The following is a 44,616-nucleotide window of genomic DNA, read 5'->3' on the forward strand; positions in this document are numbered from 1 at the left end:
AAGGCCCCGACTCCGGTCGGGGCCTTCTCTCGCCGGGCCCGGGGCCGGGGCCTTCGTCGTGCGCGGGGTTCAGCCGATCCAGCAGCGGGTCACGGCCGAGGCCTCCACCTCGAAGTTGATGCGTCCGCCACGGAACTCCATGGTGATGACGGTGCCCGGGGGAAGGGCCCGGACCGTGCTCCAGCCACGCGCTCTGGCCTGCCGTTCGGCCGTCTCTGCGTCGAGGCCGACGTACGAGTCGGGAGTGTCGTCCGGCTGGGCGGGAGGGGTCGGTACAGGTGCCATACCCCTCACCGTAGGCCGCCTTCCGCCGCGGCGGAAGCGCTGGTGGCCATGGGTCCCGATGCGGTCCCGATGCATCCCCGTGTACCTCTGCTGTCACGCTTGTGTCACAGGACTGTGGCACAGGGCCTGAATTAAGAAGCTCCGAAGGAAAGCACTTCCGAAGGCCGCAGGAAGTAATCAAAAGGAGGGTGATTACTGCGCGTGATCTTCTTTCCAGGAGTCCGGAAAAGAAGAATATACCGGCACGCCACCTCGAATTCACCCACCCTTATGCGTGCCTTACATTCCCCCGCGCACCCCTGTCACGCCCCCACGGGCGCCCCATCGGCCTTGTAACGCAGCGCATGCACCACGGCCGCCACGGTCGGCGCCACTCGGGGAAGTCACAGGAGCGTCGCACACATCGGCGACTTTTCGAACAAAAGGCCTATACCGGAGGTCTTACGCGGAATGTTCGACTCCGGATCGCCTGCGCGATCCACCCCTCGGTCTCAATCTCCCGATTCGCGCGTGACCCCGGCCCCGGGTCTTCCGTTGTCTCTTCATGAGCCGGGAACCTCCCGGCCCACGCACCGAGTTCGAGGAGCCACCCGTGCCGCGCATGCTCGACGTCAGCGAGGACGTACGCGCCGAGATCGGCGATGCCGAAGCCGACCGGCTGCTCGTCGGCGACAGTGCCCCAGGCAGTTACGACTGCACCTCGTGCCGCACCCCCGGCGACTCCGACCAGGAACGCACCAGCACGGTGCTGTTCGTGGGGGACGAGACCGCCGTGCTCGCCTTCGCCCACGCGTCCTGCATCCCCTCGCAGGTCGTCCAGGTCGCGGAGGACCAGCTCCAGGGCGCCGTGCGCTCCATCACCGGCAGCGAGCCACAGAATCCGGAGGGCCTCATGCCCGAACAGGCCGTCCTCGGTATCACCAGCGGTCTCGTCCTGATCGACGACGACCTGCGCCCTGCCCTGGTCGTGGAACCGACCGGGCCGATCGCCCGCCCGGGCACGGACGGCACCGGCGGCGACCAGTTCCTCCAGCTCCTGCTGGAGCAGGGCTTCCAGCCCACGCCCCATCTGAACCGGCTGCCCGGCGTCCTCCCCGGCTGGTCGGTCCTCCTCGCCATGGGCCAGCTGCACGCGGTGCTCCAGCCGGGCGCAGGCGGCGGCAGCCCGGTCGCCTGGTGGCAGGCACATCAGCCGCTCCAGGTCACCGAGGGCTGGCGGACGGCCGCCAACAAGGCGCAGAGCGTGCTGGTCTTCGCCGCACCGGCCGGTTCCATCGGCCAGCAGCCGCGCGAGGACCTGCTCCGTGACGCGCTGGACAAGGCAGCGGTCAATGGCCTCCTGGTCGCCGCGACGATGCCCCTCGCCGGGACCTGACCGTGCCCGCGCCGCCCTCCCCTGCCCGCCGAACAGCGTTTTCTCCGCCCGGCCCGCATCCGACGGGGGTCGAGTTCGTTGGCACCTACGTGCACTCATACGACCCTCCTCGCCACCAGCAGACCCCGATCCCGGCCATGCGCCCGTCGCAGGACCCCTCGGGCGGTAAGTCCCCCACCCCGATCTACGACGCGCTGTACTCCGAGTACAGGCGGTCGTTCCGGGCGCTTCCGGGGGACCGCACCGGTGAGGAGAATCTCGGCTTCAGAGCGTTCGGTATCGGGATGTTCGGCAGCCGTGCACCGCTGAGCGGCCGTACGGCGGCGAACGCCCAGGGGAGCCACGGCTCGGGCGGCGGCAACCCCGGTTCCTGGCAGCGCGTCGGACGGCATGCGGGCAGTGCCCGCCCCGCGGCGCTGCCGCCCGGCTCCACGGACTCCTGAGGACGTACGGCGAAGCCCCGGGCCCTCCGCTCCGCGCGGTGGGTCCGGGGCTTCGTCGTAGGCCCTCAGGTCACTTCTTGCGGCCGCGCTTCTCGCGCACCCGCACCGAGATGTGGATCGGCGTGCCCTCGAAGCCGAACTCCTCGCGCAGACGGCGTTCGACGAAGCGGCGGTAGCCGTGCTCCAGGAAGCCGGACGAGAAGAGGACGAACCGCGGCGGCTTGGTGCCCGCCTGGGTGCCGAACAGGATGCGGGGCTGCTTACCGCCGCGCACCGGGTGCGGGTGGGAGGCGACGATCTCACCGAGGAAGGCGTTGAGCCGGCCGGTGGGGACACGGGTCTCCCAGCCCTCGATCGCCGTCTCGATCGCGGGGACCAGCTTCTCCATGTGCCGGCCGGTGACGGCCGAGACGTTGACGCGCGGGGCCCAGGCCACCTGCGCGAGCTCCGTGTCGATCTCGCGCTCCAGGTAGTAGCGGCGCTCCTCGTCGAGGGTGTCCCACTTGTTGAAGGCGATCACGATCGCACGGCCCGCTTCCACGGCCATGGTGACGATGCGCTGGTCCTGGACGCTGATGGACTCGCTCGAGTCGATCAGGATGACGGCGACCTCGGCCTTCTCCACGGCGGCGGCGGTACGCAGCGAGGCGTAGTAGTCCGCGCCCTCCTGGAGGTGGACCTTGCGGCGGATACCGGCCGTGTCGATGAACTTCCAGGTGACGCCGCCGAGCTCGATCAGCTCGTCGACCGGGTCGCGGGTGGTGCCGGCCAGCTCGTTGACGACGACACGGTCCTCGTTGGCGACCTTGTTCAGCAGCGACGACTTGCCGACGTTCGGGCGGCCGATGAGCGCGATACGGCGGGGGCCGCCGAGCGCGGTGCCGAAGGTCTGGGCCGGCGCCTCGGGCAGGGCCTCCAGGACGGCGTCCAGCATGTCGCCCGTGCCACGGCCGTGCAGGGAGGAGACGGGGTGCGGCTCACCGAGGCCGAGCGACCAGAGGGCGGTGGCGTCGGCTTCACCGCTCTGTCCGTCGACCTTGTTGGCGCAGAGGACGACGGGCTTCTTGGCCTTGCGCAGCAGCCTGACGACGGCCTCGTCGGTGTCGGTCGCGCCGACCGTCGCGTCGACGACGAAGACGACCGCGTCGGCCGTCGAGATCGCGTACTCGGCCTGGGCGGCGACGGAGGCGTCGAGGCCCAGCACGTCCTGCTCCCAGCCGCCGGTGTCGACGACCTTGAAGCGGCGCCCTGCCCACTCGGCCTCGTAGCTGACGCGGTCACGGGTGACGCCGGGCTTGTCCTGGACGACGGCCTCACGGCGGCCGATGATCCGGTTCACCAGGGTCGACTTGCCGACATTCGGGCGGCCGACGACGGCGAGCACCGGAAGCGGTCCGTGACCGGCCGCACCGATCGCGCCCTCGACCTCCTCGGGGTCGAATCCCTCCTGCGCGGCGAGCTCCATGAACTCCGCGTACTCGGCATCGCCAAGTGCTCCGTGCTCGTGGTCCGAGCCGCCGGAGTGAATCTGGTCGTTCATGAAGTCCGTTCCTCTTTGCATCATCATCGATGGGCCACGATCGCGCGGCCCACTACTCAAGTGTCACAGGCGTCCGGTGAGACGCCTGGCGTGCTCCAGGTGAGCGGTCAGCTCCCCCTGGATCCGCAGCGTCGCCTCGTCCAACGCCTTCCTGGTCCGCCTCCCGCTGCCGTCGCCGGCCTCGAAGGCGTCACCGAAGACGACGTCGACGCGGCTGCGCAGCGGAGGCAGTGCCGATATCAACCGTCCTCGGCGCTCCGTGCTTCCCAGGACGGCGACGGGGACGATCGGCGCCCCGCCACGCACCGCGAAGTACGCGAGCCCCGCGCGCAGGGAGGCGAAGTCGCCCTCGCCCCTGGTGCCCTCGGGGAAGATCCCGAGCGCCCCGCCGTCGTCCAGCACGCCGAGTGCCTGCGTGATGGCGTTGCGGTCGACGGTCGTACGGTCCACCTTCAGCTGCCCGATTCCGCGCAGGAACGGGTCGAGGGGGCCGACGAACGCCTCCTTCTTGATCAGGAAGTGGACGGGCCGGGGCGCGGTGCCCATCAGCATCGGTCCGTCGAGATTGTGCGCGTGGTTCACCGCGAGTATGACGGGTCCCGAGGCGGGCACGCGCCACGCGCCGAGCACACGGGGCCTGAACAGCCCGTACATGAGCCCGATGCCTATCCCGCGTCCGACGGCCGCTCCGCGCAGCGTGGGAGCGGCGGTGGGTCGGGTCACTTCGCGGCCTGCTTCTCCCCGACGAGGGTGACGACGCACTCGATGACCTGCGTGAGGGTCAGGTCGGTGGTGTCCACCTCGACGGCGTCCCCGGCCTTGGCCAGCGGAGAGGTCTTGCGGCCGGAGTCGGCGGCGTCCCGCTTGATCAGCGCCTCCTGGGTGGCGGCCAGGTCGGATCCCTTGACCTCACCGCTGCGGCGGGCGGCGCGCGCCTCGGGGGAGGCGGTCAGGAAGATCTTGATGTCGGCGTCGGGCAGCACGGTCGTGCCGATGTCACGGCCCTCGACGACGATGCCGCGCTCGGCCTCCCTGGCGATCGAACGCTGCAGCTCGGTGATCAGGGCGCGCACCTCGGGCACCGCGCTGACCGCACTGACCTCGGAGGTGACCTCCTGGGTGCGGATGGGGCCCGAGGCGTCCTCGCCGTCGACGGTGATCGTCGGGGCGGACGGGTCGGTGCCGGAGACGATGACCGGCTTGGCGGCGGCCATGGCGATCTCGGCCGGGTTCGTCACGTCGATGCCGTTGTTCAGCATCCACCAGGTGATCGCCCGGTACTGGGCGCCAGTGTCCAGGTAGCTCAGGCCGAGCTGGGCGGCGACGGCCTTGGAGGTGCTCGACTTGCCTGTGCCGGAGGGCCCGTCGATGGCGACGATCACTGCGGCCGGGGCGGTCCGGGCGGCGGCGCTTACGGTTTCCACGGTGGTGGACACCTTCCTGGTACACGGGGGCGGGCGGAGCGGGCCATGGGACGGCCTCCCCCAAGGTTACCGAGTGCGGGAAGCGCCTTTGCACCCCTGTCTCCGGGCCCGCTCCCCCGGCCCGCCGGGCCGTCCCAGGGCGGAACAAGCCCCCTATGGTCGGATCGACCAGCCGCGTTCGCCGAGGGCGGCGCTCAGCCCGGCCGCCGCGCTCGGCTCGACCATCAGCTGGACCAGTCCGGCCTGCTGGCCGGTGGCGTGCTCGATACGGACGTCCTCGATGTTGACCCCGGCCCTCCCCGCGTCGGCGAAGATCGCGGCCAGCTCGCCCGGCCGGTCGGTGATGAGCACGGCGACGATCTCGTACGACGCCGGGGCTGCCCCGTGCTTGCCTGGGACCCTGACGCGGCCCGCGTTGCCGCGGCGCAGGACGTCCTCGATGCCTTCGGTGCCCGTGCGGCGCTTGTCCTCGTCCGCGGACTGCAGACCACGCAGCGCCCGGACCGTCTCCTCCAGGTCGGCGGCGACGCCCGTCAGCACATCGGCGACGGGGCCGGGGTTGGCGGAGAGGATCTCCACCCACATCCGGGGGTCGGAGGCCGCGATACGGGTGACGTCCCTGATCCCCTGGCCGCACAGGCGTACGGCGGTCTCGTCGGCCTCCTCGAGACGGGCGGCGACCATCGAGGAGATCAGCTGCGGGGTGTGGGAGACCAGGGCGACGGCGCGGTCGTGGGCGTCGGCGTCCATGACGACGGGGACGGCACGGCAGAGCGCGACCAGCTCCAGGGCGAGGTTGAGGACCTCGGTGTCGGTGTCCCTGGTCGGGGTGAGGACCCAGGGGCGGCCCTCGAAGAGGTCGGCGGTGGCCGCCAGCGGCCCTGAGCGCTCCTTGCCCGCCATGGGATGGGTGCCGATGTAGGGCGCGAGGTCGACGCCCAGCGCCTCCAGGTCGCGGCGCGGCCCGCCCTTGACGCTGGCGACGTCGAGGTAGGCGCGGGCGATCCCGTCCCGCATGGCGGTGGCCAGCACCGACGCGGTGTGGGCGGGCGGTACGGCGACGACCGCCAGGTCGACGGGGCCGTCGGGCGCCTCGTCCGTGCCGGCGCCGAGCGCTGCGGCGGTCTGCGCCGATGACGCGTCGCTGTCGGCGAGGTGCACCCGGACACCGCGCCCCGCGAGGGCGAGGGCGGCGGAGGTGCCGACCAGGCCGGTTCCGATGACCAGGGCGGTTCTCACTGGGCGATGTCCTTGCGGAGGGCGCCGGTGGCGCCGAGGTAGACGTGGCTGATCTCGGACTTGGAGAGGTACGTCTCCACATGGGCCAGGATGCGGACCACCCGGGGCATGGCCCCGGTGATGTCGAGCTCCTGGGCGCAGATCAGCGGTACGTCGACGATACCGAGGCCTCTGGCCGCAGCGGCCGGGAAGTCGCTGTGCAGGTCGGGGGTGGCGGTGAACCAGACGCTGATCAGGTCGTCGGCGACGAGCTGATTGCGTTCCAGGACCTCGGTGAGGAGCTCACTCACCCGCTCGCCCATGTGACCGGCCTCGTCCCGGTCCAGCTGGACGGCTCCACGGACTGCTCGTACCGCCACGTCGTACCCCTCGTCGCCTTGTGCTGCGTGCCCTTTCACCCTAGAGGTGTGGCGGCGTGCCCCGTCACGGTGCTCTGTCCGTGAGACACCGCGTCGTCGAGGCGGCGGTGTCCGGCCCCCGTGGGGCGCGTAGCCTCGCGCGCATGATCACCCCTGATGGCACACGGCTGGTGCGGGAGCACACCGTCTACTCCTGTGTGATGGGCTCCCGTGCCTTCGGTCTTGCCACCGACGACAGCGACACGGACCTGCGCGGGGTCTTCCTCGCGCCCACCCAGCTGTTCTGGGGCTTCACGAAACCGCCGACCCATGTCGAAGGCCCGGCCGACGAGCAGTTCTCCTGGGAACTCGAGCGCTTCTGCGAGCTGGCGCTGCGGGCGAACCCGAATGTGCTGGAGTGCCTGCACTCCCCGCTCGTGGAGCGGATCGACGCGACGGGCCGCGAGCTCATCGGCCTGCGGGACGCCTTCCTGTCCCGGCGGGCGCACGGGACGTTCGTACGCTACGCGCTGGGCCAGCGGCGGAAGCTGGAGGCCGATGTCCGTACGCACGGCGCTCCGCGCTGGAAGCACGCCATGCATCTGCTGCGGCTGCTGGCGTCCGGCCGTGACCTGCTGCGGACGGGCGAGCTGCGGATCGAGGTCGGGGACGCGCGCGACGACCTGCTGGCGGTGAAGCGGGGCGAGGTCCCGTGGGCCGAGGTGGAGCGGCGGATGACGCGCCTCGCGGAGGAGAACGACGAGGCGGCCCCCCGCTCCCCGCTGCCGCCGGAGCCCGACCGGGAACGCGTGGAGGCCTTCCTCGTACGGACCAGGCGGGCGTCGGCGGACAGCGCTCAGGGCACGACCCACGCTCGTGATCAATACACCTAGGTGTATTGCCCTAGGAGGCAGCCGCCGGGCGGCGGGCCAGCCAGAGCTGCCGTGTCGAGCGGACGACGAGGTCGTCGCGGTGGCGCACGTCGGCCGGGCCTCCGTCGAGCAGGGTGTCGAGCGCGGCCAGGTCGTCGGGGTCCACCAGGCCGTCGACGGCGCCCCGGATGCGGCCGAGCACGACGTGGGCGTACTGCCCGGCTCCCACGGGCAGCGGGGCCCGCAGCTCCAGCCGCTCCGTGCGCTCCTGCTCGACGACGAGGCCGGATGCCGTCAGGAGGGCGCCCCAGTCGGCGCCCAGGTGCGGCACCTGCTCGGCGTGGAGGCCGTCCAGCGCCTCGCGGCAGCGTGTCTCCAGGCCGGGGCGGCCTGCCACGGCGTCCTCCGGGAGGAAGTGCGGCATCCCGTCCACCTCGGCGACCGCCAGCAGCCCGCCGGGGCGCAGCGCGGCACGGATGCCGTCGATGGCGGTGGCCGGGTCGTCCAGGTGGTGCAGGGAGGCCGAGGCCCAGACGAGGTCGGCGTCCGTGATGCCGGCGAGTCCGGTGCCCGCGTCCGTCTCCAGGGTGCGCACCCGCTCACCCAGGCCCTTCGCCCGGGCCGCCTCGACAAGCCTGGCCAGCATCGCGGCCGAGCTGTCGACGGCGGTCACAGTGGCGTGGGGGAAGCGTTCCAGGAGGGCGGACGTGCCGGTTCCGGTGCCCGATCCGAGGTCGACGACGTGCCTGACCCCGTCCCCGGCGACCTCGGCGATCCTGCCGGTCACCGAGGTGAGGTAGGGGGCGAAGATCTCGGCGTCGAGATCGAGCACCTCGGCAAGGGAGTCGTCCCGGCCGGTGTCCCCGTGGCCGGTGTCTCCGTGGTCGTGGGTGTGGGTGTGGCCGTGGCCGTGGCCGTGGGAGGCGGAAGATGTCATACGGCCGAGCCTACGAAGATTTGCGTTCAGCGCATACTGTCTTGCCCATGAAGCAAGAAGGCAGTGATCTGGACGGCCTCGTACGCAAACGGATCCGGGCCCTGCGGGCCGCGCACAGCTGGTCGCTCGACGAGCTGGCCACCCGCTGCCACCTGAGCCCCTCCACCCTCAGCAGGATCGAGACCGGCCACCGCAGGATCGCTCTCGACCAGCTCACCGTGATCGCCCGGGCGCTCGGCACCTCGCTCGACCAGCTCGTCGAGACGGCCGCCGACGATGTCGTCACGAACCCCACGCACGACCTGGCGCGAGGCCTGACCCAGTGGGCGCTGCGCGGCCAGCCCGGCGTCACCGTGGCCCGGATGCGGCTGACAGGGCCGCCGCCCGACGGCCCCTCCGCGCTCAAGGCGCACCCCGGCCGGGAGTGGTTCACGGTGCTGTCCGGCACGGCGTTGCTGCTGCTGGGGGAACGGCGGCTACGGGTGGAGGAGGGGCAGGCGGCGGAGTTCACCACGATGCTCCCCCACGCGCTGGGCGCCATCGGCGGCCCGGCGGAGGTCCTCGGCATCTTCGACCGGGACGGCCGCCGCTCCCATCTGCGCGAACGCGAGTGAGACGGCGACCGCAGGAGGAACAGGCCGGGTGCTACGGCCGGGACGGCCGCTGTGCACGGGTCAGGCGTCCCAGAGCGCGGCCAGCGACAGCAGGTCGCTGCGGTACTCGACGCGCTCCGACCACTCCTTGGGCCAGGCTTCCGCCCCCAGGTGCGCGCCGGCCAGCGCTCCGGCCAGGCAGCCCAGGGAGTCCGAATCGCCCCGTGTGCAGGCGGCCCGGCGCAGGGCGGTGAGCGGTTCGGCGGGGAAGAGGAGGAAGCAGTGCAGGGCGGTGGCGAGCGCCTCCTCGGCGACCCAGCCGTCGCCGGTGGCCTCGCAGGGGTCGGTCTCGGGCGACGGGGTGCGCAGCGCGTCCTGGACCCGGGCGAGCGCGGTCAGGCACTCGTCCCAGCCGCGCCGGATGTACGCCTCGGGCGAGGCATCGCCCGCGTACCGCCAGAGGTCGCCGAGCCAGCGTGTCTGGTAGCGGCTGCCGTTCTCGTAGGCGTAGCTGCGCAACTGGCCGATCAGGCCCATCGGTTCGGCCCCCTGCGCGAGCAGGAACACCGCGCGGGCCATCAGGTCGGACGCGGCGAGCGCGGTCGGGTGGCCGTGGGTCAGCGCGGCCTGGAACTGGGCGGCTCCGGAGCGCTGCTCCTCACTGAGGCCGGGTACGAGGCCGACGGGTGCGACCCGCATGTTCGCGCCGCAGCCCTTGGAGCCGGTCTGGCTGGCGGCCTGCCAGGGCCTCGGCGCCTCCTCGAGCATGCGGCAGGCCGTCATGCAGGTGCGGCCGGGAGCGCGGTTGTTCTCCGGGGAGCGGTACCAGCGGACGAACTCCTCCCGGACCGGCTCCGCCAGGCGCTCCGGGGTGAGCAGACCCCGGTCCATGGCGGTGCGGATGCCGGCGCCCAGGGCGAGCGTCATCTGGGTGTCGTCGCTGACGAGCGCGGGCTCCGGGAGCCGCATCCGGCGCCAGGGCCCGCACTTCGCGAGGATCGCGGGGACGTTGTCGAACTCCGTGGGGTAGCCGAGGGCGTCACCGAGCGCAAGACCGGTCAGCGCGCCGGTGGCCGCCTGTTTGGTGAGAATCCTTGTCGAGATCATGATGTCCGTCCTTCCGGGCGTCCTTCCGGGCGCAGCAATGGAGGGTGCAGGGCGGTAGCGGCACCCGCCCGGTAGAGAGCGGCCGGTTTCCCCCGTCCGCCGGTGCGGCGCGGTGGTCCGTCCACGGCCTGGACGAAACCTGGCGTGGTGAGGACCTTGCGCCGGAAGTTGGGCCGGTCGAGCTCGACGCCCCAGACGGTCTCGTAGACCCTCTGGAGCTCCCCGAGGGTGAACTCGGCGGGGCAGAACGCGGTGGCCAGGCAGGAGTATTCGAGCCGGGCGCCGATGCGGTCGCGCGCGTCGGCCAGGATGCGGTCGTGGTCGAAGGCGAGCGGCCCGGTGGTGCCCGCGTCCCACCACTGGGCGTGCGCCGCGTCCCCGCCGCCCCGGGGCTCGGGGAGGTCAGGCACGAGTGCGGCGTACGCGACGGAGACGACCCGCATCCTGGGGTCGCGGTCCGGATCGCTGTAGGTGCGCAGCTGTTCGAGGTGGAAGGCGCACACGGACTTCTTCGTGAGGCCGGTCTCCTCGGCGAGCTCGCGGCGTGCGGCCTCCTCGGCCGACTCGCGGGGCAGGACGAAGCCGCCCGGCAGCGCCCACCGCCCCCGGTAGGGCGCCTCGCCGCGCTCCACGAGCAGCACATGGAGCCGTGCCTCGCGGACCGTGAAGACGGCGAGGTCCACGGTGACGGCGAAGGGGAAGAAGGCGTGGGGGTCGTACCCCTCGGGGGTGTTGCCCGTCGTCATGCCGCCTCCTTCTTTATAGTCACTCTGACTATAAAGAAGAAACGCCGGGCGCAAAAGGCCCGCGGCCGGTTCCTGTTCGAAAAACTGAACGAGGAACCGGCCGCGGGCCTTACGGGATCCCGGAGGACGGGACGGAGGGGGCGTGTTACAGACCGACCTCGCGCATCAGCATGCCCACCTCGGTGTTGGTCAGGCGGCGCAGCCAGCCCGACTTCTGGTCACCCAGCGGGATCGGCCCGAAGGACGTGCGCACGAGGCGCTCGACCGGGAAGCCGGCCTCGGACAGCATCCGGCGGACGATGTGCTTGCGGCCCTCGTGGAGCGTGACCTCGACCAGGTAGTTCTTGCCGGTGTTCTCGACGACGCGGAAGTGGTCGGCGCGTGCGTAGCCGTCCTCCAGCTGGATGCCGTCCTTGAGCCGCTTGCCGAGGTCGCGCGGGAGCGGTCCCTGGATGGCGGCCAGATAGGTCTTCTTCACGCCGTACCTGGGGTGCGTCAGACGGTGGGCCAGCTCGCCGTGGTTGGTGAGCAGGATGATGCCCTCGGTCTCGGTGTCGAGCCGCCCGACGTGGAACAGGCGCGTCTCACGGTTGGTGACGTAGTCACCGAGGTTCTGACGGCCGTCGGGGTCGCCCATGGTGGAGACGACACCGGCCGGCTTGTTCAGCGCGAAGAAGAGGTACGACTGGGTGGCGACCGTCAGGCCGTCGACCTTGATCTCGTCCTTCTGCGGGTCGACGCGCATGCCCTGTTCCAGGACGATCTCGCCGTTGACCTCGACCCTGGCCTGCTCGATCAGTTCCTCGCACGCCCGGCGCGAGCCCATGCCGGCGCGGGCGAGGATCTTCTGCAGACGCTCGCCCTCCTGCTCGGCGCCCGGGTTCGTCCTGGGGGTCCTGATCTCGGGCTTGTCCGCGTACCGGTCACGGTTGCGCTGCTCGATCTTGGCGTCGAGCTCGCGCGGACGGGCGGGCGCGCCCTGGCGCCTGCCGCCCTTGCTCACGTTCTGTGCGGGCTTCGGGCCGCCCTTGGCGCCCCCGCGGGCCGCCGTGCCCCGGCCCTTGCGGGGGCCGCCGTCGCCGCCCGGCTTGTCGGAGCCCACGTCGTAGCGGCGCTCCTCGGGGCGGGGCCTGCGGGGGCGCTGCTCCTGCTTGTCGTCGCGCTCGGAGCCGGAGACCCGGGGGTTCGGGTTGCTGTTCCTGCCGCTGCCGCTGTTGTTCCTTCCGGCACCGCTCCTGCCGCCGCCGCTCCTGGAGCCGCCGCCGCTCCTGTTGCCGCTGCCGTTGTTGCTGCCACTGCTTCGCATCAAAAATCCGTCTTGTCGTCTGCGTGAGTTTCCGGGGTGTCCGGTGCGTCCGGATCGAACGACGGCACACCCTCTGGCGTCTCAGCCTCGATCGCGTCCGCTTCCGGGAGGAAGGGTGCGAGTTCCGGGAGCTCGTCCAGGCCTCGCAGGCCCATGCGCTCCAGAAAGTAGTTCGTCGTCCTGTACAGGATCGCACCTGTTTCGGGTTCCGCGCCCGCCTCCTCGACGAGCCCCCTCTGGAGCAGGGTCCGCATGACGCCGTCGCAGTTCACTCCGCGCACCGCCGAGACCCTCGACCGGCTGACCGGCTGACGGTACGCGACCACCGCGAGGGTCTCCAGGGCGGCCTGCGTGAGCCGGGCGTGCTGGCCGTCGAGGACGAAGCCCTCGACGGCCTCCGCGTACTCGGGGCGGGTGTAGAAGCGCCAGCCCCCGGCGACGAGCCTCAGGTCGAATCCACGGCGCTGGACGGTGTACTCGTCGGCCAGTTCCCGCAGCGCGTCGGCGACGGCCCTGGGGGGCCGCTGGAGAACCTTGGCGAGGTGCTCCTCGGTGGCGGGCTCGTCGACGACCATGAGGACCGCCTCCAGAGCGGGCTTGAGGTCGAGTCCGGCCACCAGGGCGTCACGCCCCTCGTCGTCTGTCCTCATGCCTGTACGTCCTCCTGTGGCTCGCTCGCCTCTTGGTCGAACTCGTCCGTGACCACGGGCTCGGCCCCCTCGGCGCCGGTCCAGCGCACCAGGAGGTCACCGAGCGCCTCCTCCTGGTCGAGGGTGACCGCCTTCTCCCGGTACAGCTCGAGGAGCGCCAGGAAGCGGGCGACGACCGTGAGGGTGTCCTCCGCGTCCTCGGTGAGCGTCCGGAAGCTGATCTCGCCCTCCGCGCGCAGCCGTGCGACGACGATCTCCGCCTGCTCGCGCACGCTGACCAGCGGGGCGTGGATGTGGTCGACGTACACCTGGGGCTCGGGCCTGGGCTGCATCGCCTTCACAGCGAGCCGCGCGAACCCCTCGGGGCCGATGCTGATCACGACCTCGGGCAGCAGCTCGGCGTGCTGGGGTTCGAGCCCCACGGTGCGGGGGTAGCGGCGGGACTCGGACTCCAGCCGGTCGCTGAAGATGTCCGCGATCCTCTTGTACGCGCGGTACTGCAGCAGCCGTGCGAAGAGCAGGTCCCGTGCCTCCAGAAGGGCCAGGTCGGCCTCGTCCTCCACGACTGCGGTGGGGAGCAGCCTGGCGGCCTTCAGGTCGAGCAGGGTCGCCGCGACGACGAGGAACTCGGTGGTCTGGTCGAGGTCCCAGTCAGGACCCATGGCCCGGATGTGGGCCATGAACTCGTCGGTGACCTTCGACAGGGCGACCTCGGTCACATCGAGCTTGTGCTTGGAGATCAGCTGGAGGAGCAGGTCGAAGGGGCCCTCGAAGTTGACCAGCCGCACCGTGAAGCGCCGGTCGTCGGCCGCCTCGCCGGGTGAGCCGGCCTCCGGGGGCGTTCCCAGGGGGCCCTCGTCGGGCCTCTCGGCGTCCAGCAGGGCGGTGGGAGCCTGCGTGGCCGCCTCCACCGGGGCCGCATACGCCGTCGTGACCGCCGCCGTGGCCTCGTGGGCCTCCGGGGACGCCGCAGGGGCCACGGGAGCCGCAGGAGCCTCCGCAGGCCGCATGCCGGGCCCACGGCCGAGGGCACGGCGGGTGGGGCGGGGCGTGTCGTCGGCAGTCGGCATGTGCTGGGGTCCAGGGGTGCGACGGGAGGCGGGCGGTGGGCCCCGGGGCGGGGCCGCCCGGGCGGCCCTTTCCCGGCAGGCTACCGGCGCGGCACCGGTCAGCGGCCCCGCAGCCTCCGTACGAGGATGCTCGCGTCGCCGCGCGACTCCAGGTCGGCCAGCACCACGGCGACCGCCTCCCGGACGATGCGCCCGCGGTCGACGGCCAGTCCGTGCTCGCCGCGCAGCACGAGGCGGGCGTGTTCGAGGTCCATCAGTTCCTCGGCCGACACATAGACGGTGATCTTCTCGTCGTGGCGCTCCCGCCCGCTGGGCCGGCGGTTCGCTCCCCGCCCGCCCCCGCGCTGGCGCTGCGGCTGGACCGAGGGAGCCCCCTCCTGGGGCGGCGCCGTACGGGCCCGGGGCGGTGAGGCCGCGCCGGGTTCCTCCCCGTCGGCGCGGCTGCGTGAGCCACCTCCGTCGGAGTCCGCGGCGGAGTGCTCCTCCCGGGACGCCCCGGCCGGTGCGCCGCCGCTTCCCGTGCTTCCCGTGGTGCCGCCCTGGCCGGTGTCCGAGGGTGCCGAGTCGCTTCCCGCGGCCGGTCCGGGGACCCGCGCCTCGCCGTTCGCCCTGCGTCGCCTCTCGGCGGTGGACGAGGCCTGAAGGCCCATGCCCCCGGTCGTACGGAACAGTTCGTCGGCCCCCGGCAGACTCACTCGGCGTGACACCGGGCGAGCACCTCCCTGGCGAGCTGGCGATAGGCGGCGGCACCGACCGAGTTCGACGCGTACGTGGTGATGGGCTCACCGGCGACCGTGGTCTCCGGGAAGCGCACCGTGCGTCCGATGACGGTGTGGTACACGTGGTCGTCGAAGGCCTCGACCACGCGCGCGAGCACCTCACGGCTGTGCACCGTGCGGGAGTCGTACATCGTGGCCAGGATGCCGTCCAGTTCGAGCTCGGGGTTGAGCCTCTCCTGGACCTTCTCGATGGTCTCGGTGAGCAGCGCCACACCGCGCAGCGCGAAGAACTCGCACTCGAGCGGGACTATCACCTTGTGAGCCGCCGTCAGGGCGTTGACGGTGAGCAGGCCGAGCGAGGGCTGACAGTCGATCACGATGTAGTCGTAGTCGGCCATCAGCGGCTTGAGGGCACGCTGCAGCGTCGACTCCCGGGCGACCTCGCTGACCAGCTGCACCTCTGCGGCGGAGAGGTCGATGTTGCTGGGGAGCAGGTCCATGTTGGGCACCGCGGTCTTCAGCAGGACCTCGTCGGCCGCCATGCCCCGCTCCATGAGCAGGTTGTAGACGGTGAGGTCGAGCTCCATCGGGTTGACCCCGAGGCCGACGGACAGGGCTCCCTGCGGGTCGAAGTCGACGAGCAGGACGCGTCGGCCGTACTCCGCGAGTGCGGCACCCAGGTTGATGGTCGACGTGGTCTTGCCGACGCCGCCCTTCTGGTTGCACATCGCGATGATCTTCGCGGGGCCGTGATCGGTCAGGGGGCCGGGGATCGGGAAGTACGGCAGCGGCCGGCCGGTCGGGCCGATCCGCTCGCGGCGCTGGCGGGCGGCGTCGGGCGCGAGCGTGGCCGCGTACTCCGGATCGGGCTCGTATTCGGCATCGGGGTCGTAGAAGTGCCCCTCGGGCACCTCGGCGAAGTCGGCGAAGTGGGAGGTCTCTCGGCCACTTTCGTTGCCGGCCATGGCGTTCACGTGTAGGCCGTCCATCATCTGGGGGGCTGTCGTCATGTGCTGGTGGGTGGCGAAGGTGCGGACAGCGACGGAGCCGACAGCTTCGAGCCCGATCGGGCTCAGACCCCGTGCAGGCATCCCTGGTTGACCACCCCCGGGAGTAATTGTCGACTCATTCACAAGTCGTCTTACCTCCTTGGATGTGACCAGGAAACTTATCGATAGGTCAGCGTGGCACCATGCCGACGATTGGCGACTCTATGGCGTGTCACCGGTTCGCAGCAACACAATCCGCCGGACCCGGCCCGATGTGTCGGCAATCGAACACCCCTCTGTCAAGAGCGCGGAGCGCCCGGGGCGCACCATTCGCGGGGGTGCAAAAAGGGTAGAGGGCCATGTCTCCGGCGAGTTGGGCCGGGGCCTGTCATGCGTCCGGCCGGACCTCGCCGAGCGAGGTCCGGCCGGACGCATGAGGTTGACGGAACGGGTTGACCGCTCAGCCCAGAAGCGCGCTCAGCTCGACGTGGTCGAGACCGTGCGCCTCGGCGACCTCGCGGTAAACCACCTGGCCGTCATGGGTGTTGAGACCCTTGGCCAGTGCGGCGTCACGGCGCAGGGCCTCGGCCCAGCCCCGGTTCGCGAGCTCCAGGATGTAGGGCAGCGTGGCGTTCGTGAGCGCGTAGGTGGAGGTGTTCGGCACGGCCCCCGGCATGTTCGCGACGCAGTAGAAGACCGAGTCGTGGACGGTGAAGGTCGGCTCGGCGTGCGTCGTCGGATGTGAGTCCTCGAAGCAGCCTCCCTGGTCGATCGCAATGTCGACAAGAACACTTCCGGGCTTCATCTTGGCGACGAGCTCGTTGGTGACCAGCTTCGGCGCCTTGGCTCCCGGGATCAGCACGGCGCCCACGACGAGGTCGGCCTCGACGACGGCCTTCTCGAGCTCGAGGGCGTTGGACATGACCGTCCGCACCTTCGTGCCGAAGATCCTGTCGGCCTCGCGCAGCTTGTTGATGTCCTTGTCGAGCAGCGTCACGTGGAAGCCGAGCCCGACCGCGATCTGTGTGGCGTTCCAGCCGGAGACCCCGCCGCCGATGACGACGGCCCTGGCCGATCCCGTGCCGGGGACACCGCCGGGGAGCACGCCGCGCCCGCCGACCGAACGCATCAGGTGGTACGCGCCGACCTGCGGGGCGAGCCGGCCGGCGACCTCGGACATGGGGGCGAGCAGCGGCAGCGCGCGGGTCGCGGTCTCGACGGTCTCGTACGCGATGGCGGTCGTGCCGGACGCGAGCAGGGCGTCCGTGCACGCACGGGAGGCGGCGAGGTGGAGGTAGGTGAAGAGCGTCTGTCCCTTGCGGAGGCGGTGGTACTCGTCGGCGACCGGCTCCTTCACCTTCAGCAGCAGGTCGGCGGCGGCCCAGACCTCGTCGGCCGTGGGCAGGATCCGCGCACCGGCGGCGATGTACTCCTCGTCCGGGATGGAGGAACCCTCACCGGCGTGCTGCTCGACGAGGACCTGATGGCCGTGACGGACGAGCTCATGCACTCCGGCGGGGGTGATCGCCACCCGGAACTCGTTGTTCTTGACTTCGCGGGGGATGCCGACCTTCACGTCGATCACGGTCCTTGGCTCGGGGTGTCGCTCGGACATGCCGGGTGTTACCCGCATGAATCAAGCATAGGGGGAGACACCGCAGGGATACGCGGCAGAGCCATCATTAATGAAGGACTTCTCACTGTCTAGCCTTACAAAGCATTAAGTTTCGATCGAAGGACTACGGATTTCGTAGGTAGCGCCTTCCTCGCCCAGCAGCCTGTCCGCCGTCGCCCGGTGCAGACGCGCCGCCGCCGGGTCCCCGAGCCGGTCCAGGGTGTCCGCCAGCCTCAGCTCCAGCGCGGCCTGGAGGCGCACGTCACCCGCCCGCCGCGCCAGGTCGACGGCCTCCCGGCAGGTGTGCAGCGACTCCTGCGGCCGGCCCGCGTACTCCTGCACCCGTGCGGCCTCGCTGAGCGCGCGCGCCTGGGCGGGTACGTCCCCGAGCCTGCGGTGGCCGGCCGCCGCCGCGCGCCAGTTGCGCAGCGCCTCGCCATAGCGCCCGGCGTAGGTGTGGACCGCTCCGAGCCGTCCGTACAGCCGCGCCTGGTCGGCCCGCTCGCCCTGCGTGAGGCGCTGCGCGAGCGCCCGGCCGTACCAGTCGGATGCCCGGTTGAAGTCCCCGAGCTCCGCGTAGGCACCGCCTGCGGATTCCATCGCCCTGCCGGTCGCGTAGAGGTCGTTCGCGGCGCGTCCGGCGTCCAGCGCCGCCCGGTAGCGGGTCAGCGCCTCCCGCGTACGTCCGGTCCTGGCGTCCAGATCGGCGAGATTGAGCAGGGCAGCGGCCTTCTCGCGAGGCAGGTCGCGGCGCTCGGCCACATCGAGGACCAGCGCGTGCAGCCCGTACAGCACGGGCGCGGCGGCCTCGGTACCCCGGTGCACGGCGAGCGCGCGGACGAGCGCGGCCACCAGTCTGCGGGCGAGCGTGTCCAGGTCCCCGTCCCGCACCGCGACGCGGGCGGAGGCCAGCAGCGAAGGTTCCCGGATCCGCAGCCACTCGGCGGCGGACTCCGGGCCGGGGAAACGCAGCGAGCGCGGCAGTCCGTCGAGCCGGCGGCGGGCCGGTGAACCCTCGGGATCGGTCACCGCGCGGCAGGCCTGGAGCCTGCGCACGGTCCGCTCCAACATCCTGGCTCTGGCCAGCTGGATCTCGGCGGGCCGCTCCCGCTCCTCCAGCACGGCGCGTGCCAGCGGGGCGAGGCAGCCGGGCATCTCGTACTGCGGCAGATCGGCGCCGTTGGTCCTGAGCAGTCCGCGGCGGACGAAGTCGTCCAGGACGCTCTCGGCGGCCGACACGGAACACCCGGCCAGCGCGGAGGCGGTGTGGGCGTCGGCCAGCCCGGCGGGGGCGAGCGCGAGCAGCCGCAGTATCCGGGCGGCTGCCGGCGGGAGCGACTCGTGGACCAGCCGGAAGGCCTGGGCCAACGGGCGGTCGACGCCCGGCTGTTCGGTCCCCTCCCGCTGGTCGCGCAGCTGCTTGGCCACATCCGCGACGGACGCGCCGGGCCGGGCGGCCAGCCACCCGGCGATCAGGGTCAGTGCGGCGGGCCGCCCGCCGCACTCCTGGGTGAGCGTCTCGGCGGTCCGCGGATCGACGGTGATGCGGACCTGACCGATGGTGCGGGCGAGCAGCTGCACCGCCGAGCCGGCGTCCAGCCCTCCGATGGTGCACGGGCGGACACCGGGGATGCCGGTGAGCGGGCCGGTCGAGGTGGCGACGACCAGGCAGTCGGGGTTGTCCGGCAGCAGCGGATCGACCTGCTCGGCGTCGACCGCGTCGTCCAGGAGGATCAGCGCCCGGCGTGCGGCGAAGGCCTCGCGGACCATCTCGGAGAGCTCGTCCTCGTCAGCTCCGGGCGGGGTGGCGACGGAGAGCAGCTCCAGGAGCGCGCGTGCGGTGCGTTCACCGGGGACGCGCTCGCCGCCGGGTTCGGTCAGCGAGACCCGGAACACCCCGTCGGGATAGTCGCCGGGTTCCGCGAGGATGCGGGCGAGTTCGGAGGCGAGCGCGGTGCGTCCGGATCCGGGCCGTCCCGCGATCAGCAGGACCCGGGCGCGCGCCGCCTTGCGGCCCGCGAGCGTGTCGAGGCCCGCTCGCCCGATGTCTTCCTGAAGGGCTTTCAACTCTCGTGCGCGGCCGAAGAACTGATGCGTGGTCACGTCCGGCGGCTCCTTGGCTCCCGCCGTCCCCGCCGCTTGCGCAGGGCCGCTGGTGTCCACCGCCTGATCGGTCACGGGCCACGCTCCACTTCGCTGCACGCGGTTGCCCGCCGGAAGTCCGGTCGGGGCCTTTCGAGCGTAGTTCAGTGGTGCGGACGATCACGGTCGAGCGCGGCAGAGACGTCCCCCGATCGGATCAGCGTTTCGTACGATCGGCCTATGGTCTGCCGGGCATCGGCCCGCCCCCGCGGCGAGGACGGGCCGGACCGGTCAGGCCTCGAAGGGGCGGGCCGGCCAGGGGGCATCGGCCGGGCGCAGCGAGTCCACACCGTCGCCCGCGAGCACCGCGGTGAGCGCCAAGGCGCCCACGACCAGGCAGTTGTTGTGCAGGTCGCCGGCGAGCACACCCCGTACGAGCTCTTCGAGCGGCACCCGCGCCTGCTCCATGTCGGCCTCCTCCTCGGAGACCTCGAAGCGCTCGCCCTCGGCCTCCGAGAGGTCCCTCGCCAGAAAGACGCGCACGGCTTCGTCGCAGCCGCCGGGCGTGGTGTAGACGTCGGTCAGCACCCGCCAGTCCTCGGCCTTGACGTGCGCCTCCTCGTAGAGTTCGCGCTGCGCGGCGTGCAGCGGGTTCTCGCCGGGGATGTCGAGCAGCCCCGCGGGGATCTCCCACAGCTTGTGGCGCACCGGGTGACGGTACTGCCGCAGCACGAGGACGCGGCCGTCCTCGTCGAGCGCGAGCACGGCCACCGAACCGGGGTGGACCTGGTAGTCACGGCTGTGGACGCTTCCGTCGGGCATCACGACGTCGTCGGTACGGACGCTGGTCTTGTTACCGGTGAAGGGGGTCACCGTCGCGGTGACCTGCCATTCCTCGGGCGTGTCCTGGAAACCCATGTACGTCCTCCCACGAACAAAACAGAAACCGGGGCACGCATCCCGTGAAGGATCCGTACCCCGGTCAACCGTATCGCCTCGGGACGTACCTACGCGTCGGCTCCGGTCCCCTGCGCCGCGACCTTGCGCTCCACGGCGGCCTTCACCAGACCGGCGAAGAGCGGGTGGGGGCGGGTCGGGCGGGAGCGCAGCTCCGGGTGCGCCTGGGTGGCGACCAGGTAGGGGTGGGCATCGCGCGGGTATTCGACGTACTCGACGAGCTTGTTGTCCGGGGAGGTGCCGGAGAAGACCAGGCCGGCCTTCTTCTCCAGCTCCGTGCGGTAGCTGTTGTTGACCTCGTAGCGGTGGCGGTGGCGCTCCTCGACGTACGGCTCGTCGGCGTACGCCTCGCGGACCAGGGAGCCCTCGGCGAGCTTCGCCGGGTACAGGCCGAGCCGCATGGTGCCGCCCAGGTCGCCCGCGCCCTCGACGTACGCGAGCTGCTCCTCCATCGTGGAGATGACCGGGTGGCCCGTGGCGGCGTCGAACTCGGTGGAGTTGGCGTCGGGGATCCCGGCGAGGTTCCGCGCGGCCTCGATCACGATGCACTGGAGGCCGAGACAGAGGCCGAGCAGCGGCACCTTGTTCTCGCGGGCGTACTGGATGGCGCCGACCTTGCCGACCACACCGCGCTCGCCGAAGCCGCCGGGGATGCAGATGGCGTCGACGTCACCGAGCTGCGTCCGCGCGCCTGCGGGGGTCTTGCAGTCGTCGGACGCGACCCACTTGACCTTGACACGGGCCTTGTTCGCGAAGCCGCCGGCCCGGATCGCCTCGGTGACCGAGAGATAGGCGTCGGGCAGGTCGATGTACTTGCCGACCAGGGCGACCGTGACCTCGTGGTCGGGGTTGTGGACGCGGTCCAGCAGGTCGTCCCAGACGGTCCAGTCGACGTCACGGAAGGGCAGGTCGAGCTTGCGGACGACGTAGGCGTCCAGGCCCTCGGTGTGCAGCACCTTGGGGATGTCGTAGATCGACCGGGCGTCCTTGCACGCCACCACGGCGGCCTCGTCGACGTCACACATCAGCGAGATCTTGCGCTTGATGGCGATCGGCACGTCACGGTCGGCGCGCAGCACGATGGCGTCCGGCTGGATACCGATGTTGCGCAGAGCGGCCACCGAGTGCTGGGTGGGCTTGGTCTTCAGCTCGCCGGACGGGCCGATGTAGGGCAGCAGCGAGATGTGCACGACGAAGACGTTGTCGCGGCCGACCTCGTGGCGGACCTGGCGGACCGTCTCCAGGAAGGGCAGCGACTCGATGTCGCCGACCGTGCCGCCGACCTCGGTGATGACGACGTCGACGTCGTCGGTCGCCATACGGCGGATGCGGTGCTTGATCTCGTTGGTGATGTGCGGGATGACCTGGACGGTGTCGCCGAGGTACTCGCCGCGCCGCTCCTTGGCGATGACGGTGTTGTAGACCTGGCCGGTCGTGACGTTGGCCGAACCGTCGAGCTCGACGTCCAGGAAGCGCTCGTAGTGCCCGATGTCCAGGTCGGTCTCGGCGCCGTCGTCGGTGACGAACACCTCTCCGTGCTGGAAGGGATTCATCGTGCCGGGGTCGACGTTGAGATAGGGGTCGAGCTTCTGCATGGTGACCCGAAGGCCACGTGCCTTGAGCAGGGCACCCAGGCTGGAGGCAGTCAGACCCTTGCCGAGGGAGGAGGCGACACCCCCGGTGACGAAGATGTGCTTGGTCGTCGTGGATGTGGGCTGCATAGCCAAAGGGGGCTCCCGTGGTCGCGATCGTGAGGTGCGTGCCGGCGTCCGTACGGAGAATTCCTGCGGTGCCGTCGCTGCGGTTCGGGGGTCTCGTCCACTGTCGGGACGACCACCGGTCCACGGGCTACCAGGGTAACAGCGACGAAGGGAGGCCGCTTCCGGCCATGCCCTCCCCGGTCGGCACAGGATCAGCACGTTTGTCGCAGGTCCCACCCATTTCACGCGTGACGGGCGACGGACAACGGGTGACGGGCGACAGACAACCGGCGGACGGTGCGCAGAAGCCCCAGGTGCGTCGTATCCTGCTCGGACACTCGCTGCCGAGTCGGCCGCGGCCCAGCGGCACCACCCCAGCCCGCTCACCCGTGCAAGAGCTCGTCGGTTCTATTACAACGACCCCTTGACCAGCAGTAAGCGCCCTGCGGGGCGACATGGCCGTTCGACTGGAGACGCACGTGGCCGGGCGCATCGAGGATTACGCACTCATCGGAGACATGCAGACCGCTGCCCTGGTCTGCCGGGACGGCACAGCGGACTGGCTGTGTCTCCCCCGCTTCGATTCACACGCTATTTTCGCCGGACTTCTCGGCACCGAGGAGAACGGCTTCTGGCGACTGGGACCCGCTCATCCCGAGGGGACCGAGCCCCCGGCGGCGGACCGTCGCCGCTACCGGGGCGACTCGCTCATCCTGGAATCCGAGTGGGACACCCCCCGCGGCACGGTCCGCGTGACCGATTTCATGCCGCCGCGTGACGGTGCCCCCCAGCTCATCCGCATCGTGGAGGGCGTGAGCGGCCGGGTGCCGGTGCGTTCCGGACTGCGCATGCGTTTCAGTTACGGGCGGGTCACCCCCTGGGTGCACAAGGTCGACGGCCGTACGGTCGCCGTCGCCGGGCCCGACTCGGTGTGGCTGGACACGGACGCGGACACGTACGGCCGGAATCTGACGACGTACTCCGACTTCACCGTGGCCCCCGGCGACCGGATCGCGTTCACCATCAGCTGGCAGCCCTCGCACCACGAGCCGCCCTCCGTGCCGGAGCCCGAGTCGTCCCTGGAGGCGACGGAGAGCTTCTGGCGCGAGTGGGTCGAGCAGTGCACCTACCACGGTCCCTACCGGGAGGCGGTGGTCCGTTCGCTGATCACGTTGAAGGCGCTCACCTACGCGCCGACCGGCGGCATCGTGGCCGCGCCGACCACCTCCCTGCCGGAGGACATCGGCGGTTCGCGGAACTGGGACTACCGCTACACCTGGCTGCGGGACGCGGCGATCACGCTCTCCTCCCTGCTGCGCACCGGCTACCGCGAGGAGGCCCGCGCCTGGCGCGAGTGGCTGCTGCGGGCCGTCGCCGGCGACCCGGAGAACCTGCAGATCATGTACGGCATCGCGGGCGAGCGTGAGCTCGGCGAGGCGGAGCTGGACTGGCTGCCCGGGTATGAGAACTCCGGCCCGGTGCGGGTCGGCAACGGCGCGGCGAACCAGCTCCAGCTCGATGTCTACGGCGAGGTCACCGAGGCGCTGCACCTGGCGCACATGACGGGGCTGACCCGTAACGACTACGCCATGGGCCTCCAGCTCAGGCTGATCAGCTATCTGGAGAAGCACTGGGACGAGCCCGACGAGGGCATCTGGGAGGTGCGTGGGCCACGCCGGCACTTCGTGCACTCCAAGGTGATGGCCTGGGTCGCCGTCGACCGCACGATCAAACTGATCGAGTCCGGGGACGTGGAGGGCCCGCTGGAGCGGTGGCTCCAGCTGCGTGAGGACATCCACCGCGATGTCTGCGAGCGGGGCTACGACAAGGAGCGCAACACCTTCACCCAGTCCTACGGGTCGAAGGAGCTGGACGCTTCTCTGCTGCTGATTCCGCAGATGGGCTTCCTGCCGCCCGACGACAAGCGCGTCATCGGCACCATCGAGGCGATCCAGCGGGAGCTGTCCACGGAGGACGGCTTCGTCCTGCGCTATCCCACCGAGGGCGACGACGCGGGTGTCGACGGCCTGGAGGGTGACGAGGGCGCGTTCCTGGCCTGCTCGTTCTGGCTGGCGGACGACCTGGCGATGATCGGCCGGGTCGACGAGGCCCGCCGGCTCTTCGAGAAGCTGCTGTCCCTGCGCAACGACCTGGGCCTGCTGGCCGAGGAGTGGGACTCCGGGCTCCAGCGTCAGGTGGGCAACTTCCCGCAGGCGTTCAGCCATGTGCCGCTGATCGATACGGCGCTGCGGCTGACGGCCAGCGGGGCGTACGCCGGCTGACCTGCTGTGGGATCCCAGATCCCGTGTCCTCGTCCCAGCGGTGGTGTCCACCGCGTGGCCAATAGGACAGGGGGCTGGGATTCACGCTCCGTGAGCGAGTAGTTCCCCTCTTTGCGTACAGGACCGCCCCGGTCGGCGTCTGCGTACGCGGCCGGGGCAGGACCTCGGCGTCCGGCGGCCAGTGGGGCCCGCCTCGGAACGCGCGGGGTTGATGGTCTGATGGGTACAGCGGTGGCCACGCCGGTACGGCTGAGTGTCCGGCGTGGTGACGAGTCCGTGGTGGAGGACCTGGAGTGGCCATCGGTGCCGCTCGGGCTGCTGCGGCAGGCCCGGCCGTGGCGGACGTTCCGCTGGTTCAAGGGGCAGCAGCACTATTCGGGCACGTATTGGTCGGCGACCGTGGGCGATCATGTGATCTACGAGTCGCGGCTGGAGCTGGGGCGGCTGTTGTTCGCCGGCTTCGCTCCCGAGGTGCGGCAAATCGTCTCCCAGCCGTTCCTGCTCAAGGCCGGCGTTGATGGCAAGGTCCGCAAGCACATCCCGGACTATCTGCTGCTGACGGATGACGGTCCGGTGGTCGTGGACGTCAACCGCGGCACCGACTTGAGAAGCCGGAAGTCGCTTTCGACTTCGCCTGGACGCAGGAGGCCGTGACTTCGCGCGGGTGGCAGTACGAGGTGTGGAGCGAGCCGGATCCGCACGTGCTGGAAAACGTCCGGTTCCTGGCCGGCTACCGCCGCGCCTGGCTGTTCGACCCTGACCTGGTGGCCGCGCTGCGGGCGGTGGACCTGGACGGGATGTCGCTGGGCGACGCCTTCCGGCTGCGGCCGGAGTGTCCCCGACCGCTGGTGAAGTCGGCGGTGCTGTACCTGCTGTGGTCCGGGCATGTGACGACCGCGCTGGACCGGTCGTTGAGCACAGGCCACGTGTTGCGGAGGGCAGCATGAGCGGGGCGGGGACGAAGCTGGGGGTCGGGACGCACTTCCGGCTGGACGGCGAGACGGTCGAGGTCGTGGAGTTCGCCAGCCTGGCCACGGGCATGGAGGTCGTCCTCAAGGACGGGCGCGACCGGCTGGCCAGGATGTCACTGCGCGAGCTGCTGACTTGCGATCGCGCTGAGCTGATCCACGATAGGTCAGGCCCGTCTGCCGCCGATGACGAGGACCTCGCGGCCCGCACGGCCCTGATCACGAGAGTTGGAAGACTGCGTCGCGAGATCGGACACCCACTTCTCACTCGTACAACCACGGCATCACCGATGAAACTGACCCAGATCGGTGAAGCCGTAGTCGCTGCGATCCACGCCACGGGGCCACGGAACCAAGGATGGCTGCGTGCCGACCTACAGGACACGTCCTAGCTCGGCCCGGCTCAGCTTCCGGCCATGGCGATGACCAGTTTGCCGCCCTTCGGGCGCTGCTCGCGCTCCAGCTCCGTCAGGGCGGGAATCGCCTCGGCCAACGGGACCGTACGGGCGATGGGCAGGCGCAGGGTCCGGGCCACCTCCTCCAGGTCGGCGGTCACCGGTCGGCCCATCATCGCCCGGAACGGGCCGGGCAGTGCGCTTCTGATCATTTTGGCCGGGGTTGGGACGATGTCGACGATGGTTCCGCCGGGCTTCAGCAGCGTTCGGGCCGCGGCGAAGGTAAGCATGCCGGGCGTGTCGAGGACGAGATCGAACCGTTCCGCGAGGGCGGCCGGGTCGAAGCCGAAACCCACGACCGGCTCGACGCCGAGCTCGTGGGCCTCGTCAGCCGCAGGGTTGCGGCAACTGCCGGCGACCGAGGCTCCCCGCGCCCGGGCGAACTGGACGGCGGCCCGGCCCACCCCGCCCAGGCACCCGTTGACGAAGACCGCCTGCCCGGGACGGACCTCCGCCGTGGCCTGGTAGGCGGTCACGCCCACGGTCGGCAGCGCGGCGGCCTGCTCGTACGAAAGGTCCACCGGTTTGAGCACGACCGCCTTCTCCGGGACCGTCACCATCTCGGCGAACGCCCCCGCCTGCCGGAAACGAGCCCCGCCGAGTACCGCGTCGCCGGCCTTCAGGCGGGTGACGCCGGCGCCGACCGCCTCGACGACTCCGGCGAAGTCGTGCCCCATCGCCCGGGGAAAGGAGCGACCGGTCATCAACTTCATCTCGCCGTTGCGCATCTTCCAGTCCAGCGCGTTGGAAGCCGCCGCTCGGACGCGGACGAGAACCTCATCCGGACCCGGGCGTGGTGGCTCGAACTCAGCGAGCCGCATCACCTCCGGGCCGCCGTAGCGGTCGTATTGAAGGCGCTTCACGAGGCGTATTCGTTCGAGATCTCGGTGGCGTAGTTCTTCCAGAGCGGTTGCATGGTCTCGGCGTTGACCGGCTGCCCGGAATCGATCATGGCCTTGAAGTCGCGGAAGTACTGCACATACAGGTCCGGCGTGAAGGTGTTCAGCATGACCGCGTTCTCGTCGCCGACGTTGGCGAACGTGTGCGGCGCCCCGGTCGGCACGATGACCCAGGTGCCCGGCCCGGCGTCGTAGTGGTCCTCGCCGACGGTGAACCGGAAAGTTCCCGCCAGCACGTAGAAGCCCTCGTCATGCTGGGCGTGGCGATGCTGCAACGGGCTCGGGGTGCCCGGCGGAATGGTGACCTCGGCGAACCCCAGCCGGTGGTCGGTGTGCTCGCCGTTCTCCAGGATGCGGATCTGCTGCGCCCCGCTGCCGAGGATCTCGCCCTCACCGGGGCGGACGATGTTTACCTTCGCCACGACTTCTCCTATTGCTATTGCCTGCCTTGGTCACCACCATCCTTGTCCGGGCCGGCTGTGCGCGTCTTGGTCGTCTGTGCACGGTTGCTGGTTACCAGTGCACGGGCGTTGTAGCCGTACGTCGCCTTGAAGAGCTTGCTGAAATGGGTGGGGTCGGAGAATCCCCACCGGGCGGCCACGGCGGTGACCGTACGTCCGCTTCCGGTCAGCTCGGCCCGGCAGCGCTCCAGGCGGCGACGGCGGATCAGGGCCGCGACGGTGAGCGGCTGGTCCTCGAACAGCTTGTGCAGCCGGCGTACGGATATGTTGTGGGTGGCGGCAATGCCAGGCGGGGACAGATCGGGATCGGCCAGCCGGGTCTCGATGTAGCCGGCGATCCGGCTCCGCAGCCACTCGTCCGCGGCCGGTTGTTCGTCGCCGAGCCGGGCCTCCAGTGCGACCGCGATCAGCTCGACGACGGCCGCCGCCGACCGCAGCGCCTCCGCCTCGCGGAACTCGGTCGCCGACCACGCCGACTGCCGGGCCAGCACGGAGACGAGAGCGCCCGGGCCGTGGCTGCCGTCGATGCGTACGCCGATGAGCCGGTCGATCTGCGCGGGCCGGATCCGAAGCTCCCGGCGCGGAACCAGGATGGTGACGTGCGCCGAGGCAGTGCTCTCGAACCGGAGCGTACGCGTGGGATCGAGCAGTATCAGGTCTGTCGGCCCGAGTTCGGCGTCGCCGCGCCCTTGCTCGATCCGCGTCCGGCCCCGGGTCATCACCTTGACCGCCAGGTTCTCGCCGTCGGAGGCGTCGCGCTCCCGCCCGATGCAGGCGCTCTCGGGCGTGTCGAGGGAGACCAGCCGCAGCGGCCCGAGGTCACGGGTGGCGATCCCGCCCCGGAAGCCGGCCCCGGCCAGCTTGTTGATCAGCGGCGGAAACCCGCTGGCGGCCAGTTCGTCCTGGAACGACTCAAGGTTGCCGGTCACCGGTCAATGATAACGGCGACGCTTCTGCTCAGGCACGGTGTTCGGCGGGGGGTTACAGCGGCGCCGGCCCGCATCTGCTCTACCAGGCTCTGGTGCGCGCGGTGGACGGCTCAGTCGCGCCGGCGACCGACGGCCGAACGGTGAGCGCAGCACCGATATCGGAATCGGTGGTAACCGCCGCGATGGACTTCGAGATGTGTTCACGCTCGTTGGCGGTCAACTGGAGTCCGCTGGTGGACGCGGCTGTGACGGCCGGCCTGCCGACACCCATAACCGCCGGCCGGGTACCGGGTTGCGAAGCCCCGTCGTCTTGAGCGCCGGCCGGTAACGTCTGGTGAGCACCACCGCAGTCACCGCCGCAAAGAACGCGGCAGCGAGGATCGCGCGTGGTTTTCGTGATCGCATGAATGAGTGTCTCTTTTTGCCGGTCAGCCCAGCGTTATGCGCGCACGACGCCGGGAAGCCGGGAATGGGAACGGCACCGACGCTCGGACCGATCGGACCTGCCGATCTGCGGTCGGCGGCATCGTTTCGACGTTCGAGGCCGGTCACTCGGTGTAACCCCGCGCGGTCTGGCGAGGTGGGTGAAATCGGGACTCTGTTCAAACGGCGTGGATGTCGATCAGCGGAGCGCCTCAATGGGGCCTGGACCCAGCGCTACGAACACGGCGTTCCCGTCAGTGACCTTGAACCCGTCGAGGTCGATGGCACGACCGGGACGCCGGCCCATTTCAAGCCGGACGAGTCGCTGGGTTCGGTGCCCCTGCTGGAGGATGGCGATCTTTCGCGCCTGGCCACAGCCTGGCCCCATCTAGAGGTTCAGGTCAATGACCAGCGGCTGCGGCGTCACGGGCTGAGGTCCGCCGACTAGAGTTGCCATCAGTGAGCGGCCGTTGGCTCTTCCGTTCGCTGAGGAAAATGACACGAAAGCGGGACTGTGTCACTGACACGACCGCGGAATCCGGCCTAAAAGTGCAGGTCACTGCAGCTCCAGAGGACACGGCTCGCCGGAACCTACACTGCCCGCGGGCCGGAGCACGAGCGCCGACGCGCACGAACGGGAGTACGGGGCCGGTGGAGACAGAGGGCGGGATCACCGTGCGGCGGGCCCTGGAGCTGCCGGGGCTGCGCGGCGGGCTCCCGGAGGTGCTGACCTGCGAGGACCGGCTGGAGCGTACGGTGCGCTGGGTGCACGCCGGAGAGGCGCCGAACCTCCCCGACCTCCTCAAGGGCGGGGAGCTGCTTCTCACGACGGGGCTCGGTCTCGGGTCCAGGCCCGCGGACCAGCGCGCCTACGTCCGCAGGCTGGCCGACCGTGGCATCGCCGCCCTGGTCGTGGAGCTCGGACCGCGCTTCGGCCGGCTGCCCACGGCGATCGTGGAGGCGGCGCGGACGGCGGGGCTGCCGCTCGTCCAGCTGCACCGCGAGGTGCCGTTCGTGGCGGTGACCGAGGAGATCCACACCGAGATCGTCAACGGCCACTACGCCCTGCTCCGGCGGGCGGAGGAAGTGCACCGGCGGTGCACGGAGGCGGTGCTGGGCGGTGGCGGGGTGCCGCAGGTCCTGGGGATCCTGGCGGACTTCGCCGGGAATCCGGTCTTCCTCGAGACCCCGGACGGCCGGCTGCTGTTCGCGGCCGGGGCCGGTCAGGTGGGCGCCGATCCGCTCCAGGTCTGGGAGGGGCTGCGCGGGGGCCGTGCGGCCCGTGCCGCGCCACCGGCGGGCGCGGTCCTGGTGGAGGTGCCTGGAGGCGGCCTCGGGGCCGGTTCCGTACGGGCCCGGCTGGTGCTGCTCGCGGTGTCGGGCCCGCTGGTGACGGTGCACCGGATGGCGGCCGAGCGGGCGGCGGGCATCCTCGCGGTCGTGCTGATGCAGGCCCGCCAGGAGGACGAGGTGGCGGCGAGGGGCCGCGGCGACTTCCTCACCGATCTCGCCGAGGGCCGGATCGCTCCCGATGACGCCCCCGCGCAGGCCGGGGTCCTGGGCTTCAGGCCGGGCGGGGATCCGCTGCTGCCTGTGGTGATGCGGCTCGCGCCGGAGTCGGCGCCCTCGGGCAGCTGGGCGCTGCTGGCCCGGGCCGTGACCGAGGAGCTCGCGGCGGTGGGCGCGCCGGTGCTGGTGGGGGTGCGCCCGGTGGAGGGCAGGGTCCCGCTGCTGCTGGCACTGCGCCCTGGGACGGCGCGCACGGCGCTCGCGGACCGGGTGGCGGTCGCGCTGCGGGCAGGCGCCGCGCGGGCGGGCCTGGAGCGGGCCGGGGACCGTGCCCCGCTCGTCGTGGTGGTCGGGGCCGCGGGCGGCTGGGCGTCGGCGGGCGCGGGGCTGCGGCACGCGGCGGACGCGGCGACGGCCGCGCAGGGCCTCGGGGAGCGCCCCTGGTACGACGCGCGCGGCCTGGACATCGATCTGCTGCTGTGGCGGCTGCGGGACCATCCGGATCTGGAGTCGTTCGTGGACCGGGCGATCGGGCCGCTGCGCGAGCACGACCGTACGTCGCGTCCCGTGCTGCTGCCCACGCTGGAGGCGTACCTCGCCCATGCGGGCCGCAAGGCGGAGGCCGCGCGGGAGCTGCATCTGAACCGCCAGACGCTCTACAACCGGCTGGCCCGCATCGGCGAGCTGCTGGGCACCGATCTGGACGACCCGCGCTCGGTGCTGGCGCTGAGCCTGGCCCTGCGGGCGCGCCGCCACATCCGCTGAGGAATCAGCCGCGGGCGGCCGTCAGGGGCTGCGCCAACTCGTCGTAGACGGAGAGCACATGGGCGATCGTGTCGTCCTCGGTGGGCCAGCCCGCGGCCTGCGCGCGCCCCGAGTCCGCGAGCCGCTCCCGCCGACCGGGGTCGTCGAGGAGCCGCGCGACGGCTCCGGCGAGCGCCTCGGCGTCCCCGTACGGCACCAGCTCGGCCGCATCGCCCACGAGTTCGGGCAGGCCGTCGGCGCGGGCGGCGACCAGCGGGATGCCTAGCCTCAGGGCCTCCTGGGCGAGCAGCGGCCCGCCGTCGCCGAGCCCGGACAGCACGGCGATGTCGGCGGCGACGAGGAGCTCGCCGACATCGTCGGGGCCGCCGGCGAGGACCACGGGCAGCCCCTCCGCCGCGATCCGGCGCCGCAGGGCGTCCGCCCGGGGCCCCTCCCCCGCGACGGCCAGCAGCGGCACGGGGTCCAGCGCACGCCACGCGTGCGCCGCGTCCAGCAGCGTCTCGTGCCCGTGCTGCGCGACCGACACCAGCAACGGCCTTCCGACCGCGCCCAGTTCGGCGCGGGTCTTGCCGTCGTCGACGCCGCCGGAGAAGCGGCTCGGGGGGATCGAGGCCGGTGCGAGCCTGGCGTCCCTCGCGCCCCGGCGGCGGGCCCGGTCGACCAGCTCCCACGAGGTGCCCAGCACAACGGCTGCCGCCTTCGCGGCTCTTCGCTCCAGCAGCCGCAGCAGCCGGCCCCTCGCGCCGTCGGCATGGGCGCGGGTGTGCCAGGTCACGACCAGCGGGACGCCCCGGCCGCTGAGCGCGATCCCGGCGCGTACGGCGGCGTGCAGCCCGTGGGCGTGGACGATGTCCGCCCCGGTACAGGCGGTACGCAGGGCGGCGACGGCCGCGGGGTCACTGCGCCGGGGCACCGCGACGAACCGGGCGCCCGTCGCGGGAAGGCCGTGGGCGCGGCCGGAACCGGCCGGAGCGCACACGGTGACCTGTACGCCCCTGGCGACAAGACCTGCGGCGAGCGAGCTGACATGAGCGCTGCTTCCGGCACCGCCGCCCAGGACTTGGACCGTACGCAGCTGTGACACGTTGATTGGCTCCCGGGGATCCCTGGATCCCGAGTCGGTGGTGAGTACAGCGCCAAGGATGCCAGTCCGTACGCGCGTTCCGGGACTGACGAAACGTTGTTCCCGTCGTCACGTCGGCGGCGGGACGGCCCACCCCACCCGTACGAGTGAGGTGGGCGGCCCGGGCTGACGCCTGCGGGCCGCTTGTCCGTCCACCTGCCTGTCTGTCTATCCGTCCGCTCGCGCGGTCTCCAGCAGCTCTTCGGCATGGGCCCTGGCGGTCTCCGAGTCCTCCTGCCCGGCGAGCATCCGGGAGAGCTCCCGCACCCGGTCCTCGCCTTCGAGGACCGTGACACCGCTCCTGGTCACCGATCCGTCCACGGTCTTCTCGACCAGCAGCTGCCGGTCGGCGAAGGCCGCCACCTGCGGCAGGTGGGTGACCACGACGACCTGTGCGGACCTGGCGAGCTTCGCCAGCCGCCGGCCGACCTCGACGGCCGCCTTGCCGCCGACCCCGGCGTCGACCTCGTCGAAGAGATACGTCGGCACGGGGTCGGAGCCCGCGAAGACCACCTCGACGGCGAGCATCACCCGCGACAGCTCACCGCCGGACGCGCCCTTGGCGATCGGCCGGGGCTGCGCGCCGGGGTGCGGCGCCAGCAGGAGCTCCACCTCGTCGGCGCCGGAGGGCCCGTAGAGCACGCTCCGGCCGTTGATGTCGATGCCGGACTCCTCGTCCGGGGCCTCGGTCTGCCGGATGGCGAAGGAGACCCGGGCGTGCGGCATCGCGAGCGACGCCAGCTCCTCGGTGACGGCCCCGGCGAAACGCGCCGCCGCCTCCGTGCGCGCGTCGGTCAGCTCCTGGCCGAGGACGGAGAGTTCACCGCGCAGCGCGTCACGCTCGGCCGTCAGCTCACCGATGCGGTCGTCGTCGCCCTCCAGTTCGGTCAGGCGGGAGGCACCGTCCTCGGCCCAGGCCAGCACCGAGGTGATGTCCTCACCGTACTTACGGGTGAGCGCGGTGAGCGCGGCGCGCCGCTCCTCCACGGTGGCGAGCCGCAGCGGGTCGGCGTCCAGCTGGTCGGCGTATCCGGCGAGCTCCCCGGCCACATCGGCCAGCAGGATCGAGATCTCGCCGATCCGGTCGGCTAGCGCGGCCAGCGCGGGGTCGTGCGCCCGTACGGCGTCCAGGGACCGTCCGGCGGCGGCGACCACCGTGGTCGCGTCCACGCCCTCCTGGTCCTCGGGATCACCCGCGAGGGCCGCATGGGCGAGGGCCGCGGCGGAGGCCAGCGCCTCTGCGTGGCCGAGCCGCTCGGCCTCCGCGGCGAGTTCGGTGTCCTCCCCCGGCAGCGGCTCCACGGCGGCGACCTCGTCGAGGCCGAAGCGCAGCAGATCCGCCTCCTGGGCGCGTTCCCTGGCCCGGGTGGTCAGCTCGTCGAGCTCGGTGACGACCGCGCGCAGCCGCCGGTAGGCCGCCGTGTACTTGGTGTGCGGGCCCTCCACCCGGCCGCCGGCGTACCGGTCGAGGGCCTGGCGCTGCCGTGCGGGCTTGAGCAGTCCCTGCTGGTCGGTCTGGCCGTGCACGGCGACGAGGTCGTCGGCGAGCTCGGCGAGCAGCCCCACGGGCACGGATCTGCCCCCGAGATGTGCCCGGGAGCGCCCTTCCGCGGAAACGGTACGGCTGACGATCAGCGCACCGTCCTCGATCTCGCCCCCGGCCTCCTCGGCGCGTACCGCCGCCGCGTCGCCCCTGGACACCGTGATCCGGCCCTCGACGACCGCGGCCTTGGCCCCGATCCGCACAAGGGCGGGGTCGGCGCGCCCGCCGAGCAGCAGCCCGAGGCTCGTGACGACCATGGTCTTGCCCGCGCCGGTCTCACCCGTCACCGCGGTGAAACCGGGTGACAGCTCCACCACCGCGTCGTCGATGACTCCGAGCGACCGTATCCGCATCTCCTCCAACACGGACATGACCTTACGAGGTCCGGAGCCCGGTGTGCGACGGGCCCCGGTGACGGATTCACTCGGGCGGGTGTGAGCGGGGGCCGGGGAAATCAGTGCGGAGCACCCCGCCAGCCCTGTACGGGCAGTGCGAACTTGGCCACCAGACGGTCGGTGAACGACGCCTGGTGCAGCCGCGCGAGACGTACGGGCACCGCACCGCGCCGCACCTCCACCCTGGCCCCGGCGGGCAGCTCGACGGTGCGGCGCCCGTCGCACCACAGGACCCCGTGCGGGGTGTGCGGCTGCACCTCCACGGCCAGCACCGAGTCGGGCGAGGTCACCAGCGGCTTCGCGAACAGCGCGTGGGCACTGATCGGCACCATGAGCAGCGCCTCGACCTCAGGCCAGACGACGGGGCCGCCCGCCGAGAAGGCGTACGCGGTCGAGCCTGTCGGGGTGGCGCAGACGATCCCGTCGCATCCGAAGCCGGTCACCGGGCGGCCGTCGATCTCCAGGACGACCTCCAGCATCCGCTCGGGCGAGACCTTCTGGACCGCGGCCTCGTTGAGCGCCCAGTCGGTGTGCACGATGTCGCCGTTGCTGTGCACGACGACATCGAGCGTCATCCGCTCCTCGACCTTGTACGCACGGGTGACGACCCGGTCGACGACCTTGTCGAGGTCGTCACGCTCGGCCTCGGCGAGAAAGCCCACCCGCCCGAGGTTGACCCCGAGCATCGGCACCCCGGAGGCGCGGGAGATCTCGGCCCCCCGCAGCAGCGTCCCGTCGCCGCCGAGCACGATCAGGAGTTCGCAGCCGTCCACGGCGGTGGGCGTCGCGTCCGTGACCGTCTCCACGGACGCGGGCAGCGGCAGGTCCTGGGCCTCCACGGCCAGCACCCGGACACCGAGGCCGTTGCGCAGGAGGCCCTGGACGACGAGCTCCGCGCTACGGACCGCGGCCGGACGGCCGGTGTGCGCCAGGAGGAAGACGGTGCGTTCCGCGTTCCCGGACGGTTCCGTGTTGCCGGACAGTTCCGTGGTGTCGGACGGTTCCGTGTTGCCGGATCGTTCCGTATGCGTCGTCAACGGGGCCCCTCCGCCACTGCACGGTCGACATCGGCGGGATCCAGCTCAGGTGCGCCGGCCCGCAGCCACAGAAAATACTCGACATTTCCCGACGGGCCCGGCAGCGGGCTCGCCGTGACCCCCTGCACACCGAGGCCGAGCAGACCGGCCCTGCGCGCCACTTCCCGTACCGCCTCGGCCCGCAGCTCGGGGCTGCGGACCACCCCGCCGCTTCCCAGGCGCTCCTTGCCCACCTCGAACTGCGGCTTGACCATGAGCACCAGGTCGGCGTCGGGGCCCGCACAGCGCGCGAGGGCGGGCAGCACCAGGCCGAGCGGGATGAACGACAGATCTCCCACCACCAGGTCCACCGGTTCGCCGTCGATCTGCTCCACCGTCAACTCACGTACGTTCGTACGGTCCTTGACGGTGACACGGTCGTCGGACTGCAGGGACCAGGCGAGCTGCCCGTAGCCGACGTCCACGGCCACGACATGGCCTGCGCCGGCCCGCAGCAGTACATCGGTGAAGCCACCGGTCGAGGCCCCGGCATCCAGCGCGCGCCGTCCCTCGACCCTCAGACCCAGGGGCCCGTCGGGGGCGCGGGCGCCCCCTTTTTTGGCCCCCCCCCGCTTTACTTCCGGGGGTTCGTGGTCGTCCTTGACGCCGACGACGGCGGCACTGGTCTCGACCTGGGTGGCGGGCTTGGTCGCGGTGTTCCCGCCGACGGTCACCCGCCCCGCCGCGATCAGCTGGCTCGCGTGCTCGCGCGAGCGTGCCAGCTTGCGGCGTACCAGCTCGGCGTCGAGGCGGCGACGTGCCACTCCTGCCACGTTCGGTTCAGCTCCTGTTGTCGTGCGCGGGTGCGGGTGCTGCGGGCCGTGCGTCCAGCGCGGTCAGTTCGTCACGCAGCCCACGGTGTACATCCTCGTACACCTCGGTGTGGCCGTCGGCCACGAGGTGGTCGGCGTCGGCCAGCCGCTCAAGACGGGCGTCGACCCCCGCGTGCCCCGTAGGGGTGCGTCCGACCCCGAGGGGCGCGGGCGGGGCGGGGTCGAAGGAGGGCGCAGGAGATCCTGCGGCCGCTTCGTCCGCCTCCTTGTCCTGCTCCGTCGCCTCTCCGTGCCGCTCCGTCGCCTGTCCGTGCTGCTCCGTGTCAGGCCCCGGCGTCCAGTCGCTCATGCGGAAACGCTACCTCGAAGGGCCGGTGTACCGTCGGTGACGATGGCGACCATGGCGGAGTGCCGCAGTGCACTCGACACACTTTCCGACAACCTGGCGGGCGCCGACAGCGACGTACGCGGTGCTGCCGACCTCGACCGCTCGCTGAGCTGCCACATCAGGGATCTCGACGTGACGTTCACCGGACGGCTGGCGAACGGCCGGATCCAGGTGCTGGACACCCACGACGGACCGCCACGTGAGAAGGCCGAGATCCGGCTCGCGATGACCGGGGACGACCTGGTGGCCATGGTCGGCGGCGAGCTGAACTTCGCGAAGGCCTGGGGTGCGGGCCGGGTGCGTCTGGAGGCGGGCTTCCGCGATCTGCTGAAGCTCAAGTCGCTGCTGTGAGGCCGGGCGGCGGACTCAGGCGGAGGCCGCCATGCGCTTCTTGCGGGCGGCGGGCACGACGAGCGGCGTTCCCGTCTCGGGGTCGTCGATGACCTGGCAGCGCATCCCGAAGACGTCCTCCACGAGCTGCGCGGTGACGACGTCGCCGGGCGCGCCCTCGGCGATGACCGCGCCCTCACGCATCGCGATCAGGTGGGTGGCGTACCGGGCGGCGTGATTGAGGTCGTGCAGCACGGCGACGAGTGTGCGGCCCTGTGTCTCGTGCAGTTCGGCGCAGAGGTCCAGTACGTCGATCTGGTGCTGAATGTCGAGATACGTCGTCGGCTCGTCGAGCAGCAGGAGTGGAGTCTGCTGGGCGAGGGCCATGGCGATCCAGACGCGCTGGCGCTGACCGCCGGACAGTTCGTCGACGTAACGGTCGGCGAGCTCACCGACACCGGTCGACTCCATCGACTCCTTCACGATCCGCTCGTCCTCGGGCGACCACTGGCGCAGCAGCCCCTGGTGGGGGTAGCGGCCGCGCGAGACCAGGTCGGCGACGGTGATGCCGTCCGGGGCTATGGAGGACTGCGGCAGCAGGCCCAGCGTCCTGGCGACCTTCTTCGCGGGCAGCCGGTGGATGGACTGCCCGTCCAGCAGGACATCCCCCGCGCCCGGCTTCAGCATCCGGGAGAGGGCCCGAAGCAGGGTCGACTTGCCGCATGCGTTGGGGCCGACGATGACCGTGAAGGAGTTGTCGGGTATCTCGACCGAGAGGTCCTCGGCGATGATCCGCTGGTCGTAGCCGAGGGTCACCGAATCTGCGGTGAGGCGCTGCATGGTCGTACTCCCGAAGTCTGTGGGGATGGTCTGCGAGTGGTCCGGTCCGCCGGGTCTCAGGTGCGGTGGGCAGCCACCGGGCCTCGGGTGCGGCGGGCCGTCGGGCTTCGGGCGCGGTGGGCCGCCCGGTTTCATATGCGGCCCGCTCTGCGCTCGGACACGAGCAGCCACAGCAGGTAGCAGCCGCCGAGCACGCCGGTGATGACGCCCACCGGGAGCTGCCGGTCCCCGAAGGCGTTCATGGCGGCCCAGTCGGCGACGAGCAGCAGGGCCGCTCCCGTGCCGGCCGCCGCTGCCAGGTTCGGGCCGGGGGCGCGGGTGAGGCGCCGGGCGACCTGCGGCGCGCTGAGCGAGACGAAGACGATGGGTCCTGCGGCGGCGGTGGCGACGGCGACGAGCAGCACGGCGCAGCTCAGCAGGGTGAGCCGGGTGCGTTCCACCCGTACGCCCAGGGCGTGGGCCGAGTCGTCGCCCATCTCGATCATGCGCAGCGCCCGGCCATGGCCGAGTACCAGCGGGATCAGGACGCAGCAGACCGCGAGCAGCGGCCAGACCTGGGCCCAGTCCCTGCCGTCCAGCGAGCCGGTCATCCAGACGACGGCGCGGGTGGCGTCGACCAGGTCGGCCTTGGTGATCAGATAGTGGGTCAGGGCGGTGAGCATCGCGGCCGCGCCGATGCCGACGAGGACGAGCCGGTAGCCGTGCACCCCGCGCTTCCAGGCCAGCAGGTAGACAGCGGCGCCGGTCAGCAGACCGCCGCCGACGGCGCCCGCCGCGACCTCGGTGGGCCCGCCGTGCAGGAGCACGATGACGACCAGGGCGCCGACCGCGGAGCCCTGGCCGAAACCGAGGACGTCCGGGCTGCCGAGCGGATTGCGCGAGATGCTCTGGAAGACCGCGCCGCCGACCCCGAGCGCGGCGCCGACGAGCAGGCCGACGAGGACCCTGGGCAGCCGCAGTTCCGTGACGATGAACTCCTGCTGGAAGGTCCCGTTGCCGAACAGCGTGGTGACGACCTGCCGGGGCGACATGGCGTAGTCGCCGCTGCCGATCAGCACCACGGCGGCGAAGGCCGCGGCCGCGATGAGCAGCACGATCACGGCGAAAGCGCGTGCGTCCACCCGGAAGGAGAGCCCGCCGGCCGTCCGCACGGCGTGGACCGTCTTCGTGGTGTCCTGTGCGGCCTTCAACGCTGGGCCATCCTCTTGCGTCGTACGAGATGGATGAAGACGGGCCCGCCCAGCAGCGCGGTGACGATGCCGACCTGCAACTCGGCGGGGCGGGCGACGAGTCTGCCCACGACGTCGGCGCCGAGCAGCAGCACGGGCGCGAGGACGGCCGCGTAGGGCAGGATCCAGCGCAGGTCCGGGCCGGTGAGGGAGCGGACCAGATGCGGGATCATCAGCCCGACGAAGACGATCGGCCCGCAGGCGGCGGTCGCCGCACCGCAGAGCAGGGTGACGGCCACCATCGCGAGGACGCGGGTACGGGTCAGATGCGCACCGAGCGCCCTGGCCGTGTCGTCGCCCATCTCCAGCGCGTTGAGCGGCCGCGCGATGAGCAGGGCGAGCAGCACGCCCACGGCGATGAACGGCCACACCTTACCGACGGTCTCCGGGTTCGCGGAGGCCAGCGATCCCACGGTCCAGAAGCGCAGCCGGTCCAGGGCCGCCGAGTCAAGGAGCTGTACGGCGTTGACGTAGCCGAACAGCGCCGCGGTGACCGCCGTACCGGCGAGCGCCAGCCGTACGGGGTTCGCCGACCGGCTGCCGCCGAGCAGATAGACCGCAACGGACACGACCGCGGCGCCACCGAAGGCGAACCAGACATAACCGGTCAGTGAGGTGACGCCGAGAAAGGTGATGGCGGAGACCACGGCCGCGGAGGCGCCCGCGTTGACACCCAGCAGACCGGGCTCGGCCAGCGGGTTGCGGGTCAGCGCCTGCATCACCGCACCGGCCAGCCCGAGGGCGGCCCCGGCGATCAGCCCGAGCACGGTGCGCGGCACCCGCACATCCCGTACGAGGACATCGCCGTTGCTGCCCGAGTAGTGGAACAGCCCGTGCCACACCTCGGAGAGGGGCAGCGCCTTGGCGCCGATCGCGACGCTCGCGAGGCACACCAGCACCAGCACGCCCACGGCGGCCAGTAGTCCTGCGGCTCTCACCGCGTGGCGCCCGGCTCGCGCGGGTCCGGCCGGCGCGGCTGCGAGACCGGCGTTCGCTTCAGAAGGGCTGTCGACCAACACCGGGTTAGGGTAGCCTATCCTCCACTTCCGGCCACAAAGAGGACCCGCCCGGTTCCCACTCCGGGAGGAAGGCACGGGCGGTGCGTGCTGCTGAGGCTTGCGGCATGGTGCTGGTCACTACTTCCCGTCCGCGTCCGCGGTGGCCGCGCGGGGGACGCCGACCTGGCCTGTGCGGTCTTCGTGCCGGGGACGGCGCCCTGCCTGGCGGTCAGCTCCGCTCCGTGGAGCGGACCGTCAGACAGGCAGGGCGGTCGCTGCTACAGCCCGAGCCGGGCCACGGCCTTCACCGCGTCCAGCCCGCACGAACCCTCCCCGGCCTGCGTCCACGCCGCTCCGCACAGGGCCCGCAGCCCGTCGAGCGCGTCGCCGTCACCTTCCAGCACGAGTGCGTCCCCGCTCACCACGGCCGTCCAGCCACCACAGCGGAATCCGCCGCCCTGCTCCTGCGACACCCCGGGCTGGCCGGTGAGCAGCCCCCGCAGGTCCCGGTCCACATAGGTCGGCCGGTACTTGGGTTCGGCCGCGATCAGCTGCGCCGCGTCGGTCACCCCGGTCAGAACGAGCAGCGAGTCCACACCCCCGTTGCACGCGCCCTCGATGTCCGTGTCCAGCCGGTCCCCGACGACGAGCGGCCGCTTCGCCCCGGTCCGCAGCACCGTCTCGCGGTGCATCGGCGGCAGCGGCTTGCCCGCGACCTGCGGCTCGGCACCGGTAGCGATCCGTACGACCTCGACCGCCGCACCGTTGCCAGGGGCGATACCCCGGGCGCCCGGGATCGTCAGGTCCGTGTTGGACGCGAACCACACGGCTCCGCGCGAGATCGCGTAAGCCGCCTCGGCGAACCGGCCCCACGCCAGGTCGGGCCCGCCGAAGCCCTGGGCGACGGCGACCGGGTCGTCGTCCGCCGACTCCACCGGCACCAGGCCGCGCTCACGCAGCGCGACCCGCAGCCCTTCACCGCCGACCACGAGTACCCTGGCACCGGACGGCAGCTGATCGGCCATCAGCCGGGCCACCGCCTGCGCCGACGTGATCACATCAGCGGGATCGGCCGGCACACCGAGCTCCGTCAGGTGCTCCGCCACCGCGTCCGGTGTCCGCAGCGCGTTGTTCGTCACGTACGCCAGGTGCATACCGCCGGCGCGTGCGCTGCCCAGAGACTCGACGGCGTGCACGATCGCGTGCCCGCCCGCGTAGACCACCCCGTCGAGATCGAGCAGGGCCGTGTCGTACGCCTCGCTCAGCGCGACGTCACTACCGAGCGGCCGGGACCTGTACTGCTGGCTCATATGCCTGTGCTCCTCTTTTGCATGCCTCTCCCCCGATCATCTCGCATAGTGGGAGCGCGCATACGATGCACAAATGAACACATCCGGGCGCGCCATCGGCAAGGGACTGCGGCTGATCCCCTTCCGCGGTCTGCGATACGTCCCCGAACGGGTCGGAAGTCTGGCGGCGGTGACCTCACCTCCGTACGACGTCGTCGTACGGCCCGACGGTCTGCATCACCTGGAGTCCGCGGACCCGCACAACATCGTGCGGCTGATCCTCCCGCAGGCCGGCACGGCGGCCGCACGCCACCGGCAGGCGGCCGACACCCTGACGCGCTGGCTCGCGGAGGGCGTGCTCGCCCCGGACCCGGCCCCCGTGCTCTACGTCTACGAGCAGCGGGCCGACGACCTCCTCCAGCGCGGTGTGATCGGAGCCCTGGCTCTCTCCCCCGCGTCGGAGGGCGTGGTGCTGCCGCACGAGGACGTCATGGCCGACGTCGTGGAGGACCGGGCCGACCTGATGCGCACCGCGGCCGCCCACCTCGAACCCCTGCTCCTCAGCTACGCGGGCGACGGTGGCCCCGGCGGCACCACGGCCGTCATCGAGCGGATGGTGGAACGCCCTCCGCTCCTCACCACGACGACCGAGGACGGTTTCAGCCACCGTCTCTGGGCCGTCTCCGATCCTGCGGAGCGGGCGGAGATCGAGTCCGATCTCTCCCACCACCAGGCGCTGATCGCCGACGGCCACCACCGCTGGGCCACCTATCTGCGGCTCCAGCAGGAGCAGTCCGCCCCCGGCCCCTGGGACTTCGGCCTGGTCCTGCTCGTCGACACCGCCCGCTATCCTCTGCGGGTCCGCGCCATCCACCGGCTGCTGCACCGCCTTCCGGTCGCCCAGGCGCTCCGCGCCCTCGACGGCCGGTTCCGTGTCCGGCCCGTCGACGGGCCGCTGGACGAGGCCCTCGACGCTCTCGCGACGGCAGCGACGGAGGGCAACGCCTTCCTGCTCGCCGGCGACGGGCGTTTCCACCTGGTCGACCGGCCGGACGAGCAGCTGCTGGCCCGCACGGTACGCGCCGACCGGCCGGCGGCCTGGCGCACGCTCGACGCGACGGTGCTGCACTCCACGCTCCTCGACGAGGTGTGGCGGATCCCGGACGTGCCTGACCACATCGCCTACATCCACGACGCGGTGGCGGCAGTGGAGCAGGCGGAACGGCACGACGCCACGGCCGTACTGATGCACCCCGTGCGCGAGGACGTGGTCCGGGACCTGGCGAGACAGGGCGTCACGATGCCCCGCAAGTCGACCTCGTTCGGCCCCAAGCCGGCGACGGGGCTGGTCCTGCGCAGTCTCGACATCGACTGAGCCCCCAGGGCTCGTAGTCCCACAGCTCCGAACGACAGCTCCGAACGCAGAAGAGGGCGGCACCCGTTGCGGGTGCCGCCCTCTTCTATGTGCTGTGCCGCATCAGCGATGCTCAGGCCCTCGCGGACCCGTCGTCGCCGTCGTGGTCCTCGTCATCGGCGTCGATGTCGCCGTCGATGTCGCCGTCGTGGTCCTCGTCATCGGCGTCGTCCTCGTCGTCCGTGTGCTGGGCGTCGATGGAGCGGCTCTCGCCACCGGCGTGCTCGTCATCACCGAGCGCGTCGACGAATTCCACACCCTCGAGTTCGGCAAGCCGGTCCGACGCGTCGGTCGCACCGTCCTTGTCAGCTTCCAGCGCCTTCGCGAACCACTCACGGGCCTCGCCCTCGCGACCTGCTTCCAGGAGCGCGTCGGCGTAGGCGTATCGCAGGCGCGGCGTCCACGAGTGGACGGCGTTGGAGGCGAGTTCGGGGCTCTGCAGCGTGACGATCGCGGCGTCGATCTGCCCCATGTCCCTGCGGGCACCCGCAGCGACCAGACGCATCTCGACCTGGCCGGCCTTGTCCAGCTTCTGGACCTCAGGCTCACCGGCCATGGCCATGGCACGCTCGGGCCGGCCCAGTCCACGCTCGCAGTCGGCCATGACGGGCCACAGCTCGACGGAGCCGGTCATACGGCGCGACGCACGGAACTCCGCGAGCGCCTCCGAGTACTTCTGTGTGGCGTACGCGGCGAAACCCGCGGCCTCACGCACAGCGGCGACCCTGGACGCCAGCCGAAGGGCGATCCGCGAGTACGCGTACGCCTTCTCGGGGTCCTCGTCGATCAGACGGGCGACCATGACGAGGTTCCGTGCGACGTCCTCGGCGAGGGTCTTCGGCAGGCTCATCAGCTCCTGCCGGACGTCCTTGTCGATCTCTTGACCGGTGACGTCGTCGGGAATGGGAAGCCGCTTGATGGGCTCACGGTCGCGGTCGTCGCGCCCCTGGTAACCGCCACGATCATCGCGGCCCCGATAACCACCGCGGTCGCCGCCCCGGTCGTTGCCACGGTCGTTGCCGCGGTCCCGGCTCCGGTCATCACGGCGGAAGCCGCCGCCGCCGGAGGCACCGCCACCGCGGCTGTCCTCGCGGCGGAAACCGCCACCGGAACGGTCGTCATCGCGACGCGGGCCACGGGGCCGGTCATCACGACGATCAAACCCACCACCCGCAGGACGACCACCACGGTCATCACGCTGACCACCGCGATAACCACCACGGTCGTCCTCACGACGCGGAGCCCGGTCGTCACGACGGAAACCACTCGACCGGTCATCCTCACGGCGCGGCCCACGATCACGGTCACGGTCATCACGCCGGAAGCCGCCACCGCCGGAGGCACCGCCACCGCGGCTGTCGTCACGCCGGAAGCCACCACCGGAACGGTCGTCATCGCGACGCGGACCACGGGGCCGGTCATCACGACGATCAAACCCACCACCCGCAGGACGACCACCAGCAGGACGGCCACCACGGTCATCACGCTGACCACCGCGATAACCACCACGGTCGTCCTCACGACGCGGAGCCCGATCACGGTCACGGTCGTCACGACGGAACCCGCCACCACCACCTCGACTGTCATCACGGCGGAAGCCGCCACCGCCGGAGGCACCGCCACCGCGGCTGTCGTCACGCCGGAAGCCACCACCGGAACGGTCGTCATCGCGACGCGGGCCACGGGGCCGGTCATCACGACGATCAAACCCACCACCAGCAGGACGGCCACCACGGTCATCACGCTGACCACCGCGATAACCACCACGGTCGTCCTCACGACGCGGAGCCCGGTCATCACGACGGAAACCACTCGACCGGTCATCCTCACGACGCGGCCCACGATCACGGTCACGGTCATCACGGCGGAAGCCGCCACCGCCGGAGGCACCGCCACCGCGGCTGTCGTCACGCCGGAAGCCACCACCGGAACGGTCATCGTCGCGACGCGGACCACGGGAGCGGTCATCACGACGATCAAACCCACCACCCGCAGGACGACCACCAGCAGGACGGCCACCACGGTCATCACGCTGACCACCGCGATAACCACCACGGTCGTCCTCACGACGCGGAGCCCGATCACGGTCACGGTCGCGGTCGTCACGACGGAACCCGCCACCACCACCGGCGCCGGCACCGCGGTTGTCGTCCCGACGGGGGCCACGGTCGCGGTCGTCACGGCGGAAACCGCTCCCGCGGTCGCTGTCACGGCGAGGCGCACCGGACCGGTCATCACGGCCGCCTCGGAAGCCGCCCCTGTCACCGCCGTCCCGGCGACGCGGCTCGCGCTCCGGACGGTCGTCGGAAGAGTTGGTGGACATGGGGGTGACTCCTGTCATCGGGTACCACAGACATTCTCGCGCAGCCGACCATCCGACGCGCTTCGGAAAACAAAAAGACCCCCGGCCCCAGCATGGACGCTGGGACCAGGGGTCCTGAAAGATTGTTCGGCGGCGTCCTACTCTCCCACAGGGTCCCCCCTGCAGTACCATCGGCGCTGAAAGGCTTAGCTTCCGGGTTCGGAATGTAACCGGGCGT

At 71.4% G+C, this 44,616-nt stretch carries 42 protein-coding genes, 1 rRNA gene and 1 pseudogene; 11 read left to right on the top strand and 33 right to left on the bottom strand.

From position 1 onward, the window contains the following. Positions 1–69: 69 nt before the first annotated feature. Positions 70–285, bottom strand: coding sequence for an I78 family peptidase inhibitor (locus tag AB0C75_RS11780; RefSeq protein ID WP_362889541.1), 216 nt, complete (start codon positions 283–285; stop codon positions 70–72). Between the two features lie 592 nt (positions 286–877). On the opposite strand from AB0C75_RS11780, the gene AB0C75_RS11785 reads away from it, so the two are divergent. After that, positions 878–1,660, top strand: coding sequence for a hypothetical protein (locus AB0C75_RS11785; RefSeq protein ID WP_362889543.1), 783 nt, complete (start codon positions 878–880; stop codon positions 1,658–1,660). Positions 1,661–1,797: 137 nt separating this feature from the next. Continuing rightward, positions 1,798–2,103, top strand: coding sequence for a hypothetical protein (locus tag AB0C75_RS11790; RefSeq protein WP_362889545.1), 306 nt, complete (start codon positions 1,798–1,800; stop codon positions 2,101–2,103). Positions 2,104–2,173: 70 nt separating this feature from the next. On the opposite strand, the gene der is transcribed toward AB0C75_RS11790, so the two are convergent. The 5 genes from der to aroH all read right to left on the bottom strand — a co-directional run bounded on the left by der (position 2,174) and on the right by aroH (position 6,665). Continuing rightward, positions 2,174–3,643 (bottom strand): ribosome biogenesis GTPase Der, encoded by a 1,470-nt coding sequence (gene der / locus AB0C75_RS11795; RefSeq protein WP_362889547.1) that lies wholly within the window; start codon positions 3,641–3,643, stop codon positions 2,174–2,176. 63 nt (positions 3,644–3,706) lie between these two features. Further along, on the bottom strand, positions 3,707–4,366 hold the full coding sequence (locus AB0C75_RS11800; protein WP_362889549.1) for a lysophospholipid acyltransferase family protein: 660 nt from the start codon (positions 4,364–4,366) through the stop codon (positions 3,707–3,709). Then, positions 4,363–5,079, bottom strand: coding sequence for a (d)CMP kinase (gene cmk / locus AB0C75_RS11805; RefSeq protein ID WP_362889551.1), 717 nt, complete (start codon positions 5,077–5,079; stop codon positions 4,363–4,365). Before cmk ends, AB0C75_RS11800 begins: the two co-directional genes overlap by 4 nt. Positions 5,080–5,220: 141 nt before the next feature. Next, positions 5,221–6,306 (bottom strand): prephenate dehydrogenase, encoded by a 1,086-nt coding sequence (locus tag AB0C75_RS11810; RefSeq protein ID WP_362889553.1) that lies wholly within the window; start codon positions 6,304–6,306, stop codon positions 5,221–5,223. Next, positions 6,303–6,665, bottom strand: coding sequence for a chorismate mutase (aroH, locus tag AB0C75_RS11815; protein WP_362889555.1), 363 nt, complete (start codon positions 6,663–6,665; stop codon positions 6,303–6,305). Before aroH ends, AB0C75_RS11810 begins: the two co-directional genes overlap by 4 nt. Before the next feature lie 143 nt (positions 6,666–6,808). Between aroH and AB0C75_RS11820 the strand changes: the two genes are divergently transcribed. Beyond that, complete coding sequence (locus AB0C75_RS11820; RefSeq protein ID WP_362889557.1) at positions 6,809–7,537, top strand: nucleotidyltransferase domain-containing protein; 729 nt, start codon at positions 6,809–6,811, stop codon at positions 7,535–7,537. A gap of 10 nt (positions 7,538–7,547) precedes the next feature. Here the strand turns inward: AB0C75_RS11820 and AB0C75_RS11825 are convergent, their stop codons facing one another. After that, positions 7,548–8,453 carry a class I SAM-dependent methyltransferase gene (locus tag AB0C75_RS11825; RefSeq protein ID WP_362889559.1) on the bottom strand — a complete coding sequence of 302 codons (906 nt, stop codon included), beginning with the start codon at positions 8,451–8,453 and terminating at the stop codon, positions 7,548–7,550. Positions 8,454–8,500: 47 nt separating this feature from the next. On the opposite strand from AB0C75_RS11825, the gene AB0C75_RS11830 reads away from it, so the two are divergent. Next, positions 8,501–9,067: a helix-turn-helix transcriptional regulator gene (locus tag AB0C75_RS11830; RefSeq protein WP_362889561.1), complete on the top strand. Its 567-nt coding sequence runs from the start codon at positions 8,501–8,503 to the stop codon at positions 9,065–9,067. A gap of 60 nt (positions 9,068–9,127) precedes the next feature. Here AB0C75_RS11830 and AB0C75_RS11835 read toward each other — a convergent pair whose 3' ends face one another. The 11 genes from AB0C75_RS11835 to AB0C75_RS11885 form a co-directional block, all read right to left on the bottom strand. Then, complete coding sequence (locus tag AB0C75_RS11835) at positions 9,128–10,153, bottom strand: ADP-ribosylglycohydrolase family protein (RefSeq protein WP_362889563.1); 1,026 nt, start codon at positions 10,151–10,153, stop codon at positions 9,128–9,130. Beyond that, positions 10,150–10,899, bottom strand: a complete 750-nt coding sequence (locus AB0C75_RS11840; RefSeq protein WP_362889565.1) for an NUDIX domain-containing protein — start codon at positions 10,897–10,899, stop codon at positions 10,150–10,152. Before AB0C75_RS11840 ends, AB0C75_RS11835 begins: the two co-directional genes overlap by 4 nt. 145 nt (positions 10,900–11,044) lie before the next feature. Beyond that, positions 11,045–12,205 (bottom strand): pseudouridine synthase, encoded by a 1,161-nt coding sequence (locus tag AB0C75_RS11845; protein ID WP_362889567.1) that lies wholly within the window; start codon positions 12,203–12,205, stop codon positions 11,045–11,047. After that, positions 12,205–12,855: an SMC-Scp complex subunit ScpB gene (gene scpB, locus AB0C75_RS11850; RefSeq protein WP_362889569.1), complete on the bottom strand. Its 651-nt coding sequence runs from the start codon at positions 12,853–12,855 to the stop codon at positions 12,205–12,207. Before scpB ends, AB0C75_RS11845 begins: the two co-directional genes overlap by 1 nt. Further along, complete coding sequence (locus tag AB0C75_RS11855; RefSeq protein ID WP_362889571.1) at positions 12,852–13,925, bottom strand: ScpA family protein; 1,074 nt, start codon at positions 13,923–13,925, stop codon at positions 12,852–12,854. The genes scpB and AB0C75_RS11855 overlap by 4 nt, the downstream gene beginning before the upstream one ends. Positions 13,926–14,023: 98 nt before the next feature. Next, positions 14,024–14,620, bottom strand: coding sequence for a hypothetical protein (locus AB0C75_RS11860; RefSeq protein ID WP_362889638.1), 597 nt, complete (start codon positions 14,618–14,620; stop codon positions 14,024–14,026). Beyond that, entirely contained in the window at positions 14,617–15,735 is a 1,119-nt protein-coding gene (locus AB0C75_RS11865) for a ParA family protein (protein ID WP_033305452.1), read from the bottom strand. Before AB0C75_RS11865 ends, AB0C75_RS11860 begins: the two co-directional genes overlap by 4 nt. A 358-nt stretch (positions 15,736–16,093) precedes the next feature. After that, a complete protein-coding gene (gene ald, locus AB0C75_RS11870; RefSeq protein WP_362889639.1) occupies positions 16,094–17,209 on the bottom strand; it encodes an alanine dehydrogenase in 1,116 nt (371 codons plus the stop codon). Positions 17,210–17,353: 144 nt separating this feature from the next. Beyond that, positions 17,354–19,426 (bottom strand): tetratricopeptide repeat protein, encoded by a 2,073-nt coding sequence (locus AB0C75_RS11875; RefSeq protein WP_362889573.1) that lies wholly within the window; start codon positions 19,424–19,426, stop codon positions 17,354–17,356. A gap of 195 nt (positions 19,427–19,621) precedes the next feature. Next, positions 19,622–20,248, bottom strand: coding sequence for an NUDIX hydrolase (locus AB0C75_RS11880; protein WP_362889575.1), 627 nt, complete (start codon positions 20,246–20,248; stop codon positions 19,622–19,624). 89 nt (positions 20,249–20,337) lie between these two features. Next, positions 20,338–22,008: a CTP synthase gene (locus AB0C75_RS11885; protein WP_362889577.1), complete on the bottom strand. Its 1,671-nt coding sequence runs from the start codon at positions 22,006–22,008 to the stop codon at positions 20,338–20,340. Between the two features lie 458 nt (positions 22,009–22,466). Here AB0C75_RS11885 and AB0C75_RS11890 point away from each other — a divergent pair, with 458 nt between their 5' ends. The 4 genes from AB0C75_RS11890 (at position 22,467) to AB0C75_RS11905 (ending at position 25,629) form a co-directional block, all read left to right on the top strand. After that, positions 22,467–24,269, top strand: a complete 1,803-nt coding sequence (locus AB0C75_RS11890; RefSeq protein ID WP_362889640.1) for a glycoside hydrolase family 15 protein — start codon at positions 22,467–22,469, stop codon at positions 24,267–24,269. Between the two features lie 276 nt (positions 24,270–24,545). Continuing rightward, positions 24,546–24,923: a TnsA-like heteromeric transposase endonuclease subunit gene (locus tag AB0C75_RS11895; protein ID WP_362889579.1), complete on the top strand. Its 378-nt coding sequence runs from the start codon at positions 24,546–24,548 to the stop codon at positions 24,921–24,923. After that, on the top strand, positions 24,920–25,216 hold the full coding sequence (locus AB0C75_RS11900) for a hypothetical protein (protein ID WP_362889581.1): 297 nt from the start codon (positions 24,920–24,922) through the stop codon (positions 25,214–25,216). Before AB0C75_RS11895 ends, AB0C75_RS11900 begins: the two co-directional genes overlap by 4 nt. Further along, a complete protein-coding gene (locus AB0C75_RS11905) occupies positions 25,213–25,629 on the top strand; it encodes a hypothetical protein (RefSeq protein WP_362889583.1) in 417 nt (138 codons plus the stop codon). The genes AB0C75_RS11900 and AB0C75_RS11905 overlap by 4 nt, the downstream gene beginning before the upstream one ends. An 11-nt stretch (positions 25,630–25,640) precedes the next feature. Here the strand turns inward: AB0C75_RS11905 and AB0C75_RS11910 are convergent, their stop codons facing one another. The 3 genes from AB0C75_RS11910 to AB0C75_RS11920 are packed head-to-tail and all read right to left on the bottom strand — an operon-like array spanning position 25,641 to position 27,981. Beyond that, a complete protein-coding gene (locus AB0C75_RS11910) occupies positions 25,641–26,555 on the bottom strand; it encodes an NADP-dependent oxidoreductase (RefSeq protein WP_362889585.1) in 915 nt (304 codons plus the stop codon). Then, a complete protein-coding gene (locus AB0C75_RS11915; RefSeq protein ID WP_195888700.1) occupies positions 26,552–27,013 on the bottom strand; it encodes a cupin domain-containing protein in 462 nt (153 codons plus the stop codon). Before AB0C75_RS11915 ends, AB0C75_RS11910 begins: the two co-directional genes overlap by 4 nt. Before the next feature lie 14 nt (positions 27,014–27,027). Then, entirely contained in the window at positions 27,028–27,981 is a 954-nt protein-coding gene (locus tag AB0C75_RS11920; RefSeq protein ID WP_327336211.1) for a helix-turn-helix domain-containing protein, read from the bottom strand. A gap of 1,074 nt (positions 27,982–29,055) precedes the next feature. On the opposite strand from AB0C75_RS11920, the gene AB0C75_RS11925 reads away from it, so the two are divergent. Then, positions 29,056–30,678, top strand: coding sequence for a PucR family transcriptional regulator (locus tag AB0C75_RS11925; protein WP_362889588.1), 1,623 nt, complete (start codon positions 29,056–29,058; stop codon positions 30,676–30,678). 4 nt (positions 30,679–30,682) lie between these two features. Here the strand turns inward: AB0C75_RS11925 and AB0C75_RS11930 are convergent, their stop codons facing one another. From AB0C75_RS11930 to AB0C75_RS11950, 5 genes are all read right to left on the bottom strand, one after another. Continuing rightward, positions 30,683–31,762, bottom strand: a complete 1,080-nt coding sequence (locus AB0C75_RS11930) for a glycosyltransferase family 4 protein (RefSeq protein WP_362889590.1) — start codon at positions 31,760–31,762, stop codon at positions 30,683–30,685. Positions 31,763–31,969: 207 nt separating this feature from the next. Beyond that, positions 31,970–33,715 carry a DNA repair protein RecN gene (recN, locus tag AB0C75_RS11935; RefSeq protein WP_362889592.1) on the bottom strand — a complete coding sequence of 582 codons (1,746 nt, stop codon included), beginning with the start codon at positions 33,713–33,715 and terminating at the stop codon, positions 31,970–31,972. Between the two features lie 83 nt (positions 33,716–33,798). Beyond that, complete coding sequence (locus tag AB0C75_RS11940) at positions 33,799–34,722, bottom strand: NAD kinase (protein ID WP_362889642.1); 924 nt, start codon at positions 34,720–34,722, stop codon at positions 33,799–33,801. Positions 34,723–34,772: 50 nt separating this feature from the next. Next, a complete protein-coding gene (locus AB0C75_RS11945; protein WP_362889594.1) occupies positions 34,773–35,588 on the bottom strand; it encodes a TlyA family RNA methyltransferase in 816 nt (271 codons plus the stop codon). Between the two features lie 7 nt (positions 35,589–35,595). Next, complete coding sequence (locus tag AB0C75_RS11950) at positions 35,596–35,937, bottom strand: hypothetical protein (RefSeq protein WP_362889596.1); 342 nt, start codon at positions 35,935–35,937, stop codon at positions 35,596–35,598. Positions 35,938–35,979: 42 nt separating this feature from the next. Between AB0C75_RS11950 and AB0C75_RS11955 the strand changes: the two genes are divergently transcribed. Next, positions 35,980–36,327, top strand: a complete 348-nt coding sequence (locus tag AB0C75_RS11955) for an SCP2 sterol-binding domain-containing protein (protein ID WP_362889598.1) — start codon at positions 35,980–35,982, stop codon at positions 36,325–36,327. Between the two features lie 15 nt (positions 36,328–36,342). On the opposite strand, the gene AB0C75_RS11960 is transcribed toward AB0C75_RS11955, so the two are convergent. The 4 genes from AB0C75_RS11960 to AB0C75_RS11975 form a co-directional block, all read right to left on the bottom strand. Beyond that, positions 36,343–37,146 (bottom strand): ABC transporter ATP-binding protein, encoded by an 804-nt coding sequence (locus AB0C75_RS11960; RefSeq protein WP_362889600.1) that lies wholly within the window; start codon positions 37,144–37,146, stop codon positions 36,343–36,345. Between the two features lie 131 nt (positions 37,147–37,277). Then, on the bottom strand, positions 37,278–38,336 hold the full coding sequence (locus tag AB0C75_RS11965) for an iron chelate uptake ABC transporter family permease subunit (protein ID WP_362889602.1): 1,059 nt from the start codon (positions 38,334–38,336) through the stop codon (positions 37,278–37,280). Continuing rightward, the gene (locus AB0C75_RS11970; protein ID WP_362889644.1) at positions 38,333–39,313 is read right to left on the bottom strand and encodes an iron chelate uptake ABC transporter family permease subunit; all 981 of its coding nucleotides are present in this window, start codon (positions 39,311–39,313) and stop codon (positions 38,333–38,335) included. The genes AB0C75_RS11965 and AB0C75_RS11970 overlap by 4 nt, the downstream gene beginning before the upstream one ends. Positions 39,314–39,651: 338 nt before the next feature. After that, on the bottom strand, positions 39,652–40,683 hold the full coding sequence (locus AB0C75_RS11975) for an HAD hydrolase-like protein (RefSeq protein WP_362889604.1): 1,032 nt from the start codon (positions 40,681–40,683) through the stop codon (positions 39,652–39,654). A 73-nt stretch (positions 40,684–40,756) separates the two neighbouring features. On the opposite strand from AB0C75_RS11975, the gene AB0C75_RS11980 reads away from it, so the two are divergent. Next, a complete protein-coding gene (locus AB0C75_RS11980; RefSeq protein ID WP_362889606.1) occupies positions 40,757–42,037 on the top strand; it encodes a DUF1015 domain-containing protein in 1,281 nt (426 codons plus the stop codon). Positions 42,038–42,149: 112 nt separating this feature from the next. Here AB0C75_RS11980 and AB0C75_RS11985 read toward each other — a convergent pair whose 3' ends face one another. From AB0C75_RS11985 to rrf, 3 genes and pseudogenes are all read right to left on the bottom strand, one after another. Then, positions 42,150–42,926, bottom strand: a complete 777-nt coding sequence (locus tag AB0C75_RS11985; protein ID WP_362889646.1) for a hypothetical protein — start codon at positions 42,924–42,926, stop codon at positions 42,150–42,152. A 135-nt stretch (positions 42,927–43,061) separates the two neighbouring features. Further along, positions 43,062–44,417, bottom strand: a pseudogene (locus AB0C75_RS11990) (hypothetical protein); the annotation flags it as partial. Positions 44,418–44,523: 106 nt separating this feature from the next. Beyond that, positions 44,524–44,616, bottom strand: a 5S ribosomal RNA gene (gene rrf / locus AB0C75_RS11995); the annotation flags it as partial.

Source organism: Streptomyces sp. NPDC048565, from assembly GCF_040650935.1.
Lineage (GTDB): Bacteria > Actinomycetota > Actinomycetes > Streptomycetales > Streptomycetaceae > Streptomyces.

Bases quoted from the DNA above. Each gene is read 5' to 3' on its own strand.
- AB0C75_RS11985 (WP_362889646.1), bottom strand. From the start codon at position 42,926: ATGAGCCTGCCGAAGACCCTCGCCGAGGACGTCGCACGGAACCTCGTC.
- AB0C75_RS11835 (WP_362889563.1), bottom strand. From the start codon at position 10,153: ATGATCTCGACAAGGATTCTCACCAAACAGGCGGCCACCGGCGCGCTG.
- AB0C75_RS11980 (WP_362889606.1), top strand. From the start codon at position 40,757: ATGAACACATCCGGGCGCGCCATCGGCAAGGGACTGCGGCTGATCCCC.
- der (WP_362889547.1), bottom strand. From the start codon at position 3,643: ATGAACGACCAGATTCACTCCGGCGGCTCGGACCACGAGCACGGAGCA.
- AB0C75_RS11780 (WP_362889541.1), bottom strand. From the start codon at position 285: ATGGCACCTGTACCGACCCCTCCCGCCCAGCCGGACGACACTCCCGAC.
- recN (WP_362889592.1), bottom strand. From the start codon at position 33,715: ATGTCCGTGTTGGAGGAGATGCGGATACGGTCGCTCGGAGTCATCGAC.
- AB0C75_RS11830 (WP_362889561.1), top strand. From the start codon at position 8,501: ATGAAGCAAGAAGGCAGTGATCTGGACGGCCTCGTACGCAAACGGATC.
- AB0C75_RS11820 (WP_362889557.1), top strand. From the start codon at position 6,809: ATGATCACCCCTGATGGCACACGGCTGGTGCGGGAGCACACCGTCTAC.
- scpB (WP_362889569.1), bottom strand. From the start codon at position 12,855: ATGAGGACAGACGACGAGGGGCGTGACGCCCTGGTGGCCGGACTCGAC.
- AB0C75_RS11865 (WP_033305452.1), bottom strand. From the start codon at position 15,735: ATGCCTGCACGGGGTCTGAGCCCGATCGGGCTCGAAGCTGTCGGCTCC.
- AB0C75_RS11825 (WP_362889559.1), bottom strand. From the start codon at position 8,453: ATGACATCTTCCGCCTCCCACGGCCACGGCCACGGCCACACCCACACC.
- AB0C75_RS11885 (WP_362889577.1), bottom strand. From the start codon at position 22,008: ATGCAGCCCACATCCACGACGACCAAGCACATCTTCGTCACCGGGGGT.
- AB0C75_RS11880 (WP_362889575.1), bottom strand. From the start codon at position 20,248: ATGGGTTTCCAGGACACGCCCGAGGAATGGCAGGTCACCGCGACGGTG.
- AB0C75_RS11960 (WP_362889600.1), bottom strand. From the start codon at position 37,146: ATGCAGCGCCTCACCGCAGATTCGGTGACCCTCGGCTACGACCAGCGG.
- AB0C75_RS11905 (WP_362889583.1), top strand. From the start codon at position 25,213: ATGAGCGGGGCGGGGACGAAGCTGGGGGTCGGGACGCACTTCCGGCTG.
- AB0C75_RS11950 (WP_362889596.1), bottom strand. From the start codon at position 35,937: ATGAGCGACTGGACGCCGGGGCCTGACACGGAGCAGCACGGACAGGCG.
- AB0C75_RS11845 (WP_362889567.1), bottom strand. From the start codon at position 12,205: ATGCGAAGCAGTGGCAGCAACAACGGCAGCGGCAACAGGAGCGGCGGC.
- AB0C75_RS11855 (WP_362889571.1), bottom strand. From the start codon at position 13,925: ATGCCGACTGCCGACGACACGCCCCGCCCCACCCGCCGTGCCCTCGGC.
- AB0C75_RS11790 (WP_362889545.1), top strand. From the start codon at position 1,798: ATGCGCCCGTCGCAGGACCCCTCGGGCGGTAAGTCCCCCACCCCGATC.
- AB0C75_RS11955 (WP_362889598.1), top strand. From the start codon at position 35,980: ATGGCGACCATGGCGGAGTGCCGCAGTGCACTCGACACACTTTCCGAC.
- AB0C75_RS11840 (WP_362889565.1), bottom strand. From the start codon at position 10,899: ATGACGACGGGCAACACCCCCGAGGGGTACGACCCCCACGCCTTCTTC.
- AB0C75_RS11975 (WP_362889604.1), bottom strand. From the start codon at position 40,683: ATGAGCCAGCAGTACAGGTCCCGGCCGCTCGGTAGTGACGTCGCGCTG.